The sequence below is a fragment of the Xenorhabdus sp. TS4 genome, from assembly GCF_014467265.1.
GTDB lineage: Bacteria > Pseudomonadota > Gammaproteobacteria > Enterobacterales > Enterobacteriaceae > Xenorhabdus > Xenorhabdus ehlersii.
The window spans coordinates 56,443-114,113 of sequence record NZ_NKHQ01000008.1; the positions used below are offsets into that span (position 1 = coordinate 56,443).

General features: G+C 44.6%; 53 protein-coding genes, 1 tRNA gene, 1 other RNA gene and 1 pseudogene (1 of these 56 running past the window's edge). 15 read left to right on the plus strand and 41 right to left on the minus strand.

Going from position 1 to position 57,671, the window contains the following annotated elements; genetic code table 11:
- The first annotated feature begins 303 nt into the window (after nt 1-303).
- The 5 genes from zapE to sspB all read left to right on the plus strand — a co-directional run bounded on the left by zapE (nt 304) and on the right by sspB (nt 4,080).
- Nucleotides 304-1,431, plus strand: a complete 1,128-nt coding sequence (gene zapE / locus Xets_RS06070; protein WP_099130821.1) for a cell division protein ZapE — start codon at nt 304-306, stop codon at nt 1,429-1,431.
- A gap of 237 nt (nt 1,432-1,668) precedes the next feature.
- Nucleotides 1,669-2,097, plus strand: coding sequence for a 50S ribosomal protein L13 (gene rplM, locus Xets_RS06075; RefSeq protein WP_011148147.1), 429 nt, complete (start codon nt 1,669-1,671; stop codon nt 2,095-2,097).
- 15 nt (nt 2,098-2,112) lie between these two features.
- Nucleotides 2,113-2,505 (plus strand): 30S ribosomal protein S9, encoded by a 393-nt coding sequence (gene rpsI, locus Xets_RS06080; protein ID WP_045959780.1) that lies wholly within the window; start codon nt 2,113-2,115, stop codon nt 2,503-2,505.
- A 430-nt stretch (nt 2,506-2,935) separates the two neighbouring features.
- Entirely contained in the window at nt 2,936-3,577 is a 642-nt protein-coding gene (gene sspA, locus Xets_RS06085) for a stringent starvation protein SspA (protein WP_099130820.1), read from the plus strand.
- Nucleotides 3,578-3,582: 5 nt separating this feature from the next.
- Nucleotides 3,583-4,080, plus strand: a complete 498-nt coding sequence (sspB, locus tag Xets_RS06090) for a ClpXP protease specificity-enhancing factor (RefSeq protein ID WP_099130819.1) — start codon at nt 3,583-3,585, stop codon at nt 4,078-4,080.
- A 119-nt stretch (nt 4,081-4,199) separates the two neighbouring features.
- Here the strand turns inward: sspB and Xets_RS06095 are convergent, their stop codons facing one another.
- The 3 genes from Xets_RS06095 to gltB all read right to left on the minus strand — a co-directional run bounded on the left by Xets_RS06095 (nt 4,200) and on the right by gltB (nt 10,905).
- Nucleotides 4,200-4,709, minus strand: coding sequence for a hypothetical protein (locus Xets_RS06095; RefSeq protein ID WP_099130818.1), 510 nt, complete (start codon nt 4,707-4,709; stop codon nt 4,200-4,202).
- Between the two features lie 309 nt (nt 4,710-5,018).
- Nucleotides 5,019-6,437, minus strand: a complete 1,419-nt coding sequence (locus tag Xets_RS06100) for a glutamate synthase small subunit (protein WP_099130817.1) — start codon at nt 6,435-6,437, stop codon at nt 5,019-5,021.
- Between the two features lie 10 nt (nt 6,438-6,447).
- Entirely contained in the window at nt 6,448-10,905 is a 4,458-nt protein-coding gene (gene gltB, locus Xets_RS06105; protein WP_099130816.1) for a glutamate synthase large subunit, read from the minus strand.
- 665 nt (nt 10,906-11,570) lie between these two features.
- Here gltB and arcB point away from each other — a divergent pair.
- The 3 genes and pseudogenes from arcB (at nt 11,571) to mtgA (ending at nt 15,560) form a co-directional block, all read left to right on the plus strand.
- Nucleotides 11,571-14,004, plus strand: a pseudogene (gene arcB, locus Xets_RS06110) (aerobic respiration two-component sensor histidine kinase ArcB).
- Nucleotides 14,005-14,149: 145 nt separating this feature from the next.
- On the plus strand, nt 14,150-14,803 hold the full coding sequence (elbB, locus tag Xets_RS06115) for an isoprenoid biosynthesis glyoxalase ElbB (RefSeq protein ID WP_099130814.1): 654 nt from the start codon (nt 14,150-14,152) through the stop codon (nt 14,801-14,803).
- Between the two features lie 4 nt (nt 14,804-14,807).
- The gene (mtgA, locus tag Xets_RS06120; RefSeq protein WP_099130813.1) at nt 14,808-15,560 is read left to right on the plus strand and encodes a monofunctional biosynthetic peptidoglycan transglycosylase; all 753 of its coding nucleotides are present in this window, start codon (nt 14,808-14,810) and stop codon (nt 15,558-15,560) included.
- Between the two features lie 20 nt (nt 15,561-15,580).
- Here mtgA and dolP read toward each other — a convergent pair whose 3' ends face one another.
- Genes dolP through Xets_RS06140 form a run of 4 tightly spaced genes read right to left on the minus strand, consistent with a single transcriptional unit; the run spans nt 15,581 to nt 19,001 of the window.
- Nucleotides 15,581-16,156: a division/outer membrane stress-associated lipid-binding lipoprotein gene (dolP, locus tag Xets_RS06125; RefSeq protein WP_099130812.1), complete on the minus strand. Its 576-nt coding sequence runs from the start codon at nt 16,154-16,156 to the stop codon at nt 15,581-15,583.
- An 11-nt stretch (nt 16,157-16,167) separates the two neighbouring features.
- Nucleotides 16,168-16,758: a DnaA initiator-associating protein DiaA gene (gene diaA, locus Xets_RS06130; protein ID WP_074023390.1), complete on the minus strand. Its 591-nt coding sequence runs from the start codon at nt 16,756-16,758 to the stop codon at nt 16,168-16,170.
- A gap of 51 nt (nt 16,759-16,809) precedes the next feature.
- Entirely contained in the window at nt 16,810-17,193 is a 384-nt protein-coding gene (locus Xets_RS06135) for a YraN family protein (RefSeq protein WP_099130811.1), read from the minus strand.
- Nucleotides 17,194-17,228: 35 nt separating this feature from the next.
- Nucleotides 17,229-19,001, minus strand: coding sequence for a penicillin-binding protein activator (locus Xets_RS06140; protein ID WP_187651338.1), 1,773 nt, complete (start codon nt 18,999-19,001; stop codon nt 17,229-17,231).
- Between the two features lie 63 nt (nt 19,002-19,064).
- On the opposite strand from Xets_RS06140, the gene rsmI reads away from it, so the two are divergent.
- Complete coding sequence (gene rsmI / locus Xets_RS06145; RefSeq protein WP_099130809.1) at nt 19,065-19,955, plus strand: 16S rRNA (cytidine(1402)-2'-O)-methyltransferase; 891 nt, start codon at nt 19,065-19,067, stop codon at nt 19,953-19,955.
- A 42-nt stretch (nt 19,956-19,997) separates the two neighbouring features.
- Nucleotides 19,998-20,384, plus strand: an RNA gene (rnpB, locus tag Xets_RS06150) — RNase P RNA component class A.
- A gap of 57 nt (nt 20,385-20,441) precedes the next feature.
- Here rnpB and Xets_RS06155 read toward each other — a convergent pair.
- On the minus strand, nt 20,442-21,143 hold the full coding sequence (locus tag Xets_RS06155; RefSeq protein ID WP_099130808.1) for a pirin family protein: 702 nt from the start codon (nt 21,141-21,143) through the stop codon (nt 20,442-20,444).
- A 112-nt stretch (nt 21,144-21,255) separates the two neighbouring features.
- Here Xets_RS06155 and Xets_RS06160 point away from each other — a divergent pair, with 112 nt between their 5' ends.
- Nucleotides 21,256-22,152 carry a LysR family transcriptional regulator gene (locus Xets_RS06160; protein WP_099130807.1) on the plus strand — a complete coding sequence of 299 codons (897 nt, stop codon included), beginning with the start codon at nt 21,256-21,258 and terminating at the stop codon, nt 22,150-22,152.
- A gap of 109 nt (nt 22,153-22,261) precedes the next feature.
- Here the strand turns inward: Xets_RS06160 and Xets_RS06165 are convergent, their stop codons facing one another.
- From Xets_RS06165 to Xets_RS06185, 5 genes are all read right to left on the minus strand, one after another.
- Nucleotides 22,262-22,657, minus strand: a complete 396-nt coding sequence (locus tag Xets_RS06165) for a DoxX family protein (protein WP_099130806.1) — start codon at nt 22,655-22,657, stop codon at nt 22,262-22,264.
- A 192-nt stretch (nt 22,658-22,849) separates the two neighbouring features.
- Nucleotides 22,850-23,143: a YqjK-like family protein gene (locus Xets_RS06170; protein WP_099130805.1), complete on the minus strand. Its 294-nt coding sequence runs from the start codon at nt 23,141-23,143 to the stop codon at nt 22,850-22,852.
- Complete coding sequence (locus Xets_RS06175) at nt 23,136-23,537, minus strand: phage holin family protein (protein WP_099130804.1); 402 nt, start codon at nt 23,535-23,537, stop codon at nt 23,136-23,138. Before Xets_RS06175 ends, Xets_RS06170 begins: the two co-directional genes overlap by 8 nt.
- 1 nt (nt 23,538) lies before the next feature.
- On the minus strand, nt 23,539-23,844 hold the full coding sequence (locus Xets_RS06180) for a YqjD family protein (protein WP_099130803.1): 306 nt from the start codon (nt 23,842-23,844) through the stop codon (nt 23,539-23,541).
- A 222-nt stretch (nt 23,845-24,066) separates the two neighbouring features.
- Nucleotides 24,067-24,735 (minus strand): DedA family protein, encoded by a 669-nt coding sequence (locus Xets_RS06185; protein WP_099130802.1) that lies wholly within the window; start codon nt 24,733-24,735, stop codon nt 24,067-24,069.
- A gap of 630 nt (nt 24,736-25,365) precedes the next feature.
- Here Xets_RS06185 and sstT point away from each other — a divergent pair.
- Nucleotides 25,366-26,610: a serine/threonine transporter SstT gene (sstT, locus tag Xets_RS06190; protein WP_099130961.1), complete on the plus strand. Its 1,245-nt coding sequence runs from the start codon at nt 25,366-25,368 to the stop codon at nt 26,608-26,610.
- An 88-nt stretch (nt 26,611-26,698) separates the two neighbouring features.
- On the opposite strand, the gene Xets_RS06195 is transcribed toward sstT, so the two are convergent.
- Nucleotides 26,699-28,720: an FAD-dependent oxidoreductase gene (locus Xets_RS06195; protein WP_099130801.1), complete on the minus strand. Its 2,022-nt coding sequence runs from the start codon at nt 28,718-28,720 to the stop codon at nt 26,699-26,701.
- Between the two features lie 330 nt (nt 28,721-29,050).
- Between Xets_RS06195 and Xets_RS06200 the strand changes: the two genes are divergently transcribed.
- Nucleotides 29,051-29,647: a GNAT family N-acetyltransferase gene (locus Xets_RS06200; RefSeq protein WP_099130800.1), complete on the plus strand. Its 597-nt coding sequence runs from the start codon at nt 29,051-29,053 to the stop codon at nt 29,645-29,647.
- Between the two features lie 32 nt (nt 29,648-29,679).
- On the opposite strand, the gene Xets_RS06205 is transcribed toward Xets_RS06200, so the two are convergent.
- From Xets_RS06205 to Xets_RS06325, 23 genes are all read right to left on the minus strand, one after another.
- Complete coding sequence (locus Xets_RS06205; protein ID WP_099130799.1) at nt 29,680-30,618, minus strand: VirK/YbjX family protein; 939 nt, start codon at nt 30,616-30,618, stop codon at nt 29,680-29,682.
- Between the two features lie 339 nt (nt 30,619-30,957).
- Nucleotides 30,958-31,392 carry a GNAT family N-acetyltransferase gene (locus Xets_RS06210; protein WP_099130798.1) on the minus strand — a complete coding sequence of 145 codons (435 nt, stop codon included), beginning with the start codon at nt 31,390-31,392 and terminating at the stop codon, nt 30,958-30,960.
- Nucleotides 31,393-31,539: 147 nt separating this feature from the next.
- Entirely contained in the window at nt 31,540-32,709 is a 1,170-nt protein-coding gene (locus Xets_RS06215) for an MFS transporter (protein ID WP_099130797.1), read from the minus strand.
- Between the two features lie 806 nt (nt 32,710-33,515).
- Nucleotides 33,516-34,766 (minus strand): beta-ketoacyl-ACP synthase, encoded by a 1,251-nt coding sequence (locus tag Xets_RS06230; protein WP_099130796.1) that lies wholly within the window; start codon nt 34,764-34,766, stop codon nt 33,516-33,518.
- Nucleotides 34,763-35,494 carry a 3-ketoacyl-ACP reductase FabG2 gene (locus Xets_RS06235; RefSeq protein WP_099130795.1) on the minus strand — a complete coding sequence of 244 codons (732 nt, stop codon included), beginning with the start codon at nt 35,492-35,494 and terminating at the stop codon, nt 34,763-34,765. Before Xets_RS06235 ends, Xets_RS06230 begins: the two co-directional genes overlap by 4 nt.
- The gene (locus Xets_RS06240; RefSeq protein ID WP_099130794.1) at nt 35,491-35,970 is read right to left on the minus strand and encodes a hotdog family protein; all 480 of its coding nucleotides are present in this window, start codon (nt 35,968-35,970) and stop codon (nt 35,491-35,493) included. The genes Xets_RS06235 and Xets_RS06240 overlap by 4 nt, the downstream gene beginning before the upstream one ends.
- Complete coding sequence (locus Xets_RS06245; protein WP_099130793.1) at nt 35,970-37,151, minus strand: beta-ketoacyl-[acyl-carrier-protein] synthase family protein; 1,182 nt, start codon at nt 37,149-37,151, stop codon at nt 35,970-35,972. Before Xets_RS06245 ends, Xets_RS06240 begins: the two co-directional genes overlap by 1 nt.
- A 3-nt stretch (nt 37,152-37,154) precedes the next feature.
- Nucleotides 37,155-37,718: a DUF3261 domain-containing protein gene (locus tag Xets_RS06250; RefSeq protein WP_187651339.1), complete on the minus strand. Its 564-nt coding sequence runs from the start codon at nt 37,716-37,718 to the stop codon at nt 37,155-37,157.
- Nucleotides 37,715-40,039 (minus strand): MMPL family transporter, encoded by a 2,325-nt coding sequence (locus Xets_RS06255; RefSeq protein ID WP_099130791.1) that lies wholly within the window; start codon nt 40,037-40,039, stop codon nt 37,715-37,717. Before Xets_RS06255 ends, Xets_RS06250 begins: the two co-directional genes overlap by 4 nt.
- Nucleotides 40,011-40,589, minus strand: coding sequence for an outer membrane lipoprotein carrier protein LolA (locus tag Xets_RS06260; protein WP_099130960.1), 579 nt, complete (start codon nt 40,587-40,589; stop codon nt 40,011-40,013). Before Xets_RS06260 ends, Xets_RS06255 begins: the two co-directional genes overlap by 29 nt.
- 41 nt (nt 40,590-40,630) lie before the next feature.
- Complete coding sequence (locus tag Xets_RS06265) at nt 40,631-41,053, minus strand: thioesterase family protein (protein ID WP_099130790.1); 423 nt, start codon at nt 41,051-41,053, stop codon at nt 40,631-40,633.
- Nucleotides 41,054-41,055: 2 nt separating this feature from the next.
- Nucleotides 41,056-42,771 carry a glycosyltransferase gene (locus Xets_RS06270; protein ID WP_099130789.1) on the minus strand — a complete coding sequence of 572 codons (1,716 nt, stop codon included), beginning with the start codon at nt 42,769-42,771 and terminating at the stop codon, nt 41,056-41,058.
- Nucleotides 42,762-43,121, minus strand: a complete 360-nt coding sequence (locus tag Xets_RS06275; protein ID WP_187651340.1) for a hydroxymyristoyl-ACP dehydratase — start codon at nt 43,119-43,121, stop codon at nt 42,762-42,764. The genes Xets_RS06270 and Xets_RS06275 overlap by 10 nt, the downstream gene beginning before the upstream one ends.
- The gene (locus Xets_RS06280) at nt 43,108-44,499 is read right to left on the minus strand and encodes an acyl-CoA synthetase (RefSeq protein ID WP_187651341.1); all 1,392 of its coding nucleotides are present in this window, start codon (nt 44,497-44,499) and stop codon (nt 43,108-43,110) included. The genes Xets_RS06275 and Xets_RS06280 overlap by 14 nt, the downstream gene beginning before the upstream one ends.
- Nucleotides 44,496-45,059: a hypothetical protein gene (locus Xets_RS06285; protein WP_244208646.1), complete on the minus strand. Its 564-nt coding sequence runs from the start codon at nt 45,057-45,059 to the stop codon at nt 44,496-44,498. The genes Xets_RS06280 and Xets_RS06285 overlap by 4 nt, the downstream gene beginning before the upstream one ends.
- A 23-nt stretch (nt 45,060-45,082) precedes the next feature.
- The gene (locus Xets_RS06290; RefSeq protein ID WP_222941528.1) at nt 45,083-45,331 is read right to left on the minus strand and encodes an acyl carrier protein; all 249 of its coding nucleotides are present in this window, start codon (nt 45,329-45,331) and stop codon (nt 45,083-45,085) included.
- A gap of 14 nt (nt 45,332-45,345) precedes the next feature.
- Nucleotides 45,346-45,603, minus strand: coding sequence for a phosphopantetheine-binding protein (locus Xets_RS06295; RefSeq protein ID WP_099130785.1), 258 nt, complete (start codon nt 45,601-45,603; stop codon nt 45,346-45,348).
- Nucleotides 45,604-45,621: 18 nt separating this feature from the next.
- Nucleotides 45,622-46,413 carry a lysophospholipid acyltransferase family protein gene (locus Xets_RS06300; RefSeq protein WP_370588210.1) on the minus strand — a complete coding sequence of 264 codons (792 nt, stop codon included), beginning with the start codon at nt 46,411-46,413 and terminating at the stop codon, nt 45,622-45,624.
- 1 nt (nt 46,414) lies between these two features.
- Nucleotides 46,415-47,134, minus strand: a complete 720-nt coding sequence (locus tag Xets_RS06305) for a beta-ketoacyl synthase chain length factor (protein WP_099130784.1) — start codon at nt 47,132-47,134, stop codon at nt 46,415-46,417.
- A 13-nt stretch (nt 47,135-47,147) separates the two neighbouring features.
- Nucleotides 47,148-48,221, minus strand: a complete 1,074-nt coding sequence (locus Xets_RS06310; protein WP_099130783.1) for a class I SAM-dependent methyltransferase — start codon at nt 48,219-48,221, stop codon at nt 47,148-47,150.
- A gap of 105 nt (nt 48,222-48,326) precedes the next feature.
- A complete protein-coding gene (locus Xets_RS06315; protein ID WP_099130782.1) occupies nt 48,327-48,716 on the minus strand; it encodes a hypothetical protein in 390 nt (129 codons plus the stop codon).
- Nucleotides 48,717-49,334: 618 nt separating this feature from the next.
- Entirely contained in the window at nt 49,335-49,616 is a 282-nt protein-coding gene (locus Xets_RS06320; RefSeq protein ID WP_099130781.1) for a cupin domain-containing protein, read from the minus strand.
- Nucleotides 49,617-49,727: 111 nt separating this feature from the next.
- Nucleotides 49,728-49,803, minus strand: a tRNA-Ile gene (locus Xets_RS06325).
- A gap of 261 nt (nt 49,804-50,064) precedes the next feature.
- Between Xets_RS06325 and Xets_RS06330 the strand changes: the two genes are divergently transcribed.
- Nucleotides 50,065-50,844 carry a GNAT family N-acetyltransferase gene (locus tag Xets_RS06330; protein WP_099130780.1) on the plus strand — a complete coding sequence of 260 codons (780 nt, stop codon included), beginning with the start codon at nt 50,065-50,067 and terminating at the stop codon, nt 50,842-50,844.
- A 70-nt stretch (nt 50,845-50,914) separates the two neighbouring features.
- Here Xets_RS06330 and rpoD read toward each other — a convergent pair whose 3' ends face one another.
- The 3 genes from rpoD to rpsU form a co-directional block, all read right to left on the minus strand.
- Nucleotides 50,915-52,762, minus strand: coding sequence for an RNA polymerase sigma factor RpoD (gene rpoD / locus Xets_RS06335; protein ID WP_099130779.1), 1,848 nt, complete (start codon nt 52,760-52,762; stop codon nt 50,915-50,917).
- Nucleotides 52,763-53,113: 351 nt separating this feature from the next.
- Entirely contained in the window at nt 53,114-54,862 is a 1,749-nt protein-coding gene (gene dnaG, locus Xets_RS06340) for a DNA primase (RefSeq protein ID WP_099130778.1), read from the minus strand.
- A 114-nt stretch (nt 54,863-54,976) separates the two neighbouring features.
- Entirely contained in the window at nt 54,977-55,192 is a 216-nt protein-coding gene (rpsU, locus tag Xets_RS06345; RefSeq protein WP_001144069.1) for a 30S ribosomal protein S21, read from the minus strand.
- Nucleotides 55,193-55,598: 406 nt separating this feature from the next.
- On the opposite strand from rpsU, the gene tsaD reads away from it, so the two are divergent.
- Nucleotides 55,599-56,636, plus strand: coding sequence for a tRNA (adenosine(37)-N6)-threonylcarbamoyltransferase complex transferase subunit TsaD (gene tsaD, locus Xets_RS06350; RefSeq protein WP_099130777.1), 1,038 nt, complete (start codon nt 55,599-55,601; stop codon nt 56,634-56,636).
- A gap of 174 nt (nt 56,637-56,810) precedes the next feature.
- Here tsaD and Xets_RS06355 read toward each other — a convergent pair whose 3' ends face one another.
- Nucleotides 56,811-57,671, minus strand: partial view of a VWA domain-containing protein gene (locus Xets_RS06355; protein WP_099130776.1) — the 3' portion only. Its footprint extends 387 nt past the window's final position; the window shows 861 of its 1,248 coding nt (coding positions 388-1,248); the start codon falls outside the window, past its right edge; its stop codon occupies nt 56,811-56,813.

Here is a 57,671-nt window from a genome sequence, read left to right on the forward strand (position 1 = left end):
TTATCCTCTACCCAACAAAACACCCAAATGATAAAATCTTGTTGTGACATAGCCTTTTGTTCCTTTATTTCTCTTTGTTTGTCAACTTAAAGTTATAAAGGAGCGGCTATGTCATTTCAACTCACCATAAAAGTCGAGCATCGCGTTAATATATTAATTTTATACAGCTTTACCAACGCATGTAGGTAAAAATTCTTATCCAAAAGCAGATATCTCAATTCACATCAGTGGGAATTGGCATAGTTTTTATTGGTAAATTACGATACGTACTGAGAATAAAAAACTTTAAGGATTGTTATTTTCATGTCACCGATTACACCTTCATCGCTCTATCAATCAGCACTGTCTGATGATCAGTATCAACCTGACGAAGTACAGCGCAAGACTGTTGAACGCCTTGATCTTATTCATCGCGCTCTCATCAATGCTCAACCGCACCATACTCCGCAAGCCAGTGGACTGAAAGGCATATTGGGTAAGTTGTTTGGTCGACAAACTTCTGCGCAATGCCGCCCTGTTCAGGGGCTTTATATGTGGGGCGGTGTCGGGCGTGGCAAAACATGGCTGATGGATATGTTTTACCAGAGTTTACCGACTGAGCGAAAATTGCGTCTCCATTTCCACCGTTTCATGTTACGGGTACATGAAGAGTTAACAACGTTACAAGGCCATGAAGATCCTTTGGAGATAGTTGCTGATGGTTTCAAGGCACAGACGGATATACTCTGTTTTGATGAGTTTTTTGTGTCCGATATTACGGATGCTATGCTCCTTGGTACATTGCTGGAAGCGTTGTTTGTACGGGGAATTGCCTTGGTGGCGACATCCAATATCCCCCCTGATGAGTTATACCGAAATGGATTGCAGCGCGCACGATTTCTGCCAGCCATTGAGCAGATCAAAAAATATTGTGATGTCATGAATGTCGATGCCGGTATCGATTATCGCCTACGGACACTGACACAGGCTCATCTCTATTTGACGCCATTGTCAGAAGAGAATCGACAGGAGATGCGTCATATGTTTCTGCGTTTGGCCGGACGAGAAGGGGAGCCAAATCCAATATTGGAGATCAATCATCGCAATATGCCTGTCATCAGTAGTGTTGATGGGGTATTGGCAATCCATTTCAAGACATTGTGTGAAGATCCACGCAGCCAGCTGGACTATATTGCTTTGTCGAAACTTTATCATTCTGTTTTGTTACACGATATGCCGATTATGACAATATTGAATGAAAGTGCTGCGCGACGTTTTATCGCACTGGTGGATGAATTCTATGAGCGCCAGGTAAAACTTATCATTAATGCCGACGCGCCGGTGGAACAGATTTATCAGGGTGAGTTGTTGACGTTTGAATATCAACGTTGCCTGTCTCGCTTGCAGGAAATGCAAAGTGAGGAATACCTGAAACTTCCACATTTACCCTGATTCCTTCGTCCTTTGGGATAATTATTGAATTTGGGGTCGATTTTTTATGATGAGTTCTCTATAATCTTGCGACCCCACGTTACAGCAGGATTTTTTATTTCCCAAAAAACTTGCATTAGTGCCGGCATAGGCTATTCGAAGGGGTAGGTTTGCTGGACATGAGTCGTGTGAACCTCAAAAACAGTTTCTGAACATCGAGTGTTCACCAACGTGTAACTTATAATTGGGTAAGCTTTAATGAAAACTTTTACAGCTAAACCAGAAACCGTAAAACGCGACTGGTATGTTGTTGACGCAGATGGCAAAACTTTGGGCCGTCTTGCAACTGAAGTAGCTCGTCGCCTGCGCGGCAAGCACAAAGCGGAATACACTCCGCACGTTGATACTGGTGATTACATCATTATTGTTAACGCAGAAAAAGTTGCTGTAACCGGCAACAAACGTTCTGACAAAATTTATTATCACCACACTGGCCACATCGGTGGTATCAAGCAAGCGACCTTTGAAGAGATGATTGCCCGCCGTCCTGAGCGTGTCATTGAAATCGCGGTTAAAGGCATGCTGCCAAAAGGGCCACTGGGTCGTGCAATGTACCGTAAACTGAAAGTTTACGCGGGCAGTGAGCACAACCACGCGGCACAGCAACCACAAGTTCTGGACATTTAATCGGGATTATAGGCAATGGCTGAAAATCAATACTACGGCACTGGTCGCCGCAAAAGCTCTTCCGCTCGTGTCTTCATTAAGCCAGGTAGCGGTAACATCGTAATCAACCAACGCAGCCTCGAAGTTTACTTCGGTCGTGAAACTGCACGTATGGTTGTTCGTCAGCCACTTGAGCTGGTTGATATGCTGAACAAACTGGATCTGTACATCACTGTTAAAGGTGGTGGTATTTCTGGTCAGGCAGGCGCAATCCGTCACGGTATCACCCGTGCACTGATGGCTTATGACGAGACTCTGCGTTCTGAACTTCGCAAAGCTGGCTTCGTTACTCGCGATGCTCGTGAAGTTGAACGTAAAAAAGTGGGTCTGCGCAAAGCACGTCGTCGTCCACAGTTCTCCAAACGTTAATTTATTGCCACAACTGTGGCAATGGGTTAAAGTTAAAAACCCGTCATTTTTATGGCGGGTTTTTTATTCCTTCAGATTTTTCACTCTTCGATAATTCGCTATTTTTAGCAAAAAAATAGCATTTTTGAGAAATTAATTCCCAGACTCTAATATTTCATCATTAATTCTCAATGTACTTCCCCACAAAATGTGCAAAATCTGGTAAACTAGTAACAATTTTTTGCCTTATCCATGAGTTTGCCCGATTTGGCAGAGGTAAAATATAATATCCCAAGATATTTTCTCGTTACAGCCAATAAAGCCGTTACCAGAAGATAAAGGGGATAACCTCGGATAATAAGTGCGAAACAGGATGAGAATATGAGCGAGAATAGCCGCTGTTCACTGAAGGGCTGTTCGTTCCTTTTTTTAGATAAACTTGGAGGTTTTCATGGCTGTCGCTGCCAACAAACGTTCGGTAATGACTCTGTTTTCCGGCCCGACCGACATTTTTAGCCATCAAGTGAGAATTGTGCTGGCGGAGAAAGGGGTCAGCGTAGAGATTGAACACGTTGAAGCGGGTAATTTGCCTCAGGATTTGATTGATTTGAATCCTTATCAATCTGTTCCTACTCTCGTTGATCGTGAGCTGACCCTGTATGATTCTCGCATCATTATGGAATATCTGGATGAGCGTTTCCCGCATCCACCACTCATGCCTGTGTATCCTGTCGCACGAGGTTCCAGCCGTCTGATGATGCATAGAATTGAAAAAGACTGGTATTCCCTGATGTACAAAATTCAGGAAGGAAGTGTTCAGGAAGCGAATGCTGCACGTAAACAGCTTGCTGAAGAACTGCTGGCAATTGGGCCAATTTTCAGAGAAATGCCTTTCTTCATGAGTGAAGAGTTCAGCTTGGTGGATTGTTATTTATCTCCACTGCTGTGGCGTTTGCCTGTCTTGGGGGTTGAGCTACTAGGACCCGGTGCCAAAGATCTTCAAGTCTATATGCAGCGTGTATTTGAACGTGACGCATTCTTGGCTTCGTTGACAGAAGCTGAACGTGAAATGCGTTTACAATCACGGAGTTAATATATATGGAGATGACTCAAATGTCTCCACGCCGCCCCTATCTATTGCGGGCACATTATGAATGGCTGCTGGATAATGACATGACCCCGCATATTGTTGTGGATGTTAACTGTTATGGTGTTAACGTCCCGATGGAATATGCACAAAATGGGCAAATTATTTTGAATATCTCGCCGAGAGCGGTTGGCAATTTGCAATTGACGAACGATGAAGTGAGGTTTAATGCCCGATTTGGTGGTGTTGGTCGTCAAGTGACTGTTCCAATGGCGGCTGTGATTGCGGTTTATGCCCGTGAAAATGGCGCAGGAATGATGTTTGAGCCAGAATTTGCCTATGACGCGGATAATACCGAGTCAGAAGGAACAGATGTGCCAGCAGCGGATAATCTGGTGCTTATTCATAAGAATAAGCATAATAAAAAAGCTTCTTACGATGATGATTCGCCAGATGACGAACCACCTCAACCGCCAAAAGGCCGCCCAACCTTGCGCGTCGTGAAATAATTGTTCAAAGCTTATACCCAATCGTTTCAAGTTGCAGTCAGCACGGCCGCAGCCTGGAAGGTGAAGGGGTTCGTTAGAGATGAAAATAGAGGAGACGTTGATCTCCTTTATTTTTAGTACTACATGTAAGTGCTATGCATTTTCTCAAATTGCCATATACAGGTTTCGATATTGTATCGGTTTTCTCCCCTATTGGATTTTTCCGCCGCTCTTAGGTTGTCTATTATTTTCTTGGCAAATGCTCTCTGTTGACTGAGCCCTCTGATCGTTGGAGGTATATTGCAGACATCAGTGAATGAGAGAGTGCGATGTGATTTTGTCAGTGACAATACTTCTACAGGATTTTCAATTAAAGCAATAGATAAAGCATTAGTAATTTTCCGGGAAAATTCTGGGTGGATATTAGGGGATAGCTTAAAGGCAACTTGCAGCCATTGTTTATCACCGGTTGCAATATTCTGGATAATTTTGTCCTGATTGTGTTCTGCGTTTATCTCTGCCACAACAGAATTTATTCCTCTTTCTTGTATTTGCTGCATAATTTCGACAGGAGTAGAAAATCTGGCCAGTGAGGGTAAGCTTGCTAAGGTTATAGAAGAAAAGCAGAGTATCTGGATAAGTAAGCGCATATATTTCTACCTGTTGTTATCACTTTAATGATCTTTTATTTCATTTCTATTTAATCAGTTTTGCTAAGTAATTTTCTTGTCGAAAAAAATAAACCTTATTGCCGTATTACGGTATTGCACTATTGCTGTATTGCTATAATGAGCAGGAGATTAAATCGATATATTTAACTTTAGAGTATAAGAATAGTTGCATAAGTGCCAAAAATACAACTAATCTGGTAGCAAAAGAAAATCAAAATATTGGATTTTTATTTTGTGAGAGCTTCTCCGACTAAAATGTCGGAGAAGTCATTAAAAAAGCGTTGAATATTAGATTTCAAGATAATCGAGGATACCAAAAGCGGCTTTTCGGCCTTCATCAATAGCAGTCACGACTAAATCAGAACCACGTACAGCGTCCCCACCTGCGAATATTTTAGGATTACTGGTCTGGAAAGGCTGTTTACTGGATGCAGGCGTGATAATGCGGCCTCTTTGATCGAGTTTGACTTGATGTCCGTCCAGCCAGCCCATGGTGTGAGGCTTGAAACCAAATGCCATGATCACTGCATCGGCTTCTATCAAAAATTCGGAACCTTGAATAATCTCAGCCTGACGACGGCCTTTTTCATCTATGGCACTTAGTTGTGTTTTCACCACCTTGACCCCACAAACCCGTCCTGCACCATTAATTTCAATGCTAATGGGTTGCAGGTTAAAACGAAACTCTACACCTTCTTCTTTAGCATTTTTTACTTCACGACGGGAGCCGGGCATATTTTCTTCATCCCGCCGATAGGCACAGATAACATGGGTTGCACCCTGGCGAATCGAAGTACGGACGCAGTCCATTGCTGTATCACCGCCGCCCAGTACCAGAACACGTTTACCTTTCATATCAACATAAGGTTGTTCAGGTAGAGAAGGATAACCCATCAAATGACGGGTGTTGGCGATTAAGAAAGGCAAGGCATCATATACTCCGTCAGCGTTTTCGTTATCCAGCCCACCACGGATGGATTGATAGGTACCCACCCCAAGAAATACGGCATCAAATTCTTTGGTGAGTTCAGCCAGAGTGACGTCCCGGCCTATCTCTGTGTTTAGACGGAACTCAATACCCATCCCGGAAAATATTTCACGGCGGCGAATTATCACCTCTTTTTCTAGTTTAAAGGCGGGAATACCAAATGTGAGCAAACCACCAATTTCAGGATGGCGATCGTAGACCACCACTTGTACGCCATTACGCGTCAGGACATCTGCACAAGCTAATCCTGCCGGTCCTGCCCCAACCACGGCGACACGTTTACCGGTTGGGATGACATGCGACATATCCGGTTTCCAGCCCATCGCAATAGCCGTGTCATTAATATAGCGTTCAATGTTGCCGATAGTGACAGCACCGAAGTCGTCATTCAGGGTACAGGCGCCTTCACACAGGCGATCTTGCGGACAGACCCGACCACAGACTTCTGGCAAGCTGTTGGTCTGGTGTGATAATTCCGCTGCTTCGATGATGCGTCCTTCATTGGCGAGTTTCAGCCAATTTGGAATGTAGTTATGTACGGGACATTTCCATTCACAGTATGGATTACCACAAGAGAGACAGCGATCTGCTTGTGCCTGTGCTTGAATTTCAGAAAATGGTTCATAAATCTCAACAAATTCTATTTTTCTGATTTTCAATAATTTCTTAGGTGGATCGACACGTTGTAAGTCGATAAATTGATAAACATTCTGACTCATTATTAACTCCTTACTGTGCCTGAACCCGCAATTCGGCAGAAGAACGGCTACGGTGCCCCAACAACGCACTGACATCACTGGATTTCGGTTTAACCAAAGCAAACTTATTGACCCATTGAGACCAATTTTCCAATAGGCTTTCACCGTGGTGTGAGTTTGTCAGACGGACATGTTCGGTGATTAATCCCCGCAGATGTTCTGTATGAATGGCAAGGGTATCCATTGAGAGAACTTCTACCAGTTCTGGATTGACGCGTTTGCGGAAGTCATCAAATTCATCAAGGACGTAAGCAAATCCACCGGTCATACCTGCACCAAAATTTACACCAGTGCTGCCCAGGACACAGACGATCCCACCAGTCATGTATTCACAGCCATTGTCGCCTATCCCCTCAATAACGGTGATGGCACCTGAGTTACGTACTGCGAAGCGTTCACCGGCACGTCCGGCAGCAAAGAGTTTCCCGCCTGTTGCACCATAAAGGCAGGTATTGCCGATAATAGTGGCTTCGTTACTTTTAAATGCTGAGCCGGCAGGAGGAAGGATGGTAATACAGCCGCCAGCCATACCCTTACCGACATAATCATTGGCATCGCCAATTAAAGTCAGTTCGACACCGGCAGCATTCCAGACGCCAAAACTTTGTCCGGCCGTTCCATTGAAATGCAGTTTGATTGGATCGGCAGCCCGCCCTTGATCGCCATACCGAGCCGCAATCTCGCCGGAGAGGGAAGCGCCAACAGAGCGATCGGTATTTTGGATATCAAAATAGAACGTCTTGCTTTGCGCGTTTTCTACATACGGCATAGCTTGGGCGACGATCAATGTATTCAGTGTACCTTGGTCAAAAGGAGGATTACCTTCTGTGCAATGCCGCGCTTTGCTGGTATGAGGTTCTACGGTTTCCAGTAATGGTTTGAGATTGAGCTTGCTTTGCTTGGCAGAAATTCCCTCAAGTATTTCCAGCAAGTCTGTTCGTCCAATCAAATCGGTAAGTTTTTTCACTCCTAATTGCGCCATCAGTTCACGTGTTTCCTGCGCAATAAAGCGGAAATAGTTAATAACTCTTTCTGGCAAGCCGTGATAATGGGATTGGCGTAGTTTTTCATCTTGTGTCGCGACACCAGTGGCACAGTTATTTAAGTGACAGATGCGCAAATATTTACAGCCGAGAGCAACCATTGGGCCTGTGCCAAAACCGAAACTTTCTGCGCCTAAAATAGCCGCTTTGATGATATCCATCCCCGTTTTCAAACCACCATCCACCTGAAGGCGGATTTTATGGCGTAATCCATTGGCAACCAGCGCTTGTTGGGTTTCCACCAGTCCCAATTCCCACGGGCAACCTGCGTATTTGACAGAAGAAAGCGGGCTGGCACCTGTTCCGCCGTCATAACCGGCGATGGTAATCAGATCGGCATAGGCTTTGGCGACACCTGTGGCAATGGTTCCTACGCCAGGTTCTGAAACCAGTTTGACGGAGATCAGCGCCTGCGGATTCACCTGCTTAAGATCGAAAATCAATTGGGCCAGATCTTCGATTGAATAAATATCGTGATGTGGTGGTGGAGAAATGAGGGTAACGCCCGGAACGGAGTAGCGCAATTTGGCAATATAAGGCGTTACCTTATCTCCCGGTAATTGACCGCCTTCTCCTGGTTTTGCGCCTTGGGCGACTTTTATCTGGATCACATCGGCACTGGCTAAGTACGCTGGTGTAACGCCAAATCTGCCGGAAGCAACTTGCTTGATGCGGGAAACTTTCTTGGTACGATAACGAACGGGATCTTCGCCACCTTCTCCAGAGTTGGAAAACCCCCCTAACGTATTCATCGCTTCTGCCAGCGCTTCATGGGCCTCTGGGCTGAGTGCGCCAATTGACATGGCTGCGGTATCAAAACGTTTGAACAGTGCTTCTGCAGGTTCAACATCTGCAATATTGATGGGATCACCTTTAGGCACTAGGGCAAGCAGATCCCGCAAGGTGGTGATGGGGCGTCCATTGACCAGTTCGGAATATTTCAGGTAATCACTGTAGTTGCCACTGTGAACAGCGGTCTGCAATGTTTTGACGACATCAGGGTTATAAGCGTGATACTCCCCATTATGGACATATTTTAGCAGTCCCCCTTGATCGATGGAGTGGCGATGCAACCATGCCCGTTTGGCAAGATTACGCAGATCTTGTTCAAAATCGCTGAAATCTGCTCCTCCAATACGGCTGACAACACCATTGAAGCAGATATCTGTCACATCCAGGTGCAAACCAACGGCTTCGAACAACTTAGAGCAGCGATAAGAGGAAATAGTGGAGATGCCCATTTTGGACATAATCTTATACAGCCCTTTATTGATGCCATTGCGATAATTAAGCATCACGCGGGCATATGGCGCATTAATTGTGCCATCATCCACCATTTTTCCCAGTGTTTCATAGGCCAAATAAGGGTAAACAGCGGTAGCGCCAAAACCCATCAATACCGCAAAATGATGCGGATCACGCGCACTGGCAGTTTCTACAATCAAGTTGGTATCACAGCGCAGGTTTTTCTCAACCAGGCAGTGTTGGATAGCACCGACAGCCATTGGCGCAGGGATGGGTACTCTTTCTGGTGCAATATTGCGATCGGATAGTACTAACAATACTGCACCATTGCGGGCGAGTTCTTCTGCCTTTTCACATAAAGCTAACACCGCCTGTTTCAGGGTGATTTCCTGTGGATTGAAGGTCAAATCCAACGTATCAGCGCGATAATAGGATTCCTGCCGTGTCGTCAGTTGTACGAAATCAGAATAGAGCAGGACTGGCGATTGAAAGCACAACCGATGAGCCTGCCCTTCTGCTTCACAAAAGACATTCATTTCTCGCCCAATGCGGGTAGCCAGAGACATCACATGAGCTTCACGTAATGGATCGATGGGAGGATTGGTCACTTGGGCGAATTGCTGACGAAAATAGTCGTAGATAATGCGAGGACGGCTGGAAAGCACGGCAAACGGTGTGTCATCGCCCATTGAGCCGGTCGCCTCCTGAGCATTTTCACCGAGGGGACGGATAACTTGATCCAATTCCTCATTACTGTAGGCAAACTGCTTGTGATAAGTTGCCAACAGGCGATCATCTAACTCTCGCTGCCCGACCTGTGCTTCCGGCAACTCTTCAAACGGAATCAAACGCTTGACGTTTTTTTCTAGCCATTCTTTATAAGGGTGGCGGCTTTTCAGATCGTTGTCAGTTTCCGTTGAGTGGAGAATACGCCCTTCATAGGTATCGATAACCATTAACTCACCCGGCCCGACACGGCCTTTCTCGACGACTTCATCGGGTTGGTAATCCCAAATACCAACTTCAGAAGCGCAGGTAATCAGCTTATCTTTGGTAATCACATAGCGGGCAGGGCGTAAGCCATTGCGATCTAAATTACAGGCGGCATAACGCCCATCGGAAATAACGATGCCGGCCGGTCCATCCCAAGGTTCCATGTGCATGGAATTAAAATCGAAGAATGCACGCAGATCATCATCCATATCAGGGTTATTCTGCCATGCCGGTGGAACGAGCAAACGCATTGCGCGGATTAAGTCCATACCGCCATTGAGAAACAGTTCCAGCATGTTATCCAGTGAACTGGAATCGGAACCAGTTTCATTAACAAAAGGTGCAGCAGTATGTAAGTCTGGGATCAGTGGCGTGCGGAACTTATAGGCTCGTGCTTTCGCCCATTCACGGTTTCCCGTAATGGTATTGATTTCCCCATTGTGAGCCAGATAGCGAAAGGGTTGTGCCAGCGGCCAACGGGGAATGGTATTGGTTGAAAAGCGCTGATGGAATAAACAGATAGCAGATTCCATGCGCAGGTCAGCCAAATCGGGGTAGAAACGCGGTAAATCCGCAGCCATGCACAATCCTTTATAAATCGTGACCAGATTAGACAGGCTGCAAATATAAAAGTCATTGTCGATAATCCGTTTTTCTATACGGCGTCGGGAAACGAACAGGCGGCGTTCCAGATCTTGTGCTCGCCATCCGGCGGGTGCATTGATAAAAACTTGCTCAATGCGAGGAAGGCTTGATAAGGCAATATCACCTAAGATATCGCGATTGATAGGAACTTCCCGCCAACCCACAATGGATAGGGTTTCGTGTTGTAACTCCTGTTCGATAATATCACGGCATAATTGGGCAATTTTGCCATCCTGGCTTAGAAACAACATGCCGACGGCATAATTTTTAGCGAGCCGCCATGACTGCTCACTGGCGATCATTTGAAAGAAACGGTCTGGTTTTTGCATTAACAAACCACAGCCATCACCCGTTTTGCCGTCTGCCAGAATTGCACCTCGGTGTTGCATCCGAGCCAGTGCATGTATGGCTGTGCGCACCACCTTGTGGCTGGGTTCTCCTTCAATATGTGCGATTAATCCAAAGCCACAGTTATCTTTTTCCTGCAATATGTCATACAACATTGTAAAGCTCCCCAAGTTCTGTCCGACTCTCACATTACTCGCGAGATGGTATCGATATATATTTTTTCTACAGGCGTCTAATTTGCGCCCTCAGTAAAACGCCACTTGTTTTATTGGCATTAACAAGCGGTGAATCAAAATGATGTTATGTTATCTATCACTGCATAAATATGAGCCAGAGGATTATCTGGCAGGTGATTTTCAGCGAATTCCCAACTTAACGGTAAAAACAGTGTTGGTCAAATCGTGTTAAATCATGTTTTTTGTTGATAATTTCCATATATTTTGTTGATTTTTATAAGTAAATGGCAATTTTTTGTGTTTTGTGACTGAGATCATCTCTCTTAAATGATGTGAGTTATATCACTAAAATCACCCCATTATCTATTTTGGATATGCTTTAAAATACATCTATCCTGATGTTTTGCTCTTATTTTTTGGCTTAAATTGGATTTATATTGCGTATTTTTTAATTTGTAAGAGGAAGTGATTGGTTGTTTTTTCCTCTAAAGAGGGGGGGGATTTATTTGCATAATTATTCTTATTATTTTTATTTTTATTCCTTGTGAGAAGTTAAGGGTGATATCCCGTAACGAAGTTGGGGCTTTTTTACGTTATGATTCAATCTAGTAACTTTACTGGAAAAGATTTCACTGGGAGTTGTTATGAAGCTGATTCGAGGGCTTGCCCAATATTATGTAGATTTGATGATGAAGCTGGGGCTGGTGCGTTTTTCTATATTACTTGCATCAGCTTTAGTTATTCTTGCGATGGCGATGCAGATGGCGGTGACATTTGTACTGCATGGAGAAGTACAGGGTATTGATTTAATTCGCTCCATTTTTTTTGGTTTGTTAATTACCCCTTGGGCGGTTTATTTTCTCTCCATCGTAGTAGAACAACTTGAGGAATCCCGCCAGCGCTTATCGAGTCTGGTCGCAAAACTTGAAGAAATGCGCCAGCGTGATGCGAAATTAAACCTGCAACTCAAAGAAAACATCGACCAATTGAACCAGGAGATAAGTGACAGAGAGAAGGCGGAAAAAGCCCATTTGGTTTTATTGGATAAACTCAAATTGGAAATGGAGCAGCGTGAAAAAACCCAGATTGAGCTTGAACAGCAATCGGTGCTATTGCGTTCTTTTCTGGATGCCTCCCCGGATTTGGTTTATTACCGCAATGAAGATAATGAATTTTCCGGTTGTAATAGGGCGATGGAATTGCTGACTGGCAAAAGCGAAAAGCAGCTTATCGGCCTGACGCCGACAGATGTTTATGATAAAGAAATTGCCAGCAAAGTGATGGAAACCGATGAAAAAGTATTTCGCCACAATGTATCTCTGACCTATGAGCAATGGTTAGTTTACCCCGATGGACGCAAAGCCTGTTTTGAACTCAGGAAAGTCCCTTTTTATGATCGCGTTGGTAAGCGACATGGATTAATGGGATTTGGACGCGATATAACGGAGCGTAAACGCTATCAGGACGCATTGGAGAACGCCAGCAGGGATAAGACGACTTTTATCTCTACGATTAGCCATGAGCTTCGTACGCCTTTAAATGGCATTGTGGGCTTGAGCCGAATTCTGATGGATACCGACTTAACACCAGAGCAATGTAAGTACCTGGAGACAATCCATGTCAGCGCCATTACTTTGGGTAATATTTTCAATGATATTATTGAATTAGATAAAATTGAGCGCCGCAAAGTCCAACTTGATAACCAACCAATTGATTTCACCGGTTTCATGACAGATTTAGAGAACATTTCAGGTTTATTGGCGCAGCCGAAGGGAATTAAATTTATTCTGGAGCCTGAGCTGCCACTACCCGCAAAAGTACTGACTGATGGAACCCGTTTGCGACAAATTTTGTGGAACCTGATTAGTAATGCCGTGAAATTTACGCCTGAAGGCGAAATTAAGGTTCGTATCTGGCATGAAAAAGAAGAGGAACGTCTATTCTTTGAAGTGACAGATTCCGGCATTGGTATTCCTCCTGACGAATTGGAAAAAATCTTTGCCATGTATTATCAGGTTAAAGACAGCGCTGGTGGGCGTCCTGCAACCGGAACGGGGATTGGCCTTGCTGTTTCGAAGCGTCTTGCCCTCAGCATGGGAGGGGACATTGTGGTGAAAAGTGCGTTGGGCAAAGGCTCTTGCTTTACCTTGTCTGTCGTTGCACCAGCCATTGATGAACACCCGCAAGGGAAGGCTGAACAAGACATTCTGCCATTGCCAGCGCTTAATATCTTACTGGTAGAAGATATTGAATTGAACGTCATTGTAGCCCGTTCTGTTCTGGAGAAGTTGGGGAACAGTGTGGATGTTGCCATGAATGGCCATGATGCACTGGCAATGTTTGATCCTGACGAATATGACTTAGTGTTACTGGATATCCAATTACCGGATATGACGGGGCTGGATATCGCCCGCCAATTGCACCAGCGTTACTCCTCCCAATCCTTGCCTCCTTTGATTGCGCTGACGGCTAATGTATTAAAGGATAAAAAAGAATACCTTGATGCGGGTATGGATGATGTGCTCAATAAGCCGTTATCTGTCAAGGCGTTGACTGCCATTATCGAAAAATATTGGGGTAAGGGATCTGAATCTGACACTGCCTTAGTGGAAGTTGATCTTGTGAATCAGGATGAAGAACGGCTGGATACGGAGATGCTTAATCAATATATCGAATTGGTTGGGCCAAAAATGATCACAGACAACCTGGTTATTTTTGAAACCATGATGCCAAATTACCTTGCTTTGCTGGACTCCAATATGACCGCCAGAGATCAAAAAGGCATTACAGAAGAGGCACATAAAATCAAAGGTGCGGCTGGTTCAGTAGGGTTACGCCATTTGCAGCAATTGGCTCAGCAGATTCAGTCACCGGATTTACCTGCGTGGTGGGATAATGTTCAGGAATGGGTGGATGAGTTAAAGTTGGAATGGAAGCAAGATATAGAAATATTAAGAAATTGGTTATCAAGCGTTACAAAAAAATAACCCCAACCGAAGTTGGGGTGCGCTAATACTGCGCCAACACCAGGGAAATCTGTTTACCCGCTTATCTAAGGTTTGTTTTCGACGCGGGTAATTAAAGAATTCTTTTACACAGAACACAAGTACCAACATAGCAAAGATAAGATTTTTTGTTACAAGATTCATTAAAATCTGTGATGAAGATTGGTGTTTAACCCTCTAAGGGGTTAAGCATTAATCTACTACAAATGGAGAGAAATATGAAATCCGTTGCCATTATATTAAGTGGATGTGGAGTGTACGATGGAAGTGAAATTCACGAATCAGTTCTCACTATGCTCTCTTTAAGCCGTCTTGGCGCTGAAGTGTCTTTTTTTTCGCCTGATGAGATACAACATCATGTTATTAATCACCTTAACGGAGAAGAGAAACAAGAAAGTCGCTACATAATGGAAGAATCCGCCCGTATAACGCGGGGAAATATACAGCCTTTATCCAAAGTTAATATTGATGAGTTGGATGCGCTCATTATTCCTGGTGGTTTTGGCGTGGCCAAGAATTTATGTAATTTCGCATTCAAAGGATCAGATTGTGAAATAAATAAAGAGCTATTAAGTATAGTGCAAAATATGCACCAGCAAGGCAAACCGATGGGGTTTATATGCATCGCCCCAGTTATGGTATCTAAAATATTAGGCAAACCGATAAAAGTAACCATCGGCAATGATCCAGAAACTGCGGCTCAAATAGCGAGAATGGGAGGGGTACATGTTGAGTGCCCGGTTGATGACATTGTTATTGATTTTGAAAACAAAATTGTAACAACGCCGGCTTATATGCTCGCAGAATCTTTGGCGCAGGCAGAAAAAGGAATTGATAAGCTGGTTAGAAAAATATTGGAAATGATTGAGTAATCGGATGAGAAATCCTTTTTCAATATTGTGGCGCAGGCTGAAAAGAATTGTCGTGTCGATCACGGTTTTATGGTTCGTTGCTGTAATTGCCTTTTCATTTTTGCCAGTGCCGTTTTCTATGATGATGATAGAGAGACAAGTCTCTGCCTTAATGTCAATTAATTTGTCTTATGTTTCTCGCTCTTCATGGATGGATCAGAATCACATTTCACCCTATATAGCGTTAGCCGTCATTGCAGCGGAAGATCAAAAATTCCCAAAACATTGGGGATTTGATTTTGAGGCTATTGAAACTGCTATGGCGTATAACAAAAAATATGAGAAGCGAATTCGGGGGGCATCGACAATTTCCCAGCAAACAACCAAAAATTTATTTCTATGGGAAGGACGTAGTTGGATAAGAAAAGGCTTAGAAACGGGAATGACTGCCGTATTGGAATTACTCTGGTCAAAGAAACGTATTTTAACGGTGTATCTCAATATTGCTGAGTTTGGCAACGGTATTTTTGGTGTTGAGGAAGCGGCCCAACATTACTTTGGCAAGCCTGCCTACCGATTGACAGCTACCGAATCTGCATTGCTTGCTGCTGTATTACCAAACCCTCATCGTTATAAAGTGAATGCTCCCTCCAGGTATGTATTACAACGCCAGCAATGGATCTTGCGACAAATGCAGTTAATGGGGGGAGTGAATTACTTAAAGCAAAATAAGTTGGGATGGACGTTGAATACAGGTTGTGAGGCTGGGCGGCATTGATTAATGCCGCCTTGATGGTTTCAGTTGAGGTAGGTAAATGCTGTGGTTACACGTTTTACGCCGCTAGTTTCGCTGGCGATTTTCGCAGCCGCAGCCCCTTCTTGTTGCGTGACAATGCCAAACAAAAAGACTTCACTACCCTCTGTCACCACTTTGATGCTGGATGATCTCACCGCATCACTGGTTAAAATTTGGGAGCGCACTTTGGTCGTCAACCAGGCATCAGCGGAGGCCGTAGCCAATGTCACGGGATACGCTTGACGGATCTCGTTATATACCACGTCGGTGCCTTCAACCTTTGCCGCAATTTGTTTTGCCCGCTCGGCCAGGGCCATATTGGGGCTTTGTCCGGTTAAAAGAACCTTGCCTTGATACACAGTCACTGACACACGGGCTTGTGCCTTAATTTGTGGGTCCTTGCTGATGGCATTGCTGACACGGGCTTCCAGCGTGGTATCGTCAACTTGTTGCCCAATGGTTCGTGGATCTGAACCCGCTTTTGTGGCAATTGCAGCGGAACCTACGACGGCGGCACCAATACATCCTTGTAATAGCATTGCACTGAAACAGACTAATAATAGAGAAAATAACCGCATGAGTTGGCTCCTTATTCATCCTGATGAGGGAATAACGTGTTGTCGATTAAGTCGCACAGGCAGTTGATTGTCAACATATGAACTTCTTGGATCCTGACGCTGTGATGTGAGGGGATACGTATCTCAACATCCTGAGGACCGAGTAAGCCCGCCAGTTCACCACCATCGTAACCCGTCAGCGCAACGATCGTCATATCACGTGTAACAGCAGCTTCCACCGCTTTGATAATATCTCGACTGTTTCCATGTGTAGAAATGGCAAGCAGGACATCCCCTGCTTGTCCCAGGGCCCTGACTTGTTTGGCGTAAATTTCGTCAGGCTGTTTACTGTTGGCGATAGCGGTGATCACCACATTATCAGTATTCAACGACAGGGCTGGCAGACTTGGCCGATCTGTTTCAAAACGATTGATCATACTGGCAGTAAAACGCTGTGCCGTTGCGGCCGATCCACCATTACCACAGCAAAGAATTTTGTTGCCGCTCAGCAGTGATTGAACCATCATCATCGCGGCGCGTGATATTGCGTCGGGTAATGCTTCTGCTGCTGCGATCTGAGTTTGAATGCTTTCTGTAAAACAGACTTTAATTCTATCCAGCACGTTATGACCTATGTATATTGGAATTATTTATTTAGCGAGAAAATTGAGAATCTATTGAAATAGGCTCTCATTCAGGGTGAAGGCATTTTTCAGCCATTCAAATTTCTGCCCTGTTATTGCACAAACATCGAAGCGGCATGATGCCGTTTCCAGACATTCATTGCGTCGGGACAACCAGACAGCAGCCGTATACAAGAGCTTTCTGCGCTTACTTTGAGTAATTGTAGCAATGGCACCACCATATTGTGCATTTCGGCGGAAACGAACTTCAACAAATACCCATGTATGCTTGTCACGCATAATCAGATCGATTTCACCGCCGCGAATTTTTACATTCTCAGCAACAAAGACAAGCCCTTGTTTTTGCAAAAACAGCTTAGCCTGATGCTCATAATGGCGCCCCAGTGCGTAGTGATTGCCTGTTGGTTTTTTCATCCTGAAATGACCACGATACCTTTAATTACAGAAAATTATTCAATTTCGGGATGATCTCCCTGATCAGTGCTATCGGTGCTTTCTATGTTATGGGTATTTCCTGCGTTATCGATATTTTCCGTGCTATTGGTATTTTCAAGGATTATGCGACCATTATTGAATTGCATCCAAGGTAACTGACGCAAGATAGTGCAGTTATCCATCACGGATAGTTCCCCTGAAGCACCGCTCAAATGAAATCCCATGTCTTGCTGCATTGGCGTAAATTGATTGGCCAGTGACCATGCATCAATGCCCATTGCATAGAGGCGCATCAGGGAATAATCATTAGTGAATTTTTTGGCTGCTTGCTGCATTAACGGCACATTTATGCCTGTCAGCAGTGGGATGTCACTAAACTGCATGCCATCCATTTCCAGGCGGAAATCAGGGCCTGAACCTGCTTTATTACTGCGCGAGCTGGCATAAAGTGCCGGCTTTTTACGGGAGCTGATTGCCATGTCGATCATAGGTTTGATAATTGTCAATTCGTTTGCTGTTGCGACAATATAAACGGCATCGACGGACTCTGTGGCTGGATTTGTGGAAATAACTGGCGTTCCAGACAAACGAATACCAATCCCACGATTCATGGATTGCCTCATTTCATCCAGCGTACCAAAAGATTGTTGTAATACCGTTTGCCCCCCAAGCTTTTGCCACTCTTGTGCAAAGGCTTGTGCAACACGGATGCCTAATTCAGTACGAGGTATCAACACCAAAGGGCTGCGCTTTTGCTGTTGCCAGATATGCATGGCGGCATTTTTCGCCTCATCTTCAGGAGAGAGTGAAAAATAACAGATATTCGGTTGTTTTTGTGGCACATCAAGCTCATTGAGCGCCAAAATATTCAGTGGAGTTTCAATTTGAGTCAATTGTTCCACATTGGGTTTCAGTAATGGTCCAACTACCAGAGTGACACCATCTTGTTTAGCCTGTTCCAGCAGTTCGGTAAGAGGCTGGCTGTTGGTATCATAGATTTTTACGGTCTGATCATTGGTAGGCACATCATTAATCGCATCCATTTCTGGTTCAATTGTGGCGGCATCAGCATTCTCTGAATTTGCAGCGCTGGTATTTTCAGGATCGGTAGAGGGTTCGGCGTTAACAGTACCGTTTGGATCGGTGGCATTTGTTGGCAATGGTGATTCTGGCAAAGATGGCTTTGGCAAGCCTTTTTGAGCATCGAGGAAACCCTGGCGGATGGCGTCACCAAATATTTTGGCCTGGCCGCTCAAAGGCAGAAATAACCCAATTGTGGCATGGCTGTTTTCAGTTTCGTGCAACATTTGTTGCAGAGCTGTGGGTAAACTGTGGGCAGCGGGGTTGTTTGGATAACGGATTTGCCAATCGTGAATAGCGAGACGCAGTTTATCGAGATCCTGTTTATTGGTCTGATAGGTACTGAGTAAATCAAGCCAGCCCTGCAACGTATACTCATTGGCATTAATCACCAATTCACTCATTTGCTGCGGGGAAAGTTGCGTCAATAATTGCCAGGTCTCATCAAGGTTTTTCTGGCGGGCAGCTTCATCCGGTGCGTAGGAGTCCAATGCGATGTAAGCACGGATAACATCCAACGATGGTTGATTGTGTGCTGCGTCAATAATGGCCTGGTAGCGGTTAATCTCTGCGCTGATCTTATCCTGAGGCTTAGAAGTTGGTTGCCCTTGCCGTTCGGGCATGGTACACCCTGCAATAATCATAGTTGACAGCAGTGCTGTATAGATTAAACCAGTTTTTAAACGCACAAAAATTGAGGGAAGCATACTGTATCCAGCGATGTTTTTTTCAAAGATGCTCAATTTTAAATCGGTCATTCGGATGAAACAATGAATCAAACCAATCGAGCAGTGGTTACGACATCCACGCTATATGTTGTGCCAACCCCTATTGGAAATCTGGGGGATATTACTCAGCGTGCTCTTGAAGTTCTTAAACATGTCGATCTGATTGCTGCCGAAGATACGCGACACACTGGCTTGTTGCTTCAACATTTTGCCATTAATGCGCGCATGTTCGCACTTCATGATCATAATGAACAGCAAAAAGCAGATCAATTGATTACGAAACTTGAACAAGGGGCGAGTATCGCATTGGTATCTGATGCCGGTACGCCGTTGATTAACGATCCGGGTTATCATCTGGTTCGTCGTTGCCGTGAAGCCGGTATCAATGTGGTTCCACTACCTGGCCCTTGTGCAGCCATTACAGCATTGTCTGCTGCTGGCTTGCCTTCAGATCGTTTTTGTTATGAAGGCTTCTTGCCTGCTAAAAGTAAGGGACGTCAGGATACCTTGCGTGAATTAGCACAAGAGCCGCGTACACTGATTTTCTACGAATCGACACATCGTCTGTTGGACAGTTTAGAAGATATTGTGAAAGTATGGGGTGCCGATCGTTATATCGTGTTGGCACGAGAATTAACCAAAACGTGGGAATCGATTCAAGGAATGCCCGCTGGTGAGCTTCTGGCATGGGTCAAGGAAGATGAAACTCGTCGCCGCGGAGAAATGGTTCTGATTGTGGAAGGGTATCATAAGCCCGCCGAGGATAGCTTGCCACAGGAAGCCTTGCGGACATTAGCACTGCTGCAAAAAGAGCTGCCATTGAAAAAGGCGGCGGCATTGGTGGCAGAGATCCACGGTGTGAAGAAAAATGCTTTGTATCGTTATTCACTCGATCAAAACACGACCTTGGGACAAATTGAAGAAGACGCGTGAAAACCCTATACATTGGATATTAAACCTCTTATAATCCGCGCCGGAGTTGACCAGACAGTCGCTGCTTTACCGCTCTTTCGGGAGAAGTAAAGGGGAGGAAAGTCCGGGCTCCATAGGGCAGGGTGCCAGATAACGTCTGGGAGGTGAAAGCCTACGACTAGTGCAACAGAGAGCAAACCGCCGATGGCCCAGCTTTGTTTGTAAAAGCAATGTTGGGATCAGGTAAGGGTGAAAGGGTGCGGTAAGAGCGCACCGCGCGACTGGCAACAGTTCGTGGCACGGTAAACTCCACCCGGAGCAAGACCAAATAGGGGTTCGTATGGTACGGCCCGTACCGAACCCGGGTAGGTTGCTTGAGCCAGTGCGCAAGTGCTGGCCTAGATGAATGGCTGTCCAAGACAGAACCCGGCTTATCGGTCAACTTCACAGACTTTGCCCTATAGAGCAGATGCTTTATAGGGCTTTTTCTTTATCAATAAGGAATTATTAGTCAACCAAATCAATCAGCAGGCCCCGAAATGGCGTCTCCGTTTGTAACATCACTTTCTGCTCTTCCTGAATAAATACACCATCCCCACATTTAATCTTTACATCCCTGCTTTGGTTGCCATTAATTATTGCATTACCACTGATGGATTGTAGGTAAGCATGTTTGCCACGTAAAGACAAAATTTGGCTGTTATGCGGTTTAAGCACGAGATAGCTTATCCACGTTTGTTGGCGCAGATGCAGACTATTGTTTTCTGACGTAGGAGAGGCCAGTAATGTAAGCGGCTTGTTTGGCAGAACTCTATGCTGTAATGGCCGTGCTTCTTGCTGAGGACAGGCATTGAGCCAGAGTTGCAGCCGTGTCAATGGGAGCGTGTCACTGGTATTGTGCTCACTGTAACGAATCCCTTGACGCGCCGAAAATAACAAACAATCCCCTTGGCGTGCATGGAAGTTATTACCTTCACTGTCTCGATATTGGGCTTCTCCTTGCAGGATAATATTCAGGACATCAACATGAGGGTAAGATTTGGGTTGAAACTCGGCTTTCGGCGCCAAAACTTCCTGATTAAGAACACGCAATGTCCTATAGTTCAAAAATTTTGGGTCAAAATAGTGACCAAATGAAAAAGTATAGCGAGCCTGTAACCAGCCGTAATCGGCTTTTCCGCATTGATTTGCTGTTCTCATTATTATCATGCTGTTATCTCTTCAACTATAGATCTATGACTGTCGATCTTAATTATCTGGACGTTGAAATGTTAGCCAGTTAATCTGGTGGCTATATTCAAAATTCCTGATTGAGAAAAATATGGGTAAAGAACGTGCGCTTACTTTGGAATCCCTGCGGGTAATGGATGCGATAGACCGACGGGGAAGTTTTGCTGCGGCAGCGGATGAGTTGGGGCGAGTTCCTTCTGCACTGAGTTATACCATGCAGAAATTGGAAGAGGAATTGGACGTTGTGCTGTTTGATCGCTCTGGTCATCGCACGAAATTTACCAATGTTGGCCGGATGCTACTGGAGCGAGGGCGGTTACTGCTTGAAGCTGCGGATAAACTGACAGCAGATGCAGAAGCGCTTGCCCGTGGTTGGGAAACACACCTGACTATTGTGTGTGAAGCGCTGTTCCCAATGGCATCGCTGTTTCCTCTTGTGGATAAATTGGCGGCGAAATCGAATACACAACTTTCGTTAATGACGGAAGTATTAGCAGGTGCGTGGGAACGTCTGGAAACAGGATATGCTGATATTGTGATTGCACCTGATCTGCATTTCAGGGCGTCAGCCGAAGTGAATTCGCGGGCACTTTATTCTATTAACAATGTCTATGTTGCCAGTGCGGATCACCCTATCCATCATGAGCCCGAACCACTGTCTGATGCCACACGAGTGAAATATCGTGGAATAGCTGTCGCTGATACAGCAAGAGAGCGTCCGGTATTGACGGTTCAATTATTGGATAAACAACCGCGTTTGACGGTGAGTTCACTGGAAAATAAACGTCAGGCGCTTTTGGCAGGATTAGGAGTGGCAACCATGCCATACCCTATGGTGGAACAAGATATTGCCGAAGATCGTTTGCGGGTGATTGGTTCGGAATACAGCCATGAAACCAACATTATCATGGCATGGCGGCGTGATAGTATGGGAGAAGCGAAGTCCTGGTGCTTGCGTGAAATCCCTAAATTGTTTGCGAAGCAATAACATGCATGCCGCCAAGATAATAAAGCGAATGTAGTGAATATCATAAAGCCCCTTGCTGCGAATACACAGGAAGGGGCTATAAAAAGGGTAATGATCTGTTTTTCTTCGATTACCAATTTTTCTTCATTACATGGTCAATACTGAATCTTCCTGGTCCCATCATAGCCAGTAGTAGGTAGCCTGCGCTGATGGAGAAGTTTTTCAGGAACATAGTCAGGTTCAGGTCATTTGAAAAATCGCTATGGAACAGGAGCGCGGTCAGAATACAGAAAATAAATGTAAACACAGCCGTGGTGCGGGTCAACAGGCCGAACATCACAGCAAGCCCGCCCCCCAGTTCAAGTAAGATAGTCAGTGGCAATAGAATTCCTGGCACCTTCATAGCTTCCATAAATTCCTGTGTTCCTGCATAGGCACCACCTAGTTTTCCATATCCTGCGATAATGAAAAGAACGGATATTAAAATACGGGCAACCAACAGGCCACTATCTTCAAATTTTTTCATGATTGTCTCCACAAATACCGCAGGCCGCGATAAATAAACTGTCTGTTTAGCTTTTATTGTCCAAAAAACGGACTGAACAGCACGATTTGTTAATCATTATCTGATGGGAAGTATTTTAAGGAGAGGTATTATTGGTTGATAGTAAGGAATATTAACTATTTCATGCAGTTTTTTTGAAAGAATCCGGTGGTATTAATTTTTGTATAGTGTGTTTCGTACGCTTTTAATGATCCCTAACATGTTGATTATATGACGTGACCAGCGATAAAACTGCTTGGGTTGGTGGAATCCATAAAGCAGCACAAGGCCAAAACCAATGGCGACATAAGGCTTAAAAGCAATGAGGGTTTGCCAGCCTTTATCATATGGTTGTGTCACTTCAAGCCAGTTCTGACCATAAGTAGCAAGTAACTGTCGTTGTTGCTGGATCTCTTTTAATAGCTGCTGTTTTCGCAACTTTCGCTGATGATACCCTGATTTATTCATGAGAATCATCCTCCAGCATTTTGCGGTCAACATGCAATTGTGTTCGAGTCGCGTTAAGAAAGGTCAGTTTCCGCGCCTTTTTTATCGTCCATATTGCACTAAGTACGGCGAGGAGCAGTAACATTCCGGCAGTGATAGCTATTGCCATTATTCGGTAGGTTGGATCGGTGGCCCAGAATATCAGTGCCAATAGGCACATCAGACCAAAGCCCGCAAAGAGTAATGTTAATCCTACCAGTAGTAGCAGTTGTACCAGTGTTGCGGTTCCCTCTTCCAACTCAACGGCAACGAGTTGGATGCGAGTTTCAACCATGTGAACAGCAATTGCCGCTACTCGCCGTACAGTATCAAAGAGCCCTTTTCCTGGGCCTTTCGCGTGAGGGGACTGGGTCATATTAGCGCCTTGAAAGCAGAACTCCCAATACAACGCCAATTGCCGCACCTATACCGACACCAGCCCACGGATTTTCGCGAACATAACTATCCGCATGACCTGCAATTTCTTTGGTTTGACCTACCAGCTTATCGCTAGCTTCACTGAGCGTAGTACGCGCATTTTTTAGCGTTCTTTCTGCCTTGCTGCGCAGTTTTTCCAGTTCTGCTTTTGAGTTATCACCGGAGCTATTGAGGACTTCTTCTAGCGTATCCGCAAGAGATTGTAATTCAGCACGTAGATCTTCAGAGCTTTTCTTTTGTGGCATTGCCTGTCTCCTTAAATATACGATGGATGAATTTCAAACATAGACGCTTTTATCAGGAGATGAAAGTATGAATAGATGAAAAATTATCACAATATATTGCAAATTAGCCTTAAATACCGTTTGAGGTGACTAAGTGGAGAAGTTTAACAGACAAGGTTAGGCGAATGAGAAGAGCAATGCCCTGTGGTATATTCGCGGTCATACCACAGGGAAAATAAAGCGTTACGATAGTGTTTTATTAGTACGCTTTTTGCGCCAAATGACAGTCAGGCTGCCAATTAAACCAATAAGCAATAGGCCTACAGGTAGCAAAACCAAAAAATTCATCAGATACTCTTCATACTGGCGGAACAGAGGACTTTTACCAAGGGCATAACCCAATGTTGTTAGAATAACCACCCATATGAACCCGCTAAGCCAATTGAATATTTGAAAACGTCCATTTTTTAGCCCAGCGAGGCCCGCCAGTGTTGGCAACAATGTCCTGATAAAAGCGAGAAAACGACCTACTAGTAAGGCAGATAAGCCATGGCGATGGAATAAGTTATGTGCGCGCTGATGATAATGCGCGGGAAGATGTGACAGCCAGCCCTGAACTAATTTTGTATTGCCAAGCCATCTTCCCTGAAGATACCCGATCCAGCAGCCGAGGCTGGCTCCGGTGGTGAGAATGGCTAATGTTACAGGAAAACTCATGGTCTCTTTTGCAATTAAGACACCGACTAATATCAACAGGCTGTCGCCCGGTAAAAAGGCCGCAGGTAATATCCCGTTTTCCAGAAACAGGATGGTAAATAGTAGTATGTAGATTGCCCATACCAACGACGGATTAGCCAGTGTTTCGTAATCTTGGTGCCAGAGTGCATAAATAAGGTCTGTTACAATTTCCATCAAATGTTCCTAAAACACGGATTAAGAATTACATTTTACTTTTATGGTGCATTTATGGTTAATTTCTATTAAATACTTTGTAAGCAAAAGTAATTAATATCAGTTGTCATAAAATGATCTCGAAATCCCTTCAAGATGGCATAAAGATCGACCGGCACATTTTAACAAAATCAGTCGTATCGAGACAGAAGATTTTGTTGATCAATTGAACATTTACCTAAATGTAAAAATTAATTCATTCAGATATTTCAATTAATTAATCGATCGATGAAATTTTACAAAATAGCATTAACAAGTAATTTGTCATGTGTAATGGCTAAATTTATATCTATTGTCAGTTAATTTCGCTTTTGCTATTTGATTAATAGTGGAAAGTAATTTCTCCATGCTATTCGTTTTAAATAAATAATCTGCACTTATTGTTGAAAGCGGTTTTTTAGTAATTGATTGAATTAATAGATTAATTTGTTATTTATTGTGATGAAGCCTATTACATCATGAATTCCTCAGAATGTATTGGATGAGAAAATTGCAGTTTCGATCACACAAATGTAAATGAATTGTTATCAATTTATGGGTTATCTGTATATTGCAATGAATTACTCTTTGTCGTTCTCTATGGATAAAGCTATGAAAAAACAACAAACAGGCTTTGTACAGTATATGGCACAAGGAAGCTTGGTAAAACAAATCCTTGTCGGATTAATACTAGGGATATTACTGGCATGGCTGGCACCTTCCGCAGCTAAGTCGGTTGAATTGCTAGGGACTCTCTTTGTAGGAGCGTTGAAAGCGGTAGCTCCTGTTCTGGTGTGGATCTTAGTCATGTCTTCGATAGCGAACCATAAGATAGGCCAGAAAAGCAATATTCGCCCCATTCTGGTCTTGTATCTGTTAGGCACATTTTGTGCCGCTGTTGTGGCTGTCATTGGTAGTTTGTTATTTCCATCAACGTTGGCTCTGGTGACGAGTGACACTCATGTGTTACCCCCTTCAAATATCATTGAAGTGTTAAGGGGATTGCTGATCAATATTGTTGCTAACCCGATTGATGCGATATTAAAAGGAAACTACGTTGGGATCCTGGCATGGTCAATTGGTTTGGGTATTGCCTTACGTCATGCCAACGAATCAACTAAGGCATTGATTCAAGACCTGTCAGGGGCAGTGACACAACTCGTACGTGTTGTTATCCGGTTGGCACCTATTGGTATTTTCGGACTGGTTTCCTCAACGATTGCTACTACAGGTTTTGAAACTTTGTTCGGCTATGCTCACTTGTTAACTGTGCTAATTGGTTGCATGATTGTCGTTGCACTGGTTATCAATCCATTGATTGTCTTCTGGAAAATCCGCCGCAATCCTTACCCCCTGGTTTTTGCTTGCTTGCGCGAAAGTGGCGTAACGGCGTTCTTTACCCGCAGCTCTGCAGCCAATATTCCTGTGAATATGGCAATGTGCCGCCGCATGAAACTCAATGAGGATACTTACTCTGTTTCCATTCCCTTGGGGGCCACCATTAATATGGCGGGTGCGGCTGTGACGATTACCGTATTGACATTAGCGGCGGTGAATACTCTAGGCATCCCCGTAGACATTCCTCAAGCGATATTTCTGAGTGTCGTTTCTGTTATTGCAGCGTGTGGAGCATCAGGAGTTGCTGGTGGATCATTATTGTTGATCCCCCTGGCATGCAGTATGTTCGGTATTTCCAATGAAATAGCCATGCAGGTTGTTGCCGTAGGTTTTATTATTGGAGTATTGCAGGACTCTGCTGAGACAGGCCTGAACTCTTCTACCGATGTGCTGTTTACCGCAGCTGCTTGTCAGGCCGAAGAGTCTCGTACAGTGGCTGATCGACTGGCACAGCGTTAATCATGAGTTGGAATTAAGAGTAGTTGGCATAAGAATGGTGATAATGAATTGAGTACAGATTATCACCGTTCTTGTTTTTAGATTTGATCTACACTTTAAGCGCCAATTGAACTCCTTGTGCGATTGCCCTGCGTGCATCTAATTCAGCGGCAATATCTGCTCCACCAATGAGGTGTACACTTTTCCCCATTGTTTGTAACGGTTGATAGAGTGCTTTCAATGGCTCTTGTCCTGCGCAAATAATCACATTATCTACTTCCAGACATTGTTGTTTATCGCCTCGACGGATATGCAATCCCTGATCATCAATTTTCAAATATTGAACGCTGTTTAACATAGTGACGCCTCGCATTAACAGGCTAGTTTTATGCACCCAACCTGTGGTTTTTCCTAAGCCATCCCCGACCTTGGAATCCTTGCGTTGCAGCAGATAGATTTTACGAGGAGAACGCTCGACTTGTGCACCTTCTGGCCGTAATCCTCCCTTATGCATAATTGTCCGATCAATTCCCCACTCATGGCTGAAAGCATGGCTGCTTAAGCTGGTGCTTTGTCCGCTTTGACTCAGATACTCAGCAGTATCAAAACCAATACCTCCAGCACCAATAATGGCGATACGTTTTCCGACTTGCTGTTTATGTTTCAATACATCAAGGTAAGTCAGTACCTTTTCATGTTCAATACCATCAATATTGGGGATACGTGGCCTGATCCCTGTCGCGATGACAACTTCATCAAACGATAAAAGTTGGTCGGCAGTTGCCGTATGGTTGAGGCATACTTCGACGCCGTTCAATGCTAATTGGCGTTCAAAATAACGTAAAGTTTCATGGAATTCTTCTTTGCCGGGGATCTGTTTGGCGATATTAAACTGTCCGCCGATTTGGTTTTCTCGTTCAAACAGCGTGACATGGTGTCCTCGGCTGGCTGCTGTGACAGCAAAGGATAATCCCGCTGGTCCGGCACCGATAACAGCAATGGTTTTGGGGGCTATGACAGGAGCGGCAATAAATTCGGTTTCATGGCAGGCACGTGGATTGACCAGACAAGACGTCAGCTTGCCGACAAAGATCCTGTCCAGACAGGCTTGGTTACAGCCTATGCAGGTATTGATTTCATCAGCGCGGTTTTGTTCAGCTTTCAATACAAATTCGGCATCAGCGAGAAACGGGCGCGCCATAGAAACCATATCGGCGCAGCCTTCACTGAGAACTTGTTCGGCAACCTGGGGACTGTTGATGCGGTTGGTTGTAATTAAAGGGATGCTGACTTTCCCCATCAACTTTTGTGTAACCCAGCTAAATCCGGCTCTGGGTACCATCGTTGCAATTGTTGGGATACGGGCTTCATGCCAGCCGATGCCAGTATTGATAATGGATGCCCCTGCTTTTTCAATCTCCCGTGCCAGTTGTTCGATCTCTTGCCAATTGGAGCCATCTTCCACTAAATCCAGCATAGAAAGGCGGTAAATAATGATAAAACGCTCCCTCGTGATAGCGCGGACAGCTTTGACAATTTCTAGCGCAAAGCGCATGCGATTTTCGAAAGTTCCTCCCCATTTATCCTGTCGATGATTGGTGCGTGTGACCAGAAATTGATTGATGAGATAACCTTCTGAACCCATGATTTCTACGCCATCATAGCCGGCTTGTTGTGCCAGTTGGGCACAGTGGGCAAAATCCTTGATTGTCTGTTGGATGTCATTCTCAGACATTTCTCTCGGTATAAAGGGGCTAATAGGCGCTTGAATGGCCGAAGGCGCTACGGAATTTTTCTGATAGCTGTAGCGTCCGGCATGCAGGATTTGTAAAGCAATCTTTCCCCCGGCCTGATGTACCGCCTCTGTAATCAGCTTGTGGTGGGGCAGGTGGTCTTCACTATTCAGGATGCTTGCTCCTGCGGCGGCAACGCCCTGAGGGTTTGGTGAGATACCACCGGTCACAATCAGTGCGACGCCTCCGGCTGCCCGTTCTGCATAAAATTGGGCTAAACGTTGGGCACCGTCGGGATGTTCTTCAAGCCCCGTGTGCATTGAACCCATCAATACACGGTTTTTTAGTGTGGTAAAGCCCAAATCCAGCGGTGCAAGCAGGTGAGGGTAATTGCTCATTGCATTCTCCATCAAATATTTGGTAGCTCAAGAAATATTATTGTTTTCCGTATGAAGCTAAACAGCTAAGTGGTCGGATGAGATGATGATTAAATTTAGACAGTTCCGGCATTATTGGAACCACTTTGTTAATTGATTGTGACAAATATCATGAAATAGAGCTTCAATCGTATCTTAATGAAAATCTATTGAGGCGAGAAATTCCTCTTATTTATGATTGTCGCATGTTTTTAACTGTGCATACTGTGAATATATTCTTACGGAATGATGAATAAGAATGGCGGAATTAAGCTTTAAGTGTGATAGAAATAAGTATGGGGGAAGGTAATTATGGGAAAAATAACAGATTGGGTTACGTTAACTGGAAAAAGTGTGACTTTAATGCCTTTGTTACATGATAGACATGATGAATTTGTTCGTGCTATTGAGGATGGGCAGTTACATAAGCTGTGGTATGCCAGTGTGCCTGATCCTGTCAATGTCCAGGCGGAAATTGAACGTCGTTTAACCCTGCATACCAGGGGAAGTATGTTGCCTTTTGCTGTCATCAATAATGCAACGGGGATGGCAGTTGGCATGACAACTTATATGAATATTGATGCGAATATTCCCAGATTGGAAATTGGTTCTACATGGTATGCGCATTCTGTCCAACGCACTGCGATTAATACGGAAGCAAAGTTTTTACTGTTGCAGTACGCATTTGAGGAACTGGAGTGTGTGGCAGTGGAACTCCGTACTCATTTTTTAAATCATCAAAGCCGTAAGGCGATCGAACGATTGGGAGCAAAACTGGATGGTATTTTGCGTCATCACCTGCGGGCCAAAGATGGTTCGATAAGGGATACTTGTGTTTATAGCATTCTGTTCAATGAATGGCCCGCCATTAAAACGCATCTTACATGGTTAATGACGAAGCCACGTTGAGTGCCTAATTGGTATTTCTTTCTGGCAGGAAGTCAGGCGGCTTTCAGGGATGCCTTGATATCGTTTTCCAGATCATCCAGTAATTGGTAGCGACGGCGATATTCGGCGCGTTTTTTACTGGGGATCTCATCCAAAGATTTTCTTTCTATACATGATGGTAGATGGAATTCATTATTTTCCTTTCTGACACCACTTAGCGATTCCCAGAAAGAATTGTAATCGGCCACCATCTGATTTTTCTTTTTATGCCAATAACGGATGCTACGGTAGATATGAGTCTCATTACTGGCTGCCAAGATCTGCTCACAATTCATATGATCGGCAAAACGACAAATAGCCTCAATCAACAGGCGTTTGGGGAATAATCCATAACACTCTTTAGTTGCATGGCGGATAATCTCCAGAGAATTATCCCCTTTAGTTGGCCCCTGTAGTGCACCAATAAAGAGTGTCTGTTTGCCATCAATCGTTAATAAAGTGAATGCACACTTAGCCAGAATGACATTCTCCGTGGTAGTCATATATAGAGAGAGTTCACCTTCTTTATTCAGGTTATCCAGTGCATCAATATATATCAAAAATGTTTCATTTTTCCCTTCAATGGTTGCCAGTAAATAAGCATTAACATCAAAAATCCGACTAATAATCGTGGATTCTAACTGTTTGAATAATATTTGATAATGATCATTCAGGGCACCGACAATCTGGTTGCGCTTAAAATTAATACTTAAGTATGGGCGATGCAATTTGCAAGGCCAACTGGGTTGTTTTTTCAGAATATCCAAATAATGCGGCGTTCTGGTTATTCCATTCAAAAGTTTTAATGTAGAAACAGGAGTCAGGAGACTGCGTAGAGCAAATTTAGCGCGGTAGCTGGAGGAATGCCAATATACCCCTGGCATAGTACGTTTTCCGATAAGGTCAGCAAACAGCTTCATTCCTGAAGACGAAGGGTGTTGTAAATTACTCATTAATACTCAAACTCGACAAAAATAAAAAATATTTATACCCACTGGATTTCAAGTTGTAGCGCGGTGGCAAGAGAACAACTCCCCAAGAATATAGCGAACTCTGTGTTTAGAACTACGTGACTAAGGGGAATGGACGTAGCCGGCAAAGCTGTAAATTGAAAGGTGATGGGGGATAGAAAGGCCTCATTATATCATTGATTTATCAAATTCTACTCAAATGTTTACAAAATATGCCATTACTTTAAATTTATTTTTATTTAATACATTATTCCTTAAATGATATTTTAATTTTATGTATTTATCTTATTTATGTATTTTTCTTTTTTAACATTCTGAGGCTCAAGCCAGTTTCATATGTAATAAAGGAAATGGATTCCCTTGTCCATCAAGCTCTGAACGAGAAAATACCTGAAATCCCATATATTGGTAGAAGCCGATGCCTTGTGTATTTTGCTCGTTTACATCCAACTCGTTGATCTGTAATTCATTAATAGCAAATTGCAATAACATCTTACCGAACCCTGTTCCCCGCGCTTGTGGCGCAATAAACAACATTTCTACTCGATGTTGATCGGTACTAATAAATCCTACGATATTATCTTGTCTATCTACCGCCTTATAAACAGTAAGATTGGGCAAATAATCGTTAAGGATTTGTGGGCGTAAAACCTCAATCATGGCCTTGGGTAAGAAATCATGCGTAGCAAGTACAGAGGCTTCCCAAATCTGGATTAGTGTCAAAAAATCAGCTTTGGTGGCTTGTTGTATTTTCATTTCATATCCCTAAATTTTTCTGTTGTTTTTGGTGAGAATATGCTTGGTATTGTCAATAACCAGTCTGGAAGATTCTACACAGAGATTAAAAATAAAAAAAGCGCCGAAAATTACGACGCTTTCATATAAATCCAGCTTATTTTTTCACTAGCTTGCCAATACACGGTCTTTGCGGCACAAGCTCGCCAGCAGCATATACATCGCGGTCGCCAATAACACGATGAAAAAGAAACTCATCAACCCATTGTGTTGAACTTTAAAGTAGTGTTGTAGCATAAAATGGCCTGCTCCCAGTGGTCCAATGGCGGAACCGATACTGTAACTTAACAACATGACCTGGCTTGCCGCTACAATATAGGACGCATCCAGCTTGTCACAAGCAAGGGTGATCGCAATGGGATACAGCGCAAAAGACGACATTCCCAAAAGAGCCAATGCCACTATCATGACAATGTAATGTTCAACGAGATAAGTCAGTCCTACGGCGAATACACCCAATAATGAGACCATTGCCAATAGAAACGTTTTGCTCATGATGACGGACAGCTTGCTGATAATCGGTTGTATGACCATTCCACCCAAAATAATGGCTGCCATCAATACACCGACTTGCTCGGCACTGAAATGACTCTGGCTGAGAGATAGAGGCATCAAACCATAGATCGTACCCATAACAATACCCGATGTTATGCAGCCAACGATCGCGGGTTTACTGAATTCAGTGATCTTTCTCAGGGATATACTTTGGTGGTGGAGAGCGGGAGGCTGACCATGACGCACGAATAATGGGGGCAAAATCGCGACAAACAGCAGTGCCGAAATCACTATAAAGGGGATCATCCCCTGAGTACCAATAGACCCAATTAATAATTGCCCTACAGTTGTTCCACCGTAAAGGGAAGTCATATAAAAGCTTAGGCGTTTAGCGCGTTCTTTGGGGTTATCGCCGATCAATAACCAAGATTCGACCACGACAAAGACACCGGCAACGGCTACGCCGGCAATGCATCGCACAAGTAACCAAATTTCTTTATTTGCAAAAAAAGGCAATACAATGACAGTCGCTGACAAAAGCAACAAAAAAACAATGAATGAAAGACGGTGACCTATCCTGGCGATAACAGGCTCAATCATCATTGAACCGATTAATAAACCGGCATAATAAGCACTGGCTAACCAACTGGCATAAACCGTGTCAATGCTGAAACTTGCCATCGACAGAGGAATCAAGCTCATTAGGTAACCAGAAGCAATTGCAAAAACAGTCAAGCCGGCGACAGGTACAAATGCACTGTCATTCTTGCGCAGCAGTTTCACTACTGTCGTCTCCACATAAAAAATCAGCCAGAAATGCGCTGCTTCTTATCACGTTTTTGCCGAATGGCGGTCACGATATATGCCAAGGACTGGAATATATCTTGGTGATTTAAGCAGTAGGTATGTCACTCAATAACCTTGAGTGGTGCGGACTATAGACTTTTCTCACAAAGAGATACAACGAGAAAAACTGATACTTATGAATGAAAAGATTTATGGAAAAGGGGATATTTTCACCAAGTGTGTTACATCGACACTCACATCAAGAAACTCGCTCTCGCCCTAAAAAATCACTTCGCTAACATAATGTTGTTATTTATGAGGGATTGGTGAAATTTAATTGAAAGATGTGAATTTTAAGTTAAAAATTGTTGCCTGGGGGGAGCTGTTTGGCGCACAGAAATGCGATTGTGAGGAACAACTAAAAGAATCAATAAACCTGATAAATGAAAAAGGTGGATACTTATATCGTCAATAACTTGCTAGGTTGTGCTAATGACCTCAGAGAGTATAAAGTTGCATGTGAAATTATTGAAGCGCTTGGTATTGAGCAAATTGATTGACTTACCAATAATCCAGACAAGGTAAAACAGATAACGTTGAATGGGGTTAATATTCGGTATGTCATTTCGACTGGCGTTTTTTACCAAGAACATGACATCGATTATGGGACCAATTCCCTTCATATACATTGAAATTTTTAATGACTACACATAATCTGAGTAAATGGTCAGGCTTTCACCCATTATTTCGAATGGAGTTAGTGATCTGAGGCCACCATAGAGTGGCCTTAAGTTCCCTCAAATTTAAACCCAACGTCGGATCACCATCGAGGTATTGATTCCACCAAAGGCAAAGTTATTGCTTTGGATAAACTCGGTTTGGATTTTACGGGGCTGGTGCATAATGTAATCCAATTCGCCACAAGCGGGATCAATCTCGTTGAGATTGATTGTTGGGGCAAACCAGCCTTCATTCATCATTTCCAGGCTCAACCATGCTTCAAGGGCACCACACGCGCCCAGCGTATGGCCGAAATAGCTTTTCAGTGAAGAGATAGGTGTTTGGTTGCCAAAAATATTGGCAGTCGCTTGACTCTCTGCCACATCTCCCCGATCGGTTGCAGTACCGTGAGCGCTGATATAACCGATATCGGCTGGCTGCAAGCTTGCTGATTTCAGTGCCATTTCAATGCATATCTGCATGGTTTCCGATTTTGGTTGGGTAATATGGGAAGCATCACAGTTAGTGGCAAATCCGATGATTTCACCATAAATCTTGGCACCACGTGCTTTGGCGTGCTCCAATTCTTCAAGGATCAATGTACCCGCACCTTCACCAATTACCAGTCCATCACGGTTAACATCAAATGGAGAAGGTGTGGTTTTCGGCACTGCATTTTTCTGGCTGGTGGCGAACAGCGTATCAAATACTGCCGCTTCGGATGGACACAACTCTTCAGCGCCACCTGCGACCATAACAGTTTGATAACCATGGCGGATAGCTTCCCAAGCGTACCCAATTGCTTGACTGCCAGATGTACAGGCACTTGAGGTTGGGATCACTCTGCCACGTAAGCCAAAGAACAGACCTGTGTTAACCGCAGTCGTATGGGGCATCATTTGCACATAGGTTGTGCCTGTGATGTTATTAGTGTGTTTTTCAGTCAGCATGGTGGCAAATTCGCTGACAGGTTTAGTACTGCCCGTAGAAGAACCATAGGCAATACCCGTTTCTCCGTTAGTCAGTATTGGATCATTGAGCAAGCCCGCCATCTCTAAGGCCAGCTCTGTGGCACGCGTTGACATCAGGGAAACACGTCCCATAGAACGAATGCGTTTGCGGGTATAATGTTCGGGTAAAATAAAATCCGTAACCGGTGCCCCAAGATGGGTATTAAGCCCATCATATTCTGCCCATGCTGGCATCTGTTGAACGGCATTAATGCCTGCTTTCAATCCTGTGGAAACAGATTGCCAATTGTGCCCCAATGCGGTAATGCCGCCCATTCCCGTAATCACTACCCTGCGAGGCTGGAATATCGCATCGTACTTCATAGCATCCCTCCGTTGATTGAGATAACTTGACGGGTTACATATCCCGCAATATCAGACATCAGGTAGCTGGCAAGACCAGCCACTTCTTCCACTTGTCCTATGCGTTTCATTGGGATCATATTCATCGCTTCTTTTAAAGCCACTTCTTCCATTTGAATCATGTCTGTCCCAATCAAGCCTGGTGCAATACAGTTCACGGTGATTTTTCTTTTCGCCAATTCGATTGCCAGCGCTTTTGTTGCGCCGATAATCCCTGCTTTAGCTGCGCTGTAATTGACTTGTCCACGGTTGCCCATCAAACCAGATACGGATGATAAGGTAATGATTCGTCCTCCCTGACGTAAGCCGATCATCGGCATGATGCAAGGGTGAATAACATTGTAGAAGCCATCTAAATTGGTATGAATGACACTGTCCCAGTCATTGCCTTCCAGGGCTGGGAAAGCACCATCTTTGGCTATCCCGGCATTGCAGATGATGCCATAGTAAGCGCCGTGAGTTTCGATGTCTTTTTCCAGTTTTTCACGGCAGGTTGTTCGATCTGAAACATCAAAATTCAGAATACGACCACTCCCCCCGTTTGCCTGAATGTGTTCCAGTGTCTCTTCCGCGCCTTTAGCGTCGCGGTGATAATGCACGATGACAGTAAAACCATCTGCCGCCAGTTGGCAGGCAATCGCTCTGCCTATCCCTTTGCTGGCACCAGTCACGAGAACTGAACGCATTATGCTACTCCATCCTGTTTATTTATGAGTTGTGTGAGTTCTGTTTTGTTAGGTTGGTAGGTGTTCAGACGGCCTGTCACCAGTACAGTGCCATTGCAACTGATTTCACCTTCAAAACTGCCAAATTTTTCATCTTGCAGTAATAAATTCATCTGGATATCCAATACACTACCTGGTATGAACGTGGGTACTTGGCACCGTACTGCACGCCCGCCCAGTAACATGCCCAGTGCGGAATCTTCCTCTTTTCTTTCCCTGCGGTGCCAGCCAGACCAGACCCCAATGGTCTGGGCCATGATTTCAATGGCAAACCAACCCGGCAAATGGCCTTCTTCATTGAGAAAAGGGGATAAAACTCCATCTTGGCTGACTGTGACCTGACAATGGACATGGTTGCTGGATACGTTGATCACCTTTTCCAGTAACACCATGGGCGCTTCATGTGGGAGATAACGATCTACCGATAAGTAGTCAGACATTATGCCACTCCCAATATCAGGCTGGTATTGTTGCCACCAAAGGCAAAAGAATTTGACATGACAATCGGTTTTTTCAGTGGTTGTGGTTGGCTTAGCAAGCCACAAGCAGGCAATGAAGTATCTATGCTTGAGCGTGAAAAATCCTGCGCAGGCAGTGGCAAGTTATGTGTTAGCAGTAGCCAGCAAAGTCCGGCTTCACAGGCACCTGCGGCGCCAAGAGTATGGCCGGTTAGATACTTGGTGGAGCTGCATGGCGTGTGTTCACCAAAAATCTGATTGATAACAATCGATTCCATCTGATCATTTAATTTCGTGCCTGTTCCGTGCAGGTTAATATAACCGATCTCGGCCGGAGAGAGTCCGGCACTTCCCAGTGCCATGTTGATTGCTTCAATGGCACCTTTCCCTTCAGGATGAGGGGCTGACATATGCCATGCGTCGCTTGATTCTCCTACGCCGAGTAAGGCTATCGGCTGAGGTTCCCGTGTTAGCAGCAGTAATGTTGAGGCTTCTCCAATAGTAATGCCCTGGCGCTCCTCACAAAAAGGTTCACATAAGGTTGGGGAAATGGATTCCAGGCTATTGAACCCATTGATTGGCATACGGCTCAATGTGTCCGCACCACCAACAATGGCGACATCCACCAGCCCCATTTCAATCAAGCGTTGACCACTGATAATCGCCCGTGAACTGGATGAACAGGCGGTAGAGAGGGTAAATGCAGGCCCATCAATACTCAGGTAACTAGCAAGAAAGCGGGAAGGATCGCCCAACTCTTGTTGGTAATAATGGTAATGCTCATCGTATTGCTGATGCATTGATTGTTGATGAATTGTGCGGCTGACATGCTGATCACCTTCGTTGAGGCCGGATGTGCTGGTTCCCATAATTACAGCGATGCGTTCCTGACCATAACGAGCGATGGCTTCGTCCACTTGTGGTTTTATTTGCATCAAGGCAGCCAGTAACAAACGATTATTACGGCTGTTATGCTGAAACAGGCTGTCAGGAATGACGGGTAGTTCACCGTCAACGCCGCCCAGGCAGCAGGTTTTGTCGGGTTGTAACCAGCCTGCACGTTCATACATACCAGGCGCTTGATTGAGCACTAGATTCTGCGCAATCTCATCCACATTATTGCCCAAGGCATTGAGCATACCCACAGCAGAAATATAAATCATGTTTTACTCTTCCAGATGCTGAATGGCGATGTCATAACCGAAAACGAATTGCTGGACGCGAATCGGGCGTCGTTTGCCATTTTGAGTATCATAATGAATTTCTGTGATTAATTTCCCTTTTTTGTCATGCAGTTGGCGGAGATTACCGCTATCCTTGAGCCACCAGCCATCGGGCAGTCGGTTTTGCCAGGCGGAAGCAGGCCAGTAACTGAACATAATATCGGCCAGGACTTGGTTGGCAGGGGGAAGTTCTGGCAAGATAATGGATTGTTCGGTATGAACGCCATTTTTGTCGTAATCTAATTTGAACAACCGGATACCCAGCGAAGACAACCCCGCCAATGACAAGTGTTGCTCATTGGCATCAAGCAGCACAATCAATGATTGTTGTTTGCCTTTTACTGTAGCTGTTAACAGTTGCTGTTCATTAATGGCAGGCGTTATGGTCGGCTCTGGTAATGCAACGCGTACACCTGGTTTCAGCCATGCGCTGGGTGTGCCGTTTTGCGGAGCGTTCGTACAAGCTGCCAGCAGGCAGGTCAGAGACAGGATGAATAACCGTATCATAATTGCTTTTTCCTTTTTTGGCGTTTCGCTATTGCCAGCGGTGATAGCAGGAAAGCAGTCAAGACCCCGCTGCACAACACGATGCCAAAGCTACTGATTGCCTGGGTGCTACTGAACATCAACATGCCCAGTGTGAGCAATGACGTACACATTGCTACGCTGATGGCTAATAGAGAAGTCAGCGGAGTACTGCGAGGATTGCTGAAAAACAGGGTGTAATTGATGCCAATGCCAAGCACCAGAACCAGAGCTAATATCGAAAATAAGTTAAGGCTATGACCACTAAAACCGAGAACGGCCAGTCCACAGCCAAGGGACAGCAGTGATGGTAATATGCTGATGACACCACGACGCGGACCAAGCCGTGCTATGTAACTGATGGCGATCAGCATGACTGAACCTGCCAATAACCAGCCAAGTAGGGTTCGATAAAACTGAAACATCTCATCGAAAGCCAGTTTGCGATCAACCCAACTCACTCCTTTCTGGTTTTCTGCCAATTGGCGCATCAATACACTGTTTTTAATGCCATTTACGGGAAGCAGCACGCCGCTGTGACCATTTGGCAGGGTTATCCACATCAAACGCCAACCTTCACTGACGACACTATTGAGCCAGTCATTCGGTGTGACGGTCATAGCGTGAATATCGGGCTGTTTCACTATTAAACCTGCTTCTGTCAGGCGAGCAACGATATTGGGGCTGGCGGTCTTGAGCAGAGCAAGATCCTGATGTTGCTGAGCAAGAGAGGAGAGAGGGAATCGTTGGTAATGGCTGATATTCCCTTGCTGTTTTTCTGCATCCAATTTGGGAATAAAGGATTCCAGCCGTTGCAGCGTTTGTTCTGCATTATCACCATAAATAACGAACCATTTCTGATCACTTCGCTGTCCGGTTAGTGCTGCAATGCGTTTTTCCTGTTGATGAATATCCTGTGGCAGAGCCTGTAATTGGGCAATGTCATCATTGATTTGTAAACGGGAAATTCCCAGCACGGCAAAAATCGCCAATATTGTGGGCAATCCCATATAAAACAGCCGATTGTGTCTCCATAACGCCAGCCAACGCATTAACATGATCATAGCCGGAATGGGGCGCACGGGCAGGTTTTTAGCAAGTCGCGGATACCAGCAGACGACAGTCAAACAAGAAGCGGTTAAACCTGCAGCAGCAAATACAGCCAATTGGCGCAGGCCAGGAAAAGGCGCAAACATCATGATGAGATAGGCAATAACGGTTGTTGCCAATGCCATTAATAAGGCAGGCAAGACCTTTCGCATACTTTGCCACGACGTCACTTCCTGACCATGTACCATGCGTTCTGTTAGATAGTAAATAGCATAGTCAGCAGAAATGCCGATGATACTGATGCTCATTACCAGCGTCATGAAATGAAGTTCGCCAAAGACACCCAAAGTCACTACAGTCCCTGCTAAGGCACCGATACTGATGGATAGAACGCACAGCAATAAAGGTTTCAGGGAGCGAAAAACACCATAGATGAGTAGCAATACACCAAGCACTGTGGCGCTGCCCAATGTTGAAATATCGTGTTTTGCCTGTTGGGTAGCGTAATCGCTGTAAAACAGGGTGCCCCGTGAAATCACTTTGGCATCAGGAAATTGAGCTTCCAGAGACTGCTGCAACTTACTCAATTCAGTGACAGCATGATGGCCTTGCTGCATATCAAAGGAAGAGCTTTTTAGCTCTCCATGAAGTAAATACCAGCTTCTTCCGGCATTATCTTTGGCAACTAACCAGCCATTTTGGAGCCGCAACTGGCTGGATGTCTGCTGGAGTGCCAGCTGTGAGCCTCTGACCAGCATTAAGGGGTCATTATTAAGTTCTTGCCCGCTGACACCAGAAAAAGCGGAATAAACCTGAGACAGTATCCAGTTTGCCTGCTGATTGCCTCCATCTTTCAGTCTGTCACGGGTAGCAGGATCGAGCATCGCATTGCGGTGTTCATAGTAAAAACGCCCCCATGCTTGTTGTTGCTCTGCTGTCATTGGCCCTTTGACATTGGTCAGAAATGGTGTTTTTTGCAAATACTCCAGCCAGTATTGGGCAGGGGTGGTATCCTCTTTTTTTCCAGGGCTAACCATCCACACCAATTGGCGATCAAGGCGTTGCATGAACTCTTCTTGCAAGGCAGGTGGCATGTTTCCGGCACTTTGTGCAGGCAATAAGGCTAATACGCTGGTAGATAGGCGGGATTGAGGTAATAAGAATGCCAGCAATATCAGAAGGATAGTGCATGTTAACAGCCAGAGTAGTGCCAACAGATGTGGCTCAGAATTTGAAGTATTGTTCTTCTTCATGACTTAGAGTCTCTGGTGTTAATCGGTGTTGGGTAAAAGAGAGTTCGGTACGATCACCTTGACGATCGGTCAGTAAAATAGCATCAAGGTTAGTTTGGCCGTTTAGCGTAATTGCGGTGAAAAGTTTATCCAAAGGAGACGTTTTAGGTGTCAGTATCAAGCGCCATTTTTCTTGCCCAAGATCGTTGAATTCGGTTTTGAAATTTTCTTCCAGCACTGCCCGATCGGTCTGAAACAGGGCACGCATCAAGTGGTTGAACTGAAACATTTGTGGATTGGAATCAGCGGTGATCACCTGTGGTGCTTGCCCTGACATGACTTGCACCATATGGTTGTCATCCAGTAACAGGGTCAGTGGAAACGGTTTTTGCTGATGCCACCATAGCCCTTTATGTTGTGAAACCAGCATTTCACCACTGGAAGACAAAGGATGAGGCATACCCTGAATTTGCCGTACTTGTGTGAAGTTCGCTCGCACAACCGGCTGATGAGCAAACCGCTGTTGTAATTCCTCAAGGGTAATGGCATATGCCATGTTATTGATTGTCATAAAACTTGTTGTCAGGAACAGCAGTATCCAGTGCCATTTTTTCACGGTCTGACCCCCATACGTTCGAATAGAATGTCTGGGCTGACAAAGCTCATTTCTTGTGTTTCTTTAGAAACGGCGACCTGAATGGTGTAGCCTGCGGTTGTTTTTTTGCCACTTGCTGCATTAAAAATCTGATAAGCAATTTTCAGGCGGTTTTCAAACTCTTCGATAGTGGCTCTGATACGTATTTTTTGTTCAAAGAGTACTGGGGCACGGTACTTGATTTTGGCGTCAACGACAGGCCAAACATAGCCGGATTCACGCATTTCTCGATAACCATAATTGAGTTGATTCATCAGTGCTTCACGGGCAATTTCAAAATAGCGAAAGTAATTTCCATGCCAAACAACGCCCATTGGATCAGCATCATGAAATGGCACAGTGAGTTCAATCTCGGCAGTAAAACGAGGATCGGTCAGCATTTTTATTCCTTATTGGTTCGGGCAGACGGTAATTGCCAAAAATCGAAAAAGTTAAACCAATCGAGCGGGGATTGCAGGGCATAATGTTCCAGGCGGGAAGCGTAGAGATCCACAGCTTGCTGTAACGCCTGTTCTCTTTGTTTACGTGGCAGTTCCAGGGGATTGGCAAAGTGCTCACAATAAATTTTGAATTGGTTATTTTGCCGGAGAGCGAACATCAACAACACTGGGCAACGCAACACGGCAGCAAGGATAAATGGCCCTTGCGGAAAGGGGGCAGGATGACCGAGAAATTGGCTCCATACAATGCGCTGGGAGTTACCTCTGGCGGGATTAACGGCAATCCGATCACCGACAATGGCGACCCATTCGCCAGCGTCAATTTTTTCTTTCAGCATGATAGCGGTATCGGCTCCTACATCCGTGACGGGCAATAAATTGATCCCCGCTTGTGGTGAAACTTCTTCAATGATCTGTTTGAAACGTTGAGCATGTTCAGTAAAAACCAATGCATTGATAGTCTGTTTACCCGCTTGTTGTGCCAGTGCCCGGCAGACTTCAATGTCTCCCAAATGTGAAACGAGCAGCAGTTTCCCACCTGAGTCGCCATCCAAAAGCGTTTGTTCTGCACCCTGCGCAAACTCAATATCTTTTCCCCATTTCAGATCACCACGCCAGCTTGCGATTTTATCCAGCATGGCTCTGCCAAAACGCAGGTAGTGGCGGTAACTATCAAGGTCTGGTGGAATAGCAATACCTTTGTGCTGCAAGGTTTGTTTTAGTCTTTCAAGGTATTGGCTGGATGCCTGACGTTGTGAGCCGCCAGTTGCCCAAAAATAGCCAACAACAGGGTAGAGCAACCACTCAAAAGGCTTGCGTCCGAACCATCGATAGACCGTCAGCATGAACTTCATGCCTAACAACCCTTTGCGTTCTTGAATATCTGACCAATGGCAGTGATTACGCCATAATCGTTTACGCCATAATAATGAAGGTATGCGCGGTAACATGCCGAAAAACAGGCGGGTATGCATCCATGAAATGCTGAGGTTATCTCTCAAAGCATCAAAATGGGATAAACCATTTTCAGGGTAAGTGACTTTTGTTGGCACAAATTTACTTTCTGTTCCCTGCCAATAAAGCCGTACCATGATTTCAATATCAAAATCCATGCGATGACCGACATCTTTGTTAGCCAACAGTTGTAGCGTGGGTATCAATGGATAGACACGAAAGCCACACATACTGTCTTTAATAGACAAAGAAAGTGTTTCCACCCAAACCCAGAAATGGGTGATATAGCGTCCATAAAGGCGGGATTTTGGTACGGAAACATCATATTTAGGACTGCCGGAAATTAAGTGATCGGGATACTGCTGAGCCTTTGCCAAAAATAGAGGAATATCTTCAAGGCAATGTTGACCATCGGCATCAACTTGTAAAGCATGGCTATACCCTGAATCCGCGGCTGCCCGCATTCCTGCCATGACGGCACCACCCTTGCCCTGATTATGTGTAAGGCGGATAAGTGTTACATTAGGAACGGATTTGGCTAAATTCTCAAGACGATGTTGAGTATCGGCTTCACTGCCATCATCCACGATAAAACAGTGGAGATGATAAGGGGATAACCTTTCCAGTACCGCAGGCATGGTTATGCCGTGGTTATAACAAGGAATAATCACACAGGGTGTAATCGTATTCACACTCACTGACATAGCTTTATTTTTCCCTGGCTTGCAGTCTGGCCTTCGCTTCCGTTCTGGGCTGCTACGTCATAATGGAAGGTTAGGAGGTTCTTTTTTTCGTCCCATTTGATGTTCAATCGCAGTTTATCGCCTGGTTGCAGAGGGAACTGGAATTTCACCATTTCAATCGAAGAGAAAGACCAGTTCGGTACCAACAAGGTTTGGGCGTAATGCATGACCCAATCGATTTGAGCTACTCCCGGCAGAAGTGGCTGAATGGGAAAATGCCCCCGGAACCAGTCCAAACTGGGATCTAAATACAGTTGTACAGTGATCTCATTTGGGGCAGGTTGCTCGCGATGAATTTCAATGGGTTTCATTAAATAGTTCCTGTAATGCAGGCCATGAGCGCTTGCCTTGGGCATTCAAGGGAATGGTTTCAACGGCTCGCCAATAACGTGGCAATGCGACAGATTCCAGCCAAGGCTTTAACTGATGACGCCAATTTTGTGACAGTTCGCGAATTCCTTGTTGTTGATAAAGCTTGTTGGTTTCATGATCTAAAACGACGACCGCACCAATGCTATTGCGTTTACCTCGATTAATAGGTAATACAGCCGCGTCAATGATCCCAGAAATTTCACACAGCCGACGTTCGATTTCTGACAGGGAAATGCGTTTTTCTTCAATTTTCACCAGACGATCTCGGCGCCCTAATAAAGCAAAGTTACCCTGGCTATCGAAGGCAAACTGATCGTCCAGAACCAGACCAAAAGGCTCAGGAAGAAGGGGAGAATAGACGCGTACATTCTTTTCTTCATCTTGCTGGAGTGAAACTCCTTCAAATGTTGTCCAGGCCTCATTGTCCGTTTTACGGTTTCGCCAAGCCACGATGCCTGTTTCGGTACAGCCATAAATTTCATTAGGAGGCGTGTTGAGCCACTGCATTGTTCGTTTCGCATCGGCAAAAGGCAAAGGTCCACCCGCAGAAACGACAAATGTGCAATCAGGAGCGGGGAGTTTCTCATCTAGCCGTTGCAGAAAAGCAGGGCTACTGATCAGCGCACAACGTGGGCTATTGGTCAGCTGCTCAGGAAATTCCACCATTTTACGATCGAATGGTAAACCCAATGACATTGGCAGCCAGATGCGGAAAGTTAAACCATACAAATGCTGGTGGCTGACTGAAGCTCTGACCACGCAGGATTGCAACTTATCTCCCCACAGCGAAGCCAGCCACTGGGATTCAAGATCCATGACGGCAATGGGTTTGGACACTTGTTGAGGAATACCCGTAGAACCAGAAGTGAACATCACCAAAGTGGCATCCGGTGAGATGGCTGGCAATGTGATGTTAAGTGAGGCTTGTTCGCTAGCATCAATTTCTGGGTCAGACGATATGATCTGCCAGCAAGGACAGGACAAGGTCAGGGGTAAGTCTGTCAACACACCATCAAACAGAGGCTGCTGCTCCTGCAATTGCGCTTCACGACAATGACCGGGAATAACAGGAATTTGGCCGGCATGCAGTGTTGCCAGCAGTGCGACACAGAAGTAATAGCTATCGTCAAAACAGAGAGCCCAGCGGAAAGCGGTGTGTTTTGGATCTTCTAGGTGCAGGTTTTTCAGGCGTAAATATAACGCGGTCACATCCTGCTGAAGTTTATTCAAACTGATAGCGTGATTGCCCCAACTGACTAATCGGTTGGAACAATTATCCTCTGATAGCCATTGGGATATAGGTTGTGCTTTCATCATTTTTTTACCCGTTGGCGTACCAGCCATTCAATGGAAACGAGCAATCCAATTAATAGATAACTCACCATTCCGTTCCACAATGTCCATAGGGTCATATTGTTATACAAGCAAGTTCCCAGTGACACTGCACCATTGAACATAAAGAACAGGCACCAGATGTACGTCACTTTCCGTGTATAGATAATCCCCTTTGGGGGTAAATCAGGTTCTTTGATACGGGCCATCCTTTCAATGATAGGTGGCCCGTAACGCAATGAGCTGCTAAACAGAATCAGTAAAACGGCATTAACAACCACAGGGTAGTACATAAGAAGTTGGTGGTTGCGCAGCAATAAGCTGGCTATCCCTAACGTTATTCCTGCTATGGATAATATCCAGCCGGTTTTTTGTTGATTGTGAGTTTGCTGTTTGCTTGCTAATAATCGCAAAACAAAAAACAGAATAATAACAATCAACATGGCATGAAATTGCCCATAGTTAACCATCGCCCAGACCAAAAAAGGCCAGGCGATTAACATGACGGCATTGGCAATACGGAGCAATAAAAGCAACAGATTCAATTAACTACCCAAATGTTTGCTGATTATTGTTCTTTCAACAATTGTTCCACGGCATCCACGACGTCCTGTACGGTACGAACAGACTTGAATGCTTCGGGTTTGATCTTTCGCCCAGTTTTCTTCTGTAAATGTACAACCATATCAACGGCGTCAATGCTATCGAGTTCCAGATCTTCATAGAGTCGTGATTCAGGCGTAATGTCTTCGGGAGACAGCTCAAACAACTGAACTAATAATTGGGAGACTTCCTGAAAAATTGCTTGTGTTTCCATGATGACACCTGTTCTTATGCTTGCTGTGACTGGATGTAAGCTGCCAGCGTGGCGACAGAAGCGAAGTGTTGACGCATTTCTTCGCTTTCAGAGGATAATACGATGCCATAACGGTTTTTTACTGCCAGCCCCAGTTCCAGAGCATCGATTGAATCTAAGCCTAATCCGTCGCCAAACAGGGGGGCATCGGTTTCAATATCCGCAGGTGTAAGATCTTCCAAATTCAGGGTGTCTATAATTAATTGTTTTATTTCAATATGTAACTCTTGCATCATCGTATCCGACGTCTATTAGTTTGATGGTGTTAGTAATTGAGTAAGCTGGCGATTGAGTTGGCGAGCAGCGATGGCATGCCCGTTTTCTATATCAACAGCAAAATTTTCATTGGTGAGTTGTTCACCAATAGTGATCGTATAAATAGGTTTTTTCGGTGGGACTTGATACCACTTGCTTTTTTTATCCAGCATCGTTTGGCTGCAAGTAATATGTATGATCCGTAAATCGCACTCACATCTCACGGCGATATTGGCGGCTCCACGTTGCAGTGAAATAGGCTGTCCGGGGGTCGTGCGGGTTCCTTCAGGGAAAATCAGGATATTGTGACCAGAAGCCAGTCGCTCGCGACAGACAGGAAGCAAAGTTTCTGCATCCCTGTTGATCAGGTAACGTGTAGAGCGGATTACGCCGCTGACAAAGGGATTGCGCCGTAATGCCGATTTTACGATGCAATCCACATCTGGCAATTTTGATGCCAGAATAACGTAATCCAGCAAAGTGGGGTGATTAGCGACAATCAGGCAACCTTTATCCATACGGATTTTATCCAATCCATTGAAATGGTAATCCAGTATCCCCAATTTTCTGGTCAAAAAAAGGAACAGACGAAAACTGCATGAAATGCTATGGCGTGCAAGGTGGCAACGCTTATCTTCATTGCGTTGGAAAACCAGCAATAAGTTAAACCAAATAAGAGAGAGTAGTAACCCACCTACGCCAAACAGGATAAAACAGAATCCGGTCATGAGCAGACGCCAGAGCCAGTTAATGCGTTCAGTGATATTGACTGAAATCCTTTTCATCATCTTATCGACTCCAATGCCACCGGCAATGATCCCCTGAAACAATAAAGTTCTGTTCTCCTTGTAGCCAGCCATGAAGAAACTGGAGGCCTTGAGGCAGACTCGGCTCTGTTTCCGTTGAAGATTGCTTTGTACAACACAAACCCGTACCTTGCTCCAGCAGCAGAGCTACCGCAAATGGATAGGTTGGAGTATGGGTATCGATGACATTGTGATAAAAGCTGGGGATCTCACCCTCAAAATCGACAAGCAGGACTTTACGATGACCTGCATGAAGCAGTGTCAAAGCTTCAAATAACCCTTGCTGGAAACTATCAATACCGGCCGAAACGGAAGAGGAAACCAAAGGAGCCTTAGCGACAATGGTTAAATTGCCTACAGAGGAGTTATGAACTGACATGGCAAAATTGGTTGGAGAAACATGCTCTTTTTGCGCCAGATTCTGCAATATTTGGTAATTGCGCTCCAACTCACCATGACGGCTGGTATAGACAATGGCATCGACTTGATTGCGCCGCAGGATACTCAAGCCACAATCCACGGCAAGACGACTGCCGGAGCTTAAACGGCGGGCTGTCATCATCGGTAATTGGGCACATTTTTCTAATGGCTGTGATTTATCAATAGTGGCTGGTAATGTCGCAGACCATTTGTGCCATTCGTCAGTAAGAGAAAGGCCTGGGGCGATGGCTTGCCAGTCTGTAATATCCAATGTCAATTTCATGAAATACCGTTCGTTACTTCTTCTTGCAGATCAGTAAGGTGTGACCCAGCCCTAACTGATCAATTTGGTTTTCTATAACCAACCCAGCTTTATTGAGGAATTGGGTAAAATCATCAATGCTGTAAAAACGACTATTACCATTTGCCATACAAGTAAAATAAAGCGAGGTAGCATTAAGGCTATAAGCTGCTGCTTCAAAAGGCTGGCAGTCCCAAAACAGCTCCATGATACAAATTCGAGCATCAGGCTTCATGGTTGCGGAGATCTTGCGTAAAATGCCTATAATTTGTGTTTCGGAAAAACAATCCAGGAATTGGCTCATCCACCAAATATCGGCTTCTGTGGGTAATTTGTTATCCGATAACATGTCAACAGGATAGCCGAAAATACGATCAGCCATTCCCTGGCTGCGTATATTTTCTTCAGCCAATTTTATTTGCTGGGGTAAATCCAGAATAGTGACACTGACTTTACTGTCATATTGGCAACAGCGCAATGCCCATTTTCCTGTATTGCCACCAACATCATAAATCACTTTAGGCTTCATGGAGAAAACTGTTTTCAATGCTGCATTAAAGGCGGAATCAGAATAAAAATGGTCAAATGAAAACCAACTTGTTTTCGCAGGTTCGGGTAATTGGCTGAGGGCAGGATAAATAGTTGACCATTCTCCGAACACTTTTAATCCGGCAGGCTTATTTTTCAGAAGAGATTCTTTCAGGTGAAATAGCCCTTGATAACAGACGTCTTGAGTAAAATCCATATTGACGCGAGTCATCTTGTCATGTAATAAGTAATGCCCAATCTTACTGAGGAAATAACGATTCTTTTGTTTGAGAATAATTTTGCCACTCAATCCCATATCTAGCAAAATACCCACACCGTAGCTGTCTAATTCGGAGTTTCTGCAAATCTCATCTTTAGTTGCACCATTTTTATGGTTTTTATCTAAGAAAGATAAAATCCCGCAATCACGCAATCCGATTGCAGTTTGAAATAGCATAGGAGCGAAAGCAATGCGTTGAGCTTCTGTAATCGCTTCAAGTGCACTGAATTCATCTTTGTCATAATTATAGGGTGCAGTCATATATCCAGATATCCGATATGTCTATAGTCAGAAAGCAGATTAACAAACTAAAGCCTATCTGATCAGGATGTTTTCATCGATTGGGATAGGCTTTAAAGTTGGTGTTTATTGATTAGCCTGCAGGGCTAAGTTTAACTGAATGTCTTTATCCAGGTTATTGACCCAACGGTTATAGTTGCGGTGAATTTTCCCATCACTCTCTCTTAGTTTATGGCTTTTGACATAATTGATGGCGTAGTTTTTGGCGGTGTAGTTGATACGTATTTGTACGTCATGCTGGCGGTTTTTCAGGAAGCCATCAATAACCCCGGGAGAGACTTCGGTCATTACCCATTTGCGTTTTTTACCTGCTTCCAAAATGGCTTTTTTTACGGAAGGCAATGAATTCTGCGTCATGATGGTGGTTTGTGGCGTTAATATTGGTACGTTACGAGCACAGCCTGCAAGCGTGACGATGCAAGCCAGACTGATTAATAGTTTATGTGAAATTTTCATTATTTTTCTCGTGTTAAATAAGACAAGATAGATTTTGAAATAGTTAGGTTGTGCAGAATAGTTTAAATAAATTCTTACAACACTGCTACAACTATCACTTTACTATAGATTTCATTGAGTGTGTTGCTGAATTCTGTTCGATTTTATCTCTGCTTTTTATTTGCCTTTAGGATTCATTAACTGCGGTTGTGTATATGGATATTTATTTGGCCTGTTAATTTAAAATTATTTGATTGAATATTGAGTTGGATTTTTTATATTGGTTTTGCGGATGCTTATATCAAGAGTAATGGATTTAGTGAGTGCATTTTTTAGTAATGTAAGTGATAAAAAGATTGATAATAATCACTATGGTTACTTATGAGATTAATATTTTAATCTGGACATTGATTTTTTTGCCATAAATAATCAATGAAACAACTTTATTCATATCATGAAAGAAAATATGTACTCAATAAATTTCAAGTGGCAGCGTCAGATTAATCCTGCTTACCCCGAATTATCGGCAAGGAGGCACTTACCTAATTATCGCGTCTTCCTGACTACTTTAGGTTGTTACGCTCCAGGTTCTCCGTCCCAATAATCAACTTCGTCGCTTACCCGCCCAACAAAATGAAATCACTTTCCGTCTTGTTGCTTTAACACAGACTGAAACTTGCCCGAGTCTGGATATTCAATCACATCTGCTGAAACATTTGTTGAAATAGCAAGATAGCGCAATGGAACTGAACCGGTGTTGATTATTTGATGGGCGGTCTCTTGCCCTCCCGCCGGAGCGCTTACAACATCACCTTTCTCGATCGAAAGTTCATTGGAGCCAAAACGGTAAGTGCCGTTACCTTCAAGAATAAAGAAAAGCTCGTCCGCGCTATGATGGTTGTGAAACGGGCAGCGGTTCATTACCGTAGCGGTGTTAATCAGTTATACCTCACGCTACTGCCAGAAGGTATCCTATGGGTATCCTAGAAAAAACTAAGGGGTCGCACTTTTGATGCAACCCCTTGATAATTCTGGTGGCCCCTGCTGGACTTGAACCAGCGACCAAGCGATTATGAGTCGCCTGCTCTAACCACTGAGCTAAGGGGCCGTTGAACTGCGGGGATTATACGGCACAGTCTGGTGCTAGGTCTAGTCCCCAAAATTCATATGCGCACTTTATATACAATGGTCAGTATATTTTCATATTATTTAAGAATTCGATAAGTCATTTCGGGCTGTTTCTGGTGATGTCTGTCTATTTTTTGATAAGTTTTGTGATTATTTAGTGTACTTTGTTGTAATCTGGTGGGGTATTACTAGCCATGTTCCATATTTTCATTGCTTCCCATAATACACTTTGTGAGTTGATATGAATAATCATAATACTTCAGTATACATTTTAAACCATTTACGACTTGAAGATTATTTTTACTCATCCATCAGTCAGATCCATCAGCATGTGAGTGAACATGTGTGGGCATATGTGACGGGGATAAATAGTTCGCTCTTTAATTTCTTGTTGGTAACCCAAAACGATCCAAGTGTCGTTAAGGCGTTAGAAACGGGTATCCAATTAATGGAAGAAAGGTGTGAACAGCCTTTTAGTATTGTGACCGCTGGAGGGTATGAACATATTCAGAAAGTGAGCAATCAGGCTGGGTTTGTTTATGATCCGGAAAGTTTATTGATATCGATGCGGCTCGATCTTGAAAATTGGCAGATAGAAGATAGGTTCCACAGTGAATATGATATCAGGTGTGTCAATCACTGTTTAGCAGATTGGACGACTCCAATAGATAATGCTTTTAATGTAGGGCAAAATATTGCTTCACAATATCAGAAGAGCCATGAAGCAGCACTTTTAGCCGGAAAACAACTCCAGCACTATGCATTATATGTAGATGAAAAACCAGTGAGTGCAATGACGTTATCACGAGTGCAGGATCATGCTCGCCTTGACGATCTTGGGACTTTAGTCGATATGCAGGGTAAGGGATATGCTACAGCTTTGATGCATCATGTTCTGAGTGAGTCTAAACGGCAGGGTGTAAAAGAATGGTATCTGGATGGTGTTCCTGCAAGATGTCCATCGTATGCACGTATGGGATTTAAGCCATTATTTGAACATTATGCATTCTTCCGTGAATAAAATTGCAATCGTTAATAAAAAAGCGTCTGCCGAAACAGACGCTTTTTAGATTTATCACCAAATTTATTGGTTAGTCATCAAGGAAGCTGCGCAGTACTTCAGAACGGCTCGGATGGCGCAGTTTACGCAGTGCTTTTGCTTCGATCTGACGAATACGTTCGCGGGTTACATCAAATTGTTTACCCACTTCTTCCAAGGTATGGTCAGTGTTCATATCGATACCAAAACGCATACGCAGAACTTTCGCTTCACGTGCAGTCAGACCAGCTAGCACATCGTGAGTTGCTGCGCGCAGGCTTTCTGAAGTTGCTGAATCCAGCGGCAGTTCGAGAGTAGTATCCTCGATAAAATCGCCCAGATGTGAGTCTTCATCATCACCCACAGGGGTTTCCATGGAGATGGGTTCTTTGGCAATTTTCAGTACCTTGCGGATCTTGTCTTCAGGCATCATCATACGTTCTGCCAGCTCTTCCGGTGAAGGTTCACGACCCATTTCCTGCAACATTTGGCGGGAGATACGATTGAGTTTGTTGATGGTCTCAATCATATGTACTGGGATACGGATGGTACGTGCCTGGTCCGCGATAGAACGAGTGATCGCCTGACGGATCCACCATGTCGCGTAAGTTGAGAATTTGTAACCACGACGATATTCAAATTTATCAACCGCTTTCATCAAACCGATATTACCTTCCTGGATCAAATCGAGGAATTGCAGGCCACGGTTGGTATATTTCTTCGCAATCGAAATCACCAGACGCAGGTTGGCCTCAACCATCTCTTTTTTCGCACGGCGGGCTTTCGCTTCACCGATTGACATGCGACGGTTGATGTCTTTGACCTGTTCAATGGTCAGGCCTGTTTCTTCTTCGATCTGGCGTAACTTTTGCAGGCTACGCATAACTTCTTCTTCAACTTCCAGCAACTTGTCAGACCATGGCTTGTTCATTGCTTTTGCAGCGGTGAACCATGTATCAGTGGTCTCATTGCCAGAGAACAGCGTGATGAAGATTTTCTTCGGCATTTTGCACTGTTCAACACACATCTTCATGATCTGACGCTCTTGAAGACGTACACGATCCATCATGGAACGCATATTGTTGACCAGATGATCAAACTGCTTTGGTACCAGGCGGAACTGTTTAAAGACTTCAGATAAAGTTAATATTTCTGCTGCGGAATTAGGATGACTACGACCGTATGTCTTAATCGCTTGACGAGTCAGTTCATGTTGTTCACGCAGTTCCGAAAATTTCTGGCGAGCGAGTTCTGGATCGATGCTGTTATCCTCTTCGCTGTCAGCATCATCGTCATCATCGTCATCGTCGTCATCATCGTCGTCAAGTTCTTCCTGAGGAAGTTCTGAGCCAACGTGAGTGGCAGTTGGGGCAAGATCTTCTTCTGCGTTAGGATCAACGAAACCCGTGATCAAATCGGACAGACGACTCTCGCCGGATTCAACACGGTCGTATTGTTCTAACAGGTAAGTAATCGCTTCAGGGTATTCAGCAACGGAGCACTGCACTTGGTTGATGCCATCTTCAATGCGCTTTGCAATGTCAATTTCACCTTCGCGAGTCAAGAGTTCAACCGTACCCATTTCGCGCATGTACATGCGAACCGGATCGGTGGTACGACCGATTTCTGACTCAACACTAGATAGCACTTGCGCAGCCGCTTCCACTGCGTCTTCATCTGTGTCGTTTGTGTTTTCTGCCAACATGAGATCATCGGCATCAGGTGCTTCTTCCATTACCTGGATGCCCATGTCATTGATCATTTGGATGATATCTTCTATCTGATCAGAATCGACGATATCTTCCGGCAGATGGTCATTGACCTCAGCATAGGTCAAATAGCCTTGCTCCTTACCTCGGGTGACAAGTAGCTTTAGCTGTGACTGCGGGTTTTGCTCCATAAGACGGTATCCACACTTCAGAGTATTGGTTGGTGTCGGTCGGCGAAACAAATATGCCAACAATAATATTTAGGGGCGTTTTCATGATATTGCCGCTGCCCTCAATTGCGGCAATTGTAGGGTTACCTGCCCTACCTAATGCGGCATTTAAGCCGTGAATTCTGTGTCTGTGATTTTTAGGTTTTGGTTTAGAACCTGTTTCACCAAGCTATATTTTATCGGGTGATATTTTTATCAAGCGATAATTTCAGCAAACCATATTAGGGATATAAGCCTATATAAGTAAGCCAAATAGTATAACCTCCAAGTTAATATAATCTTGAAGGAATATAACCTTGCTGAGACAGACTCTTATTTCCTCGCACCAGATACCGTAATTAACCGGACTTCTTCCCGCTCTTCTGGCGTTAGGCCTTCAGTTCTCTCTTTAGCCATTAGAAAATTAAAACGTTCATCAAGTGCTGACGCAAAAAGATGGTTCAGTGCATCGCTGAAAGTCTTTTCAGCAATCTCTTCTATTTGTATATCGTTCCATGCAGCGAGTTTTTCAAGCTGTTTAGCGTACTTATTATCGCGATATTGCTCCAACAGTTGCCCTGTGGTTAAACCTGGTTGCGCAAGGCACGTGTCGACAAGCTCTATGAATAATGGCAGTCCTGCTATCTGAGTAGAAAACATTCCCTGTAATGGGGGAACCAATGTCGCTAAATGCGGATTCTGTACCAGTAATGCGATCAGTATGCGCATTGTTGTTGGTTTCAGTTTTAGCGCCTGATAAGTATTGGTATCTTTTTTGACAAGTTTTGCCAAAAATCGTTCCAATTGTGTTGTATCAGGGGTACCTAACAGGTTTCCAAGCTCTTTAAGCAGGTAGAGTCGCAGTGTTTCCCCTGGGATTTGACTGATCAGCGGCATGGCTAGCGAACTGAGCTTAGTCGTTCCTTCTGGGTTACTTAAATCAACCTGTGGCAAGAGTGATTCGAACAAAAATGCAGATAAGGTCATTGCTTTTTCCATTCTCTGCTCGAATGTTTCCCGTCCTTCTTTGCGGACCAATGAATCAGGATCTTCGCCATCAGGCAAGAACATAAAACGTAATTGCCGACCATCATTCAGATAAGGTAGTGCCGTTTCCAATGTACGCCATGCGGCATCACGACCTGCACGGTCACCATCGTAACAACAGATGACATTATCGGTTGTCCTGAAAAGTAACTGAACGTGTTCAGCTGTCGTGGACGTTCCCAGCGAAGCCACGGCATAGTCAATGCCAAATTGGGCTAGCGCAACAACATCCATATAACCTTCCACCACCAATAGCCTTGTCAGGGTATTGTGGCTTTGCTGTGCCTCATAAAGGCCATATAACTGGCGGCCTTTATGAAAAATTTCTGTTTCCGGCGAGTTCAGGTATTTGGGAAGCTCATCTCCCAGCACTCGGCCGCCAAATGCAATTACGCGACCACGACGATCGCGAATGGGGAACATCACCCGCTCGCGGAAACGATCATAAGTGCGGCCATTGTCGTTCGTGACCAGCATTCCTGCATCGTCTAACTGTTTACGCTCTTCCGCATTATGGGCAAACCGTTTTAAGGCGTTATCCCATCCCGCAGGCGCAAAACCAATGGCAAAACGCTGGATGATCTCTTCACTGAGCCCACGTTGAGCCAAATATTGTCGGGCTGATTGGGCGCTGGGAGTATTCAGTGAATGCTGATAGAAGCTATTGAGCTTTTCCATCAGTTGGTAAAGATTTTGCCTTTGGTGACGTTCGATTTGACTGATGCCGGAACCTGCTTCGTAGGGAACTTCCAGCCCATGCATGGCTGCCAGTTCTTCGATGGATTCGACAAAGTCCAGCCTGTCATAATTCATTAAAAAATCAATGGCATTGCCATGTGCTCCGCAACCGAAGCAATGGTAAAACTGCTTATCACCATTAACAGTGAATGAAGGGGTTTTTTCGTTATGAAAAGGACAGCACGCTTGATGGTTTTTACCTTTCTTTTTCAAAGGCACCCTAACATCGATCAAATCAATGATATCGGTTCTTGCTAATAAGTCATTGATAAATGCGCGTGGAATCCGTCCAGCCATAAGCCCTTTTTCGCCTGTTGATGAACGAGAATAAGCCGCGCTTCCTTTGGGAAAGCACGGCCTTTAACTGCAGTAGTTTGTTAATACAATCACTAAGCGGATTGACCGCGAAGATTAGTACAAACGAGTGCGGCGTGCGTTTTCGCGAGCTAGCTTCTTAGCATGACGCTTAACAGCAGAAGCTTTAGCGCGTTTGCGCTCAGTCGTTGGTTTTTCATAGAACTCACGACGACGAACTTCTGCTAATACGCCTGCTTTCTCGCAAGAACGCTTGAAGCGACGCAGTGCTACGTCAAATGGCTCGTTTTCACGTACTTTAATTACTGGCATGTGCCTCTCACCTCAATAGAAATCGGGTTTGTCGCTGGCGGGATAGTGCCAGCCGTCTTTAAAATGGTGCGGAATTTTACTTCAATGAACACGGCCTTGTAAAGTGCCGAGGAAAATTGAAACCGATAACGCCACGGGTTACAGGGTGCTTTTTTGTACGCAAAACAAGCGGCCTGATGTTGGCGTTATTAACATTAACCACACAGGATATTCAAGTAGGGCATTGATTATAGACTAAACAGAAAAAATAGCCAGCATGTAATGGATGCAGTGGCGAGAATATTGATATGGAAAGCGTGTCGGCAGAGAATTTAACAATAGATGGTGTTACACTGTCGCGCGTTGAAAGGAATGCGAATGTATATGACCAAGCAACGAGACGTAAGATAACGAGACGAATAGTGCAATGCGAGTTTTAGGTATAGAAACGTCCTGCGATGAAACCGGAATCGCAATTTATGACGATAAAACCGGTCTGCTGGCCAATCAATTATACAGTCAGGTCAAGCTACATGCTGATTATGGCGGCGTTGTGCCTGAACTGGCGTCCCGTGATCATATTCGTAAAACGGTCCCTTTGATTCAGGCGGCTTTGAAGGAAGCGGGTCTGACGAGTAAAGATATTGATGCAGTTGCTTACACAGCAGGGCCGGGATTGGTTGGTGCATTGCTGGTTGGGGCAACTATTGGGCGTTCACTGGCGTTTGCATGGGATGTACCTGCTATTCCCGTGCATCATATGGAAGGCCATTTGCTGGCACCGATGCTGGAAGAAAACAGACCAGAATTTCCTTTTGTTGCCTTACTGGTTTCAGGTGGTCATACCCAGCTTATTAGTGTGACGGGTATTGGTGAATACAAACTGTTGGGCGAATCCATTGACGATGCCGCTGGCGAGGCTTTTGATAAAACAGCAAAACTGCTTGGTTTAGATTACCCGGGGGGACCAGTGCTTTCCCGTATGGCGCAGCAGGGTAAGGCGGGACGTTTTATTTTCCCACGTCCGATGACCGATCGTCCGGGGTTGGATTTCAGTTTCTCTGGCCTGAAAACGTTCGCAGCTAATACCATCCGCGATAACATTCATGGCCATAATATGGTTGAGGATGAGCAAACCAAAGCGGATATTGCCCGCGCATTTGAAGATGCAGTTGTGGACACACTGGCAATTAAGTGTAAACGAGCATTGGAACAGACTGGATTCAAACGTCTGGTGATGGCAGGCGGAGTGAGTGCAAACCGAACTTTGCGTACTAAGATGCAGGCAGTGATGGAAAAGCTGGGAGGCGAAGTCTTCTATGCCCGACCTGAATTCTGTACTGATAATGGGGCAATGATTGCGCTGGCTGGCATGATCCGTTTGCAAGGGGGGACTGCCGGTGAATTAGGTGTAACGGTGAAAGCACGTTGGCCGTTGGCAGATCTTCCTGCTTTGCAAAAGTAATCATAAAAGACGTTGCTTGATATGGGCTGAGTGCTATTTGCTACTCAGCCTTTTGATTATAAATGCTGCTCCAAATGCAAGGGAGTTTTTCCTATTGTAGAGAATAATCCTGACGCGCTGCGCTTGTCTTCTTCGTGTTACCGGGCTAAGCATTAACCCGGTAACCATTCATAACTACAGTATGCGTTCGGCGGCTGCGGCGTCGAGCCAGTCCTTAAATTCTGTCAACAACAGATCGTACAGTGCGTCTTCTTTTATAGTTGCAAAATTGTCGATTGCGAAGAAATGGGTATTATCCAGACGGCGATCGGTAAAGTTATCGAGTTTTGCGAGTATTCCGTAATTCCAACCGCCCAAGCCAACAAACTTCCAAAAAATAGGGTAATTTGCTGAACGTCGGATGGCTTCCTTAATTTGACGGGTTTTACTGATACCACCGTCTGTAATAAACACGACATAGACAGGTAATTCGCTATCTTTAAAATAGTCGATAATGTCTTCCATGACTGGCGGCTCATTATTGGTAGCGCCAAGGCCGGGGAGGATTTCCCATCTGGAGGGTTTTATGGCGGTCTGTATTGTATGGATATAGTCATCAAGGTTATCAAGGGTTACATCCTGATATTTTTTGTGTCGCTCGGCAAAGCCCCAGACATCCATTGAGCCGTCATCGTCAAATTGCACAGCCAGTACTGCAATACGATCCAAAACCGCCTGAACATTTCCTTTCTTGAATTGACCTTTCATCGATCCTGATGCATCAAGAACAAATGCAACCCGAGCTTTGATTGATTGTAGGTTGTGTTTACTCAGACTGACGGTTGCATTCTTGGCAAGGTTTACGAGGCGTGGCGCTTTATCCTGTAATTTTTTCTCAAGGCTGATAGTTGGGCCAGGAGGTGGATTATTTGAAAGCGTAGGTTGTTCCACATCGACACCAAAATTCACCGCCAGAGGCTCCAGCCCTCCATTGAAACCTTGCCCGAGAGCACGAAGTTTCCAGTTACCGGAATGTCGGTAAATCTCTGCAATAAT

Coding starts and splice junctions, on each gene's coding strand:
- Xets_RS06205 (WP_099130799.1), bottom strand. CDS start 30,618: ATGAGTAATTTACAACACCCTTCGTCTTCAGGAATGAAGCTGTTTGCT.
- Xets_RS06170 (WP_099130805.1), bottom strand. CDS start 23,143: ATGAATAAATCAGGGTATCATCAGCGAAAGTTGCGAAAACAGCAGCTA.
- zapE (WP_099130821.1), top strand. CDS start 304: ATGTCACCGATTACACCTTCATCGCTCTATCAATCAGCACTGTCTGAT.
- gltB (WP_099130816.1), bottom strand. CDS start 10,905: ATGTTGTATGACATATTGCAGGAAAAAGATAACTGTGGCTTTGGATTA.
- Xets_RS06160 (WP_099130807.1), top strand. CDS start 21,256: ATGGGTAAAGAACGTGCGCTTACTTTGGAATCCCTGCGGGTAATGGAT.
- Xets_RS06240 (WP_099130794.1), bottom strand. CDS start 35,970: ATGTCTGACTACTTATCGGTAGATCGTTATCTCCCACATGAAGCGCCC.
- rplM (WP_011148147.1), top strand. CDS start 1,669: ATGAAAACTTTTACAGCTAAACCAGAAACCGTAAAACGCGACTGGTAT.
- Xets_RS06280 (WP_187651341.1), bottom strand. CDS start 44,499: ATGATGAAAGCACAACCTATATCCCAATGGCTATCAGAGGATAATTGT.
- Xets_RS06315 (WP_099130782.1), bottom strand. CDS start 48,716: ATGAAAATTTCACATAAACTATTAATCAGTCTGGCTTGCATCGTCACG.
- Xets_RS06265 (WP_099130790.1), bottom strand. CDS start 41,053: ATGCTGACCGATCCTCGTTTTACTGCCGAGATTGAACTCACTGTGCCA.
- Xets_RS06300 (WP_370588210.1), bottom strand. CDS start 46,413: ATGATGAAAAGGATTTCAGTCAATATCACTGAACGCATTAACTGGCTC.
- Xets_RS06255 (WP_099130791.1), bottom strand. CDS start 40,039: ATGAAGAAGAACAATACTTCAAATTCTGAGCCACATCTGTTGGCACTA.
- Xets_RS06155 (WP_099130808.1), bottom strand. CDS start 21,143: ATGATAATAATGAGAACAGCAAATCAATGCGGAAAAGCCGATTACGGC.
- Xets_RS06135 (WP_099130811.1), bottom strand. CDS start 17,193: ATGAAAAAACCAACAGGCAATCACTACGCACTGGGGCGCCATTATGAG.
- rpsU (WP_001144069.1), bottom strand. CDS start 55,192: ATGCCAGTAATTAAAGTACGTGAAAACGAGCCATTTGACGTAGCACTG.
- sspB (WP_099130819.1), top strand. CDS start 3,583: ATGGAGATGACTCAAATGTCTCCACGCCGCCCCTATCTATTGCGGGCA.
- Xets_RS06175 (WP_099130804.1), bottom strand. CDS start 23,537: ATGACCCAGTCCCCTCACGCGAAAGGCCCAGGAAAAGGGCTCTTTGAT.
- rpoD (WP_099130779.1), bottom strand. CDS start 52,762: ATGGAGCAAAACCCGCAGTCACAGCTAAAGCTACTTGTCACCCGAGGT.
- sstT (WP_099130961.1), top strand. CDS start 25,366: ATGAAAAAACAACAAACAGGCTTTGTACAGTATATGGCACAAGGAAGC.
- dnaG (WP_099130778.1), bottom strand. CDS start 54,862: ATGGCTGGACGGATTCCACGCGCATTTATCAATGACTTATTAGCAAGA.
- Xets_RS06290 (WP_222941528.1), bottom strand. CDS start 45,331: ATGGAAACACAAGCAATTTTTCAGGAAGTCTCCCAATTATTAGTTCAG.
- rsmI (WP_099130809.1), top strand. CDS start 19,065: ATGAATCAAACCAATCGAGCAGTGGTTACGACATCCACGCTATATGTT.
- Xets_RS06320 (WP_099130781.1), bottom strand. CDS start 49,616: ATGAACCGCTGCCCGTTTCACAACCATCATAGCGCGGACGAGCTTTTC.
- Xets_RS06195 (WP_099130801.1), bottom strand. CDS start 28,720: ATGAGCAATTACCCTCACCTGCTTGCACCGCTGGATTTGGGCTTTACC.
- Xets_RS06185 (WP_099130802.1), bottom strand. CDS start 24,735: ATGGAAATTGTAACAGACCTTATTTATGCACTCTGGCACCAAGATTAC.
- Xets_RS06260 (WP_099130960.1), bottom strand. CDS start 40,589: ATGACAATCAATAACATGGCATATGCCATTACCCTTGAGGAATTACAA.
- Xets_RS06230 (WP_099130796.1), bottom strand. CDS start 34,766: ATGAAGTACGATGCGATATTCCAGCCTCGCAGGGTAGTGATTACGGGA.
- Xets_RS06140 (WP_187651338.1), bottom strand. CDS start 19,001: ATGCTTCCCTCAATTTTTGTGCGTTTAAAAACTGGTTTAATCTATACA.
- Xets_RS06100 (WP_099130817.1), bottom strand. CDS start 6,437: ATGAGTCAGAATGTTTATCAATTTATCGACTTACAACGTGTCGATCCA.
- Xets_RS06295 (WP_099130785.1), bottom strand. CDS start 45,603: ATGCAAGAGTTACATATTGAAATAAAACAATTAATTATAGACACCCTG.
- Xets_RS06330 (WP_099130780.1), top strand. CDS start 50,065: ATGAATAATCATAATACTTCAGTATACATTTTAAACCATTTACGACTT.
- Xets_RS06180 (WP_099130803.1), bottom strand. CDS start 23,844: ATGCCACAAAAGAAAAGCTCTGAAGATCTACGTGCTGAATTACAATCT.
- Xets_RS06250 (WP_187651339.1), bottom strand. CDS start 37,718: ATGATACGGTTATTCATCCTGTCTCTGACCTGCCTGCTGGCAGCTTGT.
- Xets_RS06200 (WP_099130800.1), top strand. CDS start 29,051: ATGGGAAAAATAACAGATTGGGTTACGTTAACTGGAAAAAGTGTGACT.
- dolP (WP_099130812.1), bottom strand. CDS start 16,156: ATGCGGTTATTTTCTCTATTATTAGTCTGTTTCAGTGCAATGCTATTA.
- sspA (WP_099130820.1), top strand. CDS start 2,936: ATGGCTGTCGCTGCCAACAAACGTTCGGTAATGACTCTGTTTTCCGGC.
- Xets_RS06275 (WP_187651340.1), bottom strand. CDS start 43,121: ATGAAACCCATTGAAATTCATCGCGAGCAACCTGCCCCAAATGAGATC.
- Xets_RS06210 (WP_099130798.1), bottom strand. CDS start 31,392: ATGAAAATACAACAAGCCACCAAAGCTGATTTTTTGACACTAATCCAG.
- Xets_RS06310 (WP_099130783.1), bottom strand. CDS start 48,221: ATGACTGCACCCTATAATTATGACAAAGATGAATTCAGTGCACTTGAA.
- elbB (WP_099130814.1), top strand. CDS start 14,150: ATGAAATCCGTTGCCATTATATTAAGTGGATGTGGAGTGTACGATGGA.
- tsaD (WP_099130777.1), top strand. CDS start 55,599: ATGCGAGTTTTAGGTATAGAAACGTCCTGCGATGAAACCGGAATCGCA.
- Xets_RS06165 (WP_099130806.1), bottom strand. CDS start 22,657: ATGAAAAAATTTGAAGATAGTGGCCTGTTGGTTGCCCGTATTTTAATA.
- Xets_RS06245 (WP_099130793.1), bottom strand. CDS start 37,151: ATGATTTATATTTCTGCTGTGGGTATGCTCAATGCCTTGGGCAATAAT.
- rpsI (WP_045959780.1), top strand. CDS start 2,113: ATGGCTGAAAATCAATACTACGGCACTGGTCGCCGCAAAAGCTCTTCC.
- Xets_RS06270 (WP_099130789.1), bottom strand. CDS start 42,771: ATGTCAGTGAGTGTGAATACGATTACACCCTGTGTGATTATTCCTTGT.
- mtgA (WP_099130813.1), top strand. CDS start 14,808: ATGAGAAATCCTTTTTCAATATTGTGGCGCAGGCTGAAAAGAATTGTC.
- Xets_RS06095 (WP_099130818.1), bottom strand. CDS start 4,709: ATGCGCTTACTTATCCAGATACTCTGCTTTTCTTCTATAACCTTAGCA.
- Xets_RS06305 (WP_099130784.1), bottom strand. CDS start 47,134: ATGAAATTGACATTGGATATTACAGACTGGCAAGCCATCGCCCCAGGC.